The sequence below is a fragment of the Streptomyces montanus genome (genome assembly GCF_005786655.1).
In the GTDB taxonomy this organism is placed as follows: domain Bacteria; phylum Actinomycetota; class Actinomycetes; order Streptomycetales; family Streptomycetaceae; genus Streptomyces; species Streptomyces sporangiiformans.
Window position 1 is genome coordinate 112,211 of the sequence record NZ_VBZC01000006.1, and the last position, 55,424, is coordinate 167,634.

Below are 55,424 nucleotides of genomic sequence, written 5' to 3' on the forward strand. Positions count from 1 at the left end.
GCCCTCGGCGTCCGCCACCACGGCTCCGGCCGAGGAGACGACGACGCCCGGCGGGGCGACCACCGAGCCGACGCCGACGACCGCTTCCCCCACCTCGCCGGCCGCTCCCGCCGTCAAGGACGTCGCGGTGTCGGGCTTCCGGCAGACGGGGCCCACGACCGCCACGGCAACCCTCGACATCACCACGGACGGCACCGGGCCGGTGTCGCTCACCGTCTCGTGGTTCACGGGCGACACCAAGGGACAGCTCGGCACCCCGGACGGTGCGTCCCAGACCTTCGAGCGCAGCGGCGCCACCCAGTACACGCTCACTGTCGACCACACCTTCCAGGGCAACGGCTGCTACTGGGCGGTGCGGGCCACGACCACTCCGGCCTCCGCCGACGGCGGCGCCTCGCAGCAGCTTCTGACCAGGCAGTGTGAGATCCGATGACCGATCGGAACGACAGCCGCGCCCCGGGTGACGAACCCGGCTCCGCCGACGCCGAGTACAGCGCCACCGTGCTGGCCAGCCACTGGATCCAGAGACCCGAGCCGCACGACACCACCCGCGTGGGGACGCACCTCGTAGGGACGCCCCTGGTAGGGCCGACGACGCCGACGCGGCCGGATCGTGTCGAAGGCACCGTGCTGCGCTTCGGCCCGGGTGTGACCGCCGCCGTCGCGCACCGCACCCACGGGACGCTGCCCGCCGTGCCACCGCCCGTCGCGCACCCGCACCCGCGTCGCCGTCTGCGCAGACACGCTCTGCCGGCGCTGGTGCTGATCTGCGTCATCGCGTTCCTGGCCTGGCAGCGCCTCGGGCCGTCCGTCGCGCTGCGCACGGTGGAGGTGACGGCCCGGCCGGCGGTTCTGGGGTGCGACGACACCGCGGACATCGTCGGCGTCGTCGCCACGAACGGCCGGCCGGGCACGTTCTCCTACCGCTGGATCCGAAGCGACGGAACCGCCTCGGGAGTCCTGCGCGAAGTGGTGGTCCGGGACCAGGGACAGGCACGTCTGCACCTTCGGTGGACCTTCCAGGGCAAGGGCCACTACACGGCACGGGCCGAACTGCGCCTCCTTTCCCCCACCCACCGCACGGTCACCACTGAGCTCACGTACGACTGCCCGTGACCGCCGGTCCGGCCTGACCGCCGGTGCCGGACCGGCGGTCAGGCCTGTCGGCCGGAACCGGATCAGCGCAGGGTGCCGATGCGGTCGAGGCGCTCGTTGACGCCGTTGCGGAGTTCACCGAGCGTCGTGCCGGGCGGGGCCACCGTGGGCGTGGAGGAGGGCGGCTGGGTCTCGTCCGCGCAGGTCGTGCCCGAGGCCGGGACCTTCAGGTCCACCAGATAGCCCGTGACCGCGTCCGTCGCGCAGGCACTCCTGCCGAAGGCGGTGTGCCCCTCGGCCCTGAACGTGAGCAGCGAGGCGTTGTCCAGCCGCCGGGACAGGGCCACCGCGTCCTGGTACGGGGTGTCCGGGTCGCCGGTGGTGCCGACGACGAGGATCGGCGCGGAGCCCTTCGCGCGGTAGGAGCCGTCGTAGCGGCTGACGCGTTCGCCGGGCCACTGGGTGCAGGCCGTGGCGTGCTGGTGGTCGTAGGTCGGCGGGCCGTACGCCATGGCCGGGCCGAGCAGCGGCGCCGCCTGGGCATTGGCGGTGACGTTGCGCTCCAGCCGGCCCGGGTCACGCGGGTAGTCCCGGTCGACACACTCGACCACCACGTTCGGGCCCAGGAAGTCGAAGCTGGCCGGGGACGGCGGCCTCAGCAGGAAGGACGTGTTGTCGCGCTGCTGGGCCTTGCGCAGGGCCTCACCGAACGAGGGCCAGATGACCTTGCCCTCGTTGATGTTGAACATCAGGCGGTAGACGAGGGTGTAGCCGTTCGCCTGCCCGCCGTTCGCGGTCGGCACCGGGTTGGCGTCCAGGTCGGCCTTGAGCTTCTCGAACGCCGCCCGGGGGTCGCCGTCGCCGAACCCGCAGGTGGCCTGGTCGGCGGCGCACCAGTCGAGGAAGCGGCTCATCGCGCCGTCCAGGGCCAGGTATTGGGGCCGGTCATAGGCGTACGGCCGGTTGGCGTAGTGCACCGGGTCGTACGCTCCGTCGAGGGCCAGGGCGCGCACCCGCTCCGGGAAGAGGGCGGCGTAGACGGTGCCGATGTAGGTGCCGAACGACCGCCCGTAGTAAGTGAGTTTGTCTTCCCCCAGCGCCTGGCGCAGCAGGTCGATGTCGCGGGCGACGTACTCGGTGCCGACGTACGGCAGCAGTTCGCCCGAGTTGTCCACGCAGGCCTGGTTGAACTCGGCGGCCTCGCGCAGGGCCGGACCGAAGGCGTCCGGGCCGGGTACGCCCTTGGCCTGGGTGACGGCCTGGGTGTATCGCTGGTCGTCCCAGCACTGGAGCGCCGAACTGCGCCCGACGCCGCGTACGTCGTATCCGAAGACGTCGAACGAGTCGCGGAGGGCGGCCGGCAGGTCCGCGTAGTTGTTGCGGACGAAGTCCACTCCGGAGTTGCCCGGCCCTCCGGGCTGCAGGAAGAGGGTGCCCTTCCGCTTCGCCTGGTCCGCGGCCTTCTTGCGGATCACGGCCAGGGTGATCGTGCGGCCCTGCGGTGCGCGGTAGTCCAGCGGGACCTCGGCGTTCGCGCACTCGAAGCCGCCCTGGCAGTCGGACCAGACGAGGGACGGAACCGGCGGCGCCTCCTGCGAGGCCGTCCGAGCCGTCTGGGTCGTCTGGTTCGTGCCGGTCGGCTGAGCGGCCATCGCCTGGGCCCCCGTTCCGGCGACGACAAGGGCGGTTGCCGCGGCTCCGGCGATTCTCAGACGTGTGAAGGCTCTCCGCGCCCGGGAGCCGGAGACGGGATCTGGCGTAGTCACTGCGCGTTTCCCCTCGGGCTGATGTGTCGTCAATAACCCACTGATGACGGTGAGATCAGGGAATTTCTAGCTCACCCGAGAGGGAAAAACCACAGTGTGTCAGGCCGTTACGCGTTCGGCAGCCAGGGTGCGAGGGCGGCGTCGACCGCGCTGAACGCCCTGGGCGCGTCCGGCCGTGCTCCGCCCGGCTGGGACCAGCCAGGGCAGCGGGACCCCGACCACGAAGTGTTGTCCCGTGCCGGGTTCGAGCCCGCCGGACGCCAAGAGTTCTCCGTCGAGCACCACTGGACGACGCGTGACCGCTGGCCGCTGACCGTGCCGGTGTCGGTCGGTGCGTGGTCCGGTCAGTCGAGGGTCTCTGCGGGCTTGGTCCGTGGCCCTCCCGCGTCACCCGTGTTGAGAACTCCTTCTGGCTCCAGCAGCAGAACCGCGGTCTCCTCGTCGGCCACCGGGCAGTGTTCGGCGCCACGGGGCACAACGAACAGCTCTCCGGGTTCGAGCACGACGTCTCCGTCCCTCAGTTGGATGGTGAGTCGTCCGCTGATGACGAGGAACAGTTCGTCGGTGTCCTCATGCTTGTGCCAGACGAACTCCCCCTTCAACTTGGCGAGTTTGACCTCGTAGTCGTTGAGACGGGCGATCGTTTTCTGGGTCCAGAGCTCGCTGAACTGAGAAAGTCTGTGCGCCAGGCTGACAGCTGTGTTGGGTTCGTTCATGCGACGAGCGTCCCGCTGCGACCCGGCACCTGTCTTGTACGTTCCTTGCATGACAGGTGAGCGACCTCGAACGCGGATCAGCGCCTGGCGGCCGGCGGTCACCGGGAAGTGAATCGTCGGCCTGGTGGTGGCGGTGGCGGCGGTGGCCGTGGCCCCTCAGGTCTTGATCGCGCCGGCGACGAGTGCCTGGAGCTGTGCGGCGGTGCGGTCCACGTCCTCGACACGTTGACGTCGCGGCAGGGGCAACCAACCCTGCTGCCCGAGCACATGGCCCCCCTGTGGAAGGCTGCCGCTCAAATGAGCCTGAGTGGCGCACGTCGCGCTCTAATGTCTTGCGTCCGCCGCGATCCCGCGGCCCTGTTGCGCAGCCCGATGAAGAGCTTGGGCCACCTGCTCGGCGTCATCGGGAGACAGCAGGATTTCTTGAGTCCAGAGGATCGACAGTCTGATGTCGCCGTTCAACAAGTTGGTCGCCACGTCGATTTCGGTGCCGTTGCCGGTGGCGTCCTGCACGCTCAGACCGAGGTCGCTGCTGAATGCGCTCATGGTGACGGTTCCTCATAACCCGTCGCACCACTGGCCGTGACGCTCCACAGCGGTGCGGCGTATCGCTCCGGGCGGTTGCGGACGAGCAGTTGGTGCAGGTCCTCGCGCAGGGAACCGTCGAGGTTCAGCACCTCGGTGATACGGCGGAACGTCGCATGGGTGACTCCGCGGCTTCGGGCCTCGGCCTCGAACCGGGCGAGTTGGAGCAGCACGGTCTCGGGGTCGAGTTCGACCGGTGGCTGTTCCTTGAGCGAGGCGGCCCTGTCGCGTTCGTAGTCGATCTCCGAGGAGCCGCAGATTTCGCGGCTGTGCGCCTCTACCTCGGCCAGCGTTTCCGTTGCCATGACGGCGCGGGCCAACTGATTGCGGCCGACTGCCTCGTCCAGGTCGACTTCATGGACCGTGGGGCCCTCGTCGGTGAGGGGAACGGGGCGGCCGGCGTCTCGCATCTCGCAGGTGCCGCGTACGCCTCGGGCCGTTGCCGCGAGCATCCCGGTGGCCTCGGACGGGTGCCACTCCAGGACCGGGCCGATCGGCTCCACGTCCTGCGCCGTGAAGGTGTGGACGAGCGGGCCGAGCATGCCGCGCAGGTCATCGAAGGAGAGTTCGCCGTCGAGGCCAGGGCCGGCCACCAGGAGTCGGACGGGTGCGTTCACCTGGCAGCACGCGGCGAGCGTGACGGCGTCGGCGAGTGGGCTCTTGAGGGTCGGTTCGTCGCCCCGCGCGAGGATGTCGCCGCCGACGTCCAGAAGATCGATGGACTCCGGTGACAAGTGGCTGACGAGCTCTTCGAGTTGGCGGGTGATGCCCTCGGCGCCGTGGTGCGGATCGATCAGGGCGAAGGTGTGGGGGAGTTCCGCTGCGAGGCGGGGGAGGGTGGACCTTGCCGGGGCGATCGGGCGGGCCTCGGCGGGCACTGCCCGGACGGCTGGGGTGAGCTGTTCGAGGCCGGTGAAGTTGGCCGGTCCGCGCGGGCCCGGTACCGGGTCGGTCAGGAGGCGGTCCCACGCGTAGGTGAGGATCACCGCCCGGTCGGCGTCGCCGTAGAGGGCGGCGTGAAGCATTGCGGCGGCGACCGCGTCGCCCCCTCCTCCTGCCGCGACGATCAACCTCGTCATGCGATCAGCCTACGGGGTCGAGGGTCCGGTGCCGCCCTGATGACCCCGTGAGCGGAAGGTGCGGCGATAGGTGTTCGCTCGTACTCACCAGCCGGTCAGAAGGAGGTGGTTGACGAGGAGAGCGAGGACGGCCTGTGCGGCCAGCCAGGCTCGCGGCCGGGGCAGGAACGCGCAGGCCGGCAGCAGCCAGGCCGCGAACGGCAGCCAGATGCGTTCCGTCTCCGCCTTGCTCATTCCGGAGAGATCCGCCACGAGCAGAGCCACCAGAGCGGACAGGACGAGCAGGGCGAGACGCGCCTCGACGGCGGAGTGGGGTGCCGGTCGCCCGGGCGCGCCCGGCGCGGGCCGGGCACGGAGACCGCGGAGACCACGGAGAGCTGTGCGGACACCAGTACGTCGGCGGACCAGCGTGACCCCCGCTCGTCGCAGTCCCGCCACCGTCGCGGGGCCGATGATGAGCACCGTGCACGCGAGGTTCGCCCACACCCAGTAGCCGTACGGGCGGAAGCCGCCGGCGCCCTGGTGGTAGCGCCGGACCAGCAGGTGGTACGCCTCCCACCAGTCGAATCCGGCGAGGGTGAACTGCAGCGGGACGACGGCGAGTCCGGCGAGCAGGGCGAGAAGGACGGGAAGCCCCCGGGCGAGGCTCCGGATCCGGTCCAGGCCCAGCAGCAGCACGCCCGCCCCGATCAGCGCACACAGCGTGAGCCCGTACGAGAGGTAGCAGGTCAGGCCGAACAGCAGCCCGGAGCCGAACGCCGCGGTACGCCGCCGGAGTTCCGTTCGCTCTGTCAGCCCGAGTGCGAGCAGTGCCAAGGACCAGGCGGCGACCGCCGTGAAGTACGCGTCGGCGGAGGTGCCCATCCACACCGCGGCCGGGGCGAGGACCAGGAAAGGCGCTGCCCGGCGCGCGAGGTCCTCCCCGGCCAGGGCCCGCACCGTGACGAGTACGGCCGCGCACCCCGCGGCGCCGACGGCGATGCACCAGACACCGGCCCACGCCCCGCCACCCAGGCCGATCCGGTCGAGGAGGACGAAGGTGAGGGTGGCCGCCGGGGGATGCCCGGCGACATGGGGAGGCCAGTGGTCCGGGGAACCCAGCAGAATGTGGTCGGTGAAGGTCCGCAGGGTGCCGGGGATGTTCTCGAAGCGATCGATGACCTGCAGGTACTCGTACTTGGTCGTCAGCCGCCCGGCGATCCCGCGGTGCCAGCCGTCGATGAGGGCGAGGCACCCCGTCCAGGCCATGGCGGTGACCCAGGAGGCCCACAGCAGCGGGCGCCAGGGCAGGCGGGCGGCCACGCCAGGGCCGTACGCCACGACGGCGATCGCGACGACGAGCGCGGCCGGGGTGCCGGGGCCCGTGTGCGGCAACCAGTTTGCGTACAGGGGCGGCCGGCCGACGTGGAGGACGTCGTCGGCGCGCTTGATGGCGATGCCGACCAACGCGGCGGCCGCGACGAGCAGTGCGGCAGCCGCGACGGCATACAGGTCGCGGCGGGGATCGCCGTGGGCCCGGGCGCGGTTGTCCTCGTCGGCGTTGTCCTCGTCGGGGTTGTCCCGGCCAGGTCTGTCCAGGTCGGGGTTGTGGAGATCGCGGGTCACGCGGGAACGCTAGGCCGGTCGGCGCCGATCACGGCCCCGACAGGCGTGGATGTCAGCGTTTCGTCATGGGTCGCGAGCCCGCTCGCCGGGTGCGCCGGGCCTACGGTCTGGGCATGGCACGGTCTCCGCGGCGCTGGCCGCCACCTTCGTCCCCCGCGTTCTGGCGCAGCCCGCTGCGCGGCCCCTGGTTCACCTCGGTGCTCGGGGTGGTGCTGCTCGCCGGGATCACGGTGCTGTTCGTGACGGGGCTGCTGTCGTACGCGGCGTACAACCCGGACCTGTCGCCGGTGAACGACAAGACCCCCGGCAAGGGGATCCTCGGCTTCTACCTCTTCGCCTGGCCGACCGACCCGTACTGGCTGTACCGGCTCAACCAGGGCGTCCACGTCACGCTCGGGATCACGCTCGTCCCCGTCCTGCTGGCCAAGCTGTGGTCGGTCGTGCCCCGGCTGTTCCAGATCCCGCCGGCACGGTCGCTCGCTCACGCGCTGGAGCGGCTCTCGCTGCTTCTGCTGGTCGGCGGCGCTCTGTTCGAGTTCGTCACCGGTGTGCTCAACATCCAGCTCGACTATGTCTTCCCCGGCTCCTTCTATCCCCTGCACTTCTACGGCGCCTGGGTGTTCTTCGCCGCGTTCCTCGCGCACGTCGTACTGAGGGCGCCGACGGCCGTGCGCAACCTGCGCCGACTCCGGGGGAGCGAAGGGGCATCGGCTCCTCCGCCGGGTTCACCGGGTTCACCGGGTTCACCGGGTTCGCCGTCGAGCCCGCCGCCCGTTTCCCCGCCGGTGTCCGCGGCGGAACCCTCGCTGGTGTCCCCGAACCCCGTGGAGCCCACCGTCTCGCGGCGCGGGGCGCTGGGGATGGTCGGGGGCGGCTCGCTGCTCCTGTTCGCCACGACGGTGGGGCAGAACTTCGACGGGCCGCTGCGGGCCACCGCGCTCCTCGCCCCGCACGGCGGTGCCGAACCGGGCAGCGGCCCCGCCGGGTTCCAGATCAACAAGACGGCCGCGTCCAGGGGGATCATTGCGACGGAGACGAGCGAGGAGGCGTGGCGGCTGGCGGTGACCGGGCCCGGCGGATCCGTACGTCTCAGTAGGGCTGAGCTGCTCCGACTCCCCTTGCACAGCTCGGCGTTGCCCATTGCCTGTGTGGAGGGGTGGTCGACCTCCGACCAGTGGTGGCGGGGCGTACGGCTGCGGGATCTCGCCGCCCTCGTCGGGTACGAGACGGACGCGGCGCCCGATGTGCTGGTGGAGTCCCTCCAGCGCCGCGGCGCCTTCCGCCGGGCCGCCCTGAGGGCCAACCAGGTGCGTGACCCGCGCTCCCTGCTGGCCCTGGACGTGAACGGAGAGCCGCTGACCCCCGACCATGGCTATCCCGCGCGGGTCATCGCGCCCGCCGTGCCCGGTGTGCTCAACACGAAGTGGGTGGCCCGGATGACGTTCGGAGAGCTGTGATGAGGCCGACGGGGCCGACGGGGCCGACAGGGCCGACGGGACCGACAGGGCCGACGGGACCGGCGAGGCTCCGGGCGGCAGTGGGCAGCCCCTTCCAACTGCTGCTCCTCGCCTGCTCGTTCGCGCTCGCCGGGTACGCCGGGGTGCGGCTGCCGGCGGAGGACTGGTTCGGGGTGGCGCTGTGGCTCGTGGGCGCGGCGGTGCTGCACGACCTCGTCCTGCTGCCGCTGTACGCGGTGCTGGACCATGCGGTCGTACGGGCGTCCGGTGCGGTCGGCCGCCGGGAGCTGACCCTGTACGTGCGCGTGCCGGCAGCTTTCTCCGGGCTGCTCCTGCTCGTGTGGTTCCCGCTGATCAGTGGCCGGGTGGCGGACCGCTACCGGTCGTTCACCGGGCTCTCGCCCGACGGCTTCCTCGCGCGCTGGCTGCTGATCACGGCCCTGCTGTTCGGCGGCTCGGCGCTGCTGCTGGTGCTGCGGCTGTGGCTCCGGCGGCGACCGCGACTGCGCAGGGCGACAAAGGACCGGCCGCCCGCCGTCCACTGATCGGCTGCGCGCCAGGCCGGTGTGTCGGCGTACCGCAGCAGCGCCCGCGTGCCGAGCCGGGCCCAGGGGAACGTGGCGTCGGCGGGACCCTGGTTGTCGGCGGCCCGGACGATGCGCACGTCGACGCGCTCGTCCACGTCCGCCGGGACCGTCTCGGCGATCAACAGGCCGCCGGGCAGCAGCAGTTCGGCCAGTCGGCGGAGCAGGGCGCGCGGGTCGCCGCCTATGCCGAGGTTTCCGTCGAGGAGCAGGGCGGTGTCCCAACGGCCCTCACCGGGCAGCGGTTCGAAGACCGAGCGCCGAAGGGCCTGCCCCCCGAGCTGTACGGTGTGGGCGACGGCGGCCTCGCTGACGTCGATGCCGAGCGCGAGCCGGCGCCGGGCGGCGAGCTCCGTGACCAGCCGGCCCGGCCCGCACCCCACGTCGAGGACGGCTCCCTCGCAGCGCCCCAGGACTTCCAGGTCCACGGCGTCGGCCCGGGCGCACCACCGCTCCACCTCCAGGGGCAGCAGCCAGCCGTCGCCGCGGCGCAGGAAGAGCGGTCCGCGGCCGGTGCGCAGGGCGTCGGCATAGGGGTCGGTGGACCAGGGACGCTCCGACACAGTGCTCATCGGCCCGCCACCGCCCGCACCCGGGCCAGCTCCTCGGCGAAGCGTCCGCGGGGCGACGACGCGGCGACCGCCTCCGCGTCCGCGGCGGTGTCGACGTCCCGCAGGACCGCCGCATCGCGCACGCGCAGGCCGGCCGCAACGAGCCGGTCGCGCTGCGCGGCGCCGGTGGCGGGGGTCGACATGGGGATCCCGCGCACCAGCTCCGGGTCCGGCTCGGCCAGCCCCAGGGCCCAGAAGCCGCCGTCCTCGGCCGGACCGAAGTAGGCGTCGCACCCGGCGAAGTCCACGGTCAGGAGGTCCGGCGTCACCTGCGGTGTGTCCATGCCGATGAGCAGGGCGGGGCCGTCGCAGCCGGCGAAGGCGGCGGCGAGCCGCTCGTCCAGTCCGCCCGCGCATTGCGGTACGACGTCGAAGCCGGGCGGCAGCCAAGGCCCGGCCCGCCCTTCGAGCACGAGGACGCGTCGGGAGGCGGGGGCCGCCGCCACGGCGCGCAGGGTGTCCGCGAGGGCCGCCTCGGCGAGCGCCGCCGCCTCCCGCGGGGTGAAGGGCGGTGTCAGCCTGGTCTTCACCCGCCCCGGGCGCGGCTCTTTGGCGATGACGAGCAGGGTGGTCAATGCGGGACTCCTTCTCGACCGGGTGCTTCGGCCAGGACACGGCTCATGTCCCGCACCGCCTGCCAGGTGCCGCGCCAGGTGCCGGTCACCTTGGAGGCGCCGTTGCGCGGCAGGTAGGGCACGTCGTGCTCGGTGACGCGCCAGCCCGCGTCGGCGGCCCGCACGACCATCTGCAGGGGATAGCCGCTGCGCCGGTCGGTGAGGCCGAGTCCCAGCAGCGGCTCACGGCGGGCGGCACGCAGCGGGCCGAGGTCGTGCAGGCGAAGTCCGGTGCGGCGGCGCAGCATCCGGGCGAGCGCGAGATTGCCCGCCCTGGCGTGTGCCGGCCAGGCGCCCCTGCCCCGCGGCCGTCGCCGTCCGAGCACCAGGTCGGCCTCGCCGGCGCGCACCGCGCGCACGAACGGCACCAGCAGCGACGGGTCGAGCGAGGCGTCGCAGTCGCAGAAGCACACGACGTCGGAGGTGGCGGCGACCAGGCCCGCGTGGCAGGCGGCGCCGAAACCGCGGCGCGGCTCGTGGACGACGGTCGCGCCGAGTGCGCGGGCGAGGTCCGCCGAGCCGTCGGTCGAGCCGTTGTCCACGACCAGTGCGCGCCAGCCGGGCGGGATGCGGGCGAGCACCCAGGGAAGGGCGCCGGCCTCGTTCAGGCAGGGGAGGACCACGTCGACCTGCGGTCGTTCGGATGATGGGGGCGTCACGGATGGGGGCGTCACGGGTCTCACCCTACGAGCGCGAAAGGTGCATTTCGGACTTCAGGTCCTTACGAAACACGGACGTTGGGGCAGACCGAGGGGCTGGACGGGGCATGGGCGAGGGCGCGGTGCCAGGCTGGGGTCATGCAGCAGCCGTACGAATCCCCAGGTGCCGGACCAGGTCCACAAGTGACGCGTGAGGCCGGTCGCGACGGCGGCGACGGGGCCCGTGTCCTCGTCGTGGACGACGACCCCACCGTCGCCGAGGTCGTCTCCGGCTATCTCGACCGGGCCGGATACGTCGTGGACCGCGCCGGGGACGGGCCGGCCGCACTCGCCCGCGCCGCCGCGCACTGGCCCGATCTGGTGGTGCTGGACCTGATGCTGCCGGGCATGGACGGGCTTGAGGTGTGCCGCCGGATGCGGGGCCGCGGGCAGGTGCCGGTCATCATGCTCACCGCGCGCGGCGACGAGGACGACCGGATCCTCGGGCTGGAGGTGGGCGCGGACGACTACGTCACCAAGCCGTTCAGCCCGCGGGAACTGGTCCTGCGCGTCGAGTCGGTCCTGCGCCGCACCAGGCCCGCCGCCACCACACGGCCCCTGCACGCGGCGGGACTCTCCGTCGACCCGGCCGCCCGTCGCGCCACCAGGAACGGCACCGGACTCGCCCTCACCGTCCGGGAGTTCGACCTGCTCGCGTTCTTCCTGCGCAACCCCGGCCGGGCGTACGGCCGGGAGGAGTTGATGCGCGAGGTCTGGGGCTGGGACTTCGGCGACCTGTCCACGGTCACCGTCCACGTGCGGCGGCTGCGCGGCAAGGTCGAGGACGACCCGGCCAGGCCCCGCCTGATCCAGACGGTGTGGGGGGTCGGCTACCGCTTCGACCCCGCCGGCACACCCGGCCACGAGGAGGGCTGAGGGCCGTGCGCGACACCCTGCTCATCGTCCTGTACGCCTTCTTCGGCGCAGCCGCGGCCGGGCTGCTCGGCGCGGGTGCGTTGTGGCTGCTGCGCCGTCGCTCGCTCACCGCCTCCCTCGCGGTGGTGTCCGCCGTAGCGGTGACCGCGATGCTCGCCGGCACCCTGGCCGTCGCCTGGGCGATGTTCCTGTCCGCCCATGACCTCTCCGTCGTGACCACCGTGGTTGCCATGGCCGCCGTGGTTTCGCTGGCCACCGCGCTGCTGCTGGGCCGCTGGGTGGTGGCCCGCAGCCGCGCACTCCAGCTGGCCGCACGCTCGTTCGGCGACGGCGGCGACTTCGCGGCTCCCGACGGCCCGGCGACCGCCGAACTGGCCGCGCTCAGCCGGGAGTTGGCGGCGACCAGCGCCCGGCTCTCCGAATCGCGCGAGCGCGAGCGGGCCCTGGAGACGTCCCGGCGCGAACTCGTCGCCTGGATCTCGCACGACCTGCGCACCCCGCTCGCGGGCCTGCGCGCGATGTCCGAGGCGCTGGAGGACGGGGTCGCGGCCGACCCGGACCGTTACCTGAAGCAGATCCGCACCGAGGTCGAGCGTCTCAACGACATGGTGGGCGACCTGTTCGAGCTCTCCCGCATCCACGCGGGGGCGCTGGCGCTGAGCCCGAGCCGGATCTCCCTGTACGACCTCGTCGGCGACGCCCTCGCGGGCGCGGACCCGCTCGCCCGCGAGCTCGGCGTACGGCTGGTCGGCGACCGCGTCGAGCGCTTGCCGGTGGAGGTGGACGGCAAGGAAATGAGCCGGGTGCTGGGCAATCTGCTGGTGAACGCGATCCGGCGCACACCGGCCGACGGTACGGTCGCGGTCGCCGCCGAGCGCTGCACGGACGGCATCGTCCTGTCCGTCACGGACGGCTGCGGCGGTATTCCCGAGGAGGACCTGCCCCGGGTCTTCGACACCGGCTGGCGCGGCACCCACGCGCGTACGCCTCCGGCGGGCGCAGGCCTGGGCCTGGCCATCGTTCGCGGCATCGTCGAGGCCCATCAGGGGCGGGCCGCCGTACGCAACGTCACCGGCGGCTGCCGCTTCGAGGTGACGCTCCCGGCGGCCGAGGTGTGAGGGGACGGCCAGGGCAGAACAACCCGGAGGTCACCCCTCGCGCAGGTCCGCCCCCGCGAACTCCCGCATCCCGTCCGCGAACCCGACCTCCGGCTTCCACCCCAGTTCGGTCCGCAGCCGGGACGAGTCCGCCGTGATGTGCCGTACGTCCCCCAGCCGGTACTCCCCGGTGATCAAGGGCTCAGGACCGCCGTACGCCGCGGCCAGCGCCCGCGCCATCTCGCCGACCGTGTGCGGCTCGCCGCTGCCGGTGTTGAACACGGCGAGCGCACCCCCGGCCGTATCCGCCTCCAGCGCCACGACGTTGGCGGCCGCGACGTCCCGTACGTGTACGAAGTCCCGCCGCTGCCGCCCGTCCTCGAAGACGCGCGGGGCCTCGCCGCGCGCGAGCGCGGACCTGAAGAAGGAGGCGACCCCGGCGTACGGGGTGTCGCGCGGCATGCCCGGCCCGTACACGTTGTGGTAGCGCAACGACACGGCCGACCCACCGGTGGACCGTGCCCACGCGGCCGCCAGGTGTTCCTGGGCGAGCTTGGTCGTCGCGTACACGTTCCGCGGATCGACCGGGGCGTCCTCGCCCACCAGCCCGGGGAACAACTCCTCCCCGCACACCGGGCACCCGGGCTCGAACCGCCCCGCGGCCAGGTCGGCGGCGGCTCGCGGCCCGGGCCGCACCACCCTGTGGCGCGGACACTCGTACCGCCCCTCTCCGTACACGACCATCGACCCGGCGAGCACGAGCCGCCGCACCCCCGCGTCGGCCATGGCAGTGAGCAGCACGGCGGTGCCGAGGTCGTTGCACGACACGTAGTCGGCGGCGTCCGCGAAGCCGGTCCCCAGTCCGACCATCGCCGCCTGGTGGGACACGGCGTCCACCCCGGCGAGGGCGCGCGCGACCGCCTCCCGGTCCCGGACGTCCGCGCCCGCGTCCTCGCGCACGTCGAATACGACGGGCTCGTGCCCGCGCGCCCTCAGCGCCTCGACCACATGGGACCCGATGAACCCGGCACCGCCGGTGACCAGTACCCGCATGTGCCGACCCTAGGTCCGCGGCCCCACCGCACCGCAGGACCGCGCCCGTCACGTCACCGGTTCGTAAGGGGGCGCGCGCTGACCGCTCCACTCCACGCTGCCCGGTCGCCGCCTGCCGGTGCGTCGAACCAGGACAAACGGCCGCCGGCGCGAGACCCTGCCGTTGACTCCGGCCCGGTCGCGCGCCCCGCGGCCTCCGAGTGAAGGAGCCTGCCATGGCGACCCCGTCCACCACGCCCACTGACGACACGTACCGCTTCGACGACCTGCGCGCCCTCTTCATCAACTGCACGCTCAAGCCGTCACCGCAGCTCAGCCACACCCAGGGACTGTTGGACAGGAGCCGCGCCATCATGGACGCGCACGGCGTCGCCACGGACGTGGTGCGGGCCGTGGACCATGACATCGCGCCGGGCGTCTACCCGGACATGACCGAGCACGGTTTCGCCACCGACGCCTGGCCGGCGCTGTACGAGCGGCAGGTGATGGCCGCGGACATCCTCGTACTCGTCGGGCCGATCTGGCTGGGTGACAACAGCTCGGTCATGAAGCACGTCATCGAACGGCTCTACAGCTGCTCGGGCATTCTCAACTCTCAAGGGCAGTACGCCTATTACGGCAAGGTCGGCGGCTGTCTGATCACCGGCAACGAGGACGGCGTGAAGCACTGCGCCATGAACATCCTCTACAGCCTCCAGCACCTGGGCTACACGATCCCGCCGCAGGCGGACGCGGGCTGGATCGGCCCGGCGGGGCCCGGTCCCTCGTATCTCGACCCGGGCTCGGGCGGCCCCGAGAACGACTTCACCAACCGCAACACCAGCTTCATGACCTGGAACCTGATGCACCTGGCGGCCATGCTCAAGCGCGCGGGCGGCATCCCTGCCCACGGCAACCAACGCTCCGAATGGGAAGCCGGCTGCAGCCCCGACGCGGCGAACCCGGACCACCGCTGAGAGACCGCCGAGAGGTGGCCGGTCCGACGGATCCTGATGCGTGCCGTCGAGCAGATCGTGCGTAGGCACTGTCCACCATGGACGGGTGGACAGTGCCTACGCACGCGGTGTCCCTATGCGGTGGTGTGGTAAACGGCGATCTCCGTCATCGTCGGGGTGTACTGCTCCGTCGCGATCTGTCCGGTCAGCGCCACCCGGAGCCGGGAGGCCGTGACGCTGCCGAAGCCGGTCACGGTGAGGTCGTGCCCGATGCCGGTGTCGCGGCTCGCGAACGTCACCCATCGGCCGGTTCCGGCGTCCCATCGCTGCAGCTCGAACGACTGCACCCGCGGGTTGGTGCCCGAGTCGGTGTACTCGTCCAGGTAGACCTCGTCGAAGGTGGTGTCCGCGCCGAAGTCGATGTCGAGCGTGATCGGGTAGGTCGCGTCATCGGCCGCGGCCCAGCGGGTCGTGAGGTCGCCGTCGGTCAGCTTGTCCGCGGTGAGCGTTCCGTTCGCCCCGGGGTGGGTCGAGCTCGCGGTGACCGGTTTGCCGAGCGCGAGATCGACCCGGTTGTCCGCCTCCTCCTCGATGGGGTCGTCGTCGACCGGGCTGGTGACCTGCGTGCCGATGCGCTTCTCGGCGACGCCTATTTCCGGTGCGTCGCCGTAGTAGATCTGAGTACCGAGGAAGTCCTTGGTGCCCAGGTGCGGGTTGTACCGGCCGGTGTCGATGAGCGGTGAGTCGTCTCGCAGCGCGAAGTGCGCCGCGGCCTTCCGGATCCGGTCCACGCCCGCCCCGGTGACGTACTTCGCCGGGTCACCGACGAACCGCGGGTCGGCCCGCAGCCCCTTCGGGTCGGCCGGTTCCTGGCTGGAGTGGGTGCCGCCGGCCTCGTAGTAGTCGTTGTTCGAGAACACGGCCTGCCGCAGGGCGCCGGTCCGGCGATACCACGGCGTCGCAGTCGTCTTCGAGGTGTTGTAGAAGATGTTGTTCAGGAAGTAGACCCTGCTCAGGAACGTCTCGTCGTGGACGTAGTCGAGATCCGCGCCGTCGTAGACGAAGGTGTTGTTCGTGAAATAGGTCGGCGAGTAGTTCGTCGACAGCATGTTCTTCACGAGCACGCCGTCGTCGTTGACGCTGAGGTTGTAGCGGGCGATCGAGTTGGAGCTGTTGCCCATATAGGCCATCCAGCCCGCCGCGTTGTCGTGCGAGTAGTTGAACTGGTACGTGACGTTGAAGTTCGTGTACTCGAGGTCCCACGGGGTGCCGTCGTACTCGTTGTTCGGACCGCCGTAGACCTCGTTGAACTGCATGACCGAGTCGGCGCCGGCCCACAGATAGAGCGCGCAGGACACCGCGTCGTAGCGCTTCAGATACCCGTTCACCTCGTTGTACTCGACCGTCATGTTCTTGGTGTTGGCGAGCTGGATCGCGCCCTGGCCGATGCTCTCGGCGTAGTTGTGGCCGATGTAGACGTCGCGGCTGTACAGGTCGCGGGTGCGCACCCACAGCTGCTCCCAGCCCTCGTGCCACTTCCCGCTCTCGTCGTACTGGCCGGAGTCGGCTGTGCGGTCGTAGAACCAGTTGAACGCGAACTGGATGGCGTGCAGTTCGACGTTCTCGAAGGTGTTGTTCTCGATCCGGACGTTCTTGAAGTAGTAGCCGCCGGTGCCGTAGTCCTTGTAGCTCTTGCTGCCGAAGACCTGGAAGTCGACGGCTCCGTAGTGGATTTTCTGCCAGTAGCTCGGGCCGTCGATGTTGTGGACGTACACGTCCGAGATGCGGAAGTGGTCCATGATGTTGTCCTCGCCGGCCTTCAGGAGGTCGGCGTTGATCGACACCATGATTCCGTCGCGGACATAGGTCCCCGCGGTGATGTTGGTCGCGAAGTCGTCGTCATTGGACAGCTCGACGTTGTTGATGTCCCAGTACTGCTGATTGCGCAGCACGATGGAGCCGGTCCGGCCCACGGTTTCGGGATTCTTCGTGCCGTCCGCGTTGAACGGGTTCGGGACGTTGCCGTTCGTCGCGATGTACGGCCGGCCGGCGCTCGGGTCGCCGTACGCCGAGATGGTGATCGGCTTGCCCGCGCTGCCCGAGCCCTTCGGCCACAACTGCTCGTCCTGCCACTCCTCACCGGCCTTGAGCAGGATGCGGTCGCCGGGCGCGAACGTCGTCGAGTTGGCCTTGTCGAGGGTGCGCCAGGCGGTCTTCGGCGAGGTCCCGGCCGCGTTGTCGCTCCCCTTCGTGGCGTCGATGAAGTAGTCCGTGCCGCCGGTCGTGTTCGGCGAGTTGCCCGGCCAGCTCGGCAGGGCGGCGGCAGTGGCGGTGCGGGCGGGGCCCGGGGCCGCGACGGCGTGCGCGGCGGGAACGAACGATCCGACGAGCACCGCGGCGAGCAGGGCGGTGAGGACCGCGCGGAGCGCACGCACCGAGGGCCAGTTGAGCGTCGGCGCCGCCTCGTTGACGGGGGATGGTTCGGTATCGGCAGGTCTTATGGGGACAGGTCTCATTGCTGCTGCACATCCTCTGCGTTGATGGCGTCCACCGCCGAGGCGTTGATATCGATGTCGCTGCTGTCGACACGGCGCTGGAGGTACTGGTTGAACTTCTTCTCGACGAGCGACTGCCGGATCCGCCGGGAGTAGTCGGCGAACGCCTTGTCCTCGTCGACCTTCTTGCCGTCGAGCTCGTAGTAGGTGATCTGGCCGGTGTCTGTGACGGGGGCGGAGATCCGGCCCGGTGAGAGCTTGCCGAGCACCGCCATGAGGTCCTGGTCGTGGGCGTTCAGCCCGGTGGAGCCACTGCCGTCGTATGTGCCGGTCGTGAGCTTGGCACCCGGTTCCCCGGCGGCGACGGCCTTGAGGCGCCCGGCGTCGGCCACCCGCCGCCGCAGACGGGTGGCGTAGTCCGCGGAAGCGCCGGCGGGCACCGGCACGACGAGCTTCGAGTACCTGTACGTGGTCGCGTTGGCGCTCCAGTCGTCACGGTCGGCGTCGAATGCGCGCCGGACATCGGCGTCGGTGACCCGGAGCGGGTCGCCGGCGTCCGCGCCGAGCCGCTTCTTCAGGCTCGTGGTGAGCTCGGTGAGCCGGTGTGTGTAGTACTCCTCGGGGGAGAACCGCGCGACGCCGTAGACGGTCCGGCCCGCGGCGATCGCCTTGGCACGGGACTCGTTCTCTTCGGCCAGCTCGGCGAGGAAGTCCGCGTGGTCCACGGAGTCGATGAGCCCCTGCTCCTTCGCGAGGACGAGCGTGGTCTTGTCCCGCCAGATCTCGTCGAGCGCACGGGTCTCGAGCCGCCGCAGCGCGGTCTTGTCGCCGGCCTTCGCGTTCCAGTCGGTCTTACCCCGCAGGTGGTACTTGTTGCGCAGCTCGTTCTGCACGGTCGGGGCGAGCCGCCGCATGTGGAAGAGCAGTTCGTCACGGGTCACGGGGTGCCCGTCGAGGGAGGCCACCTCGGCCTCGCTGGTGCGATGGCTGAGCATCGTCACTCCGGTGACCACCAGCGCGGCGAGGGCGACGCACACACCGGTGAACCAGACGACTGCCCGGCGCGACGGCCTGCGGGAGGTGCCCGGCCTGCGGGAGTTACTCGGGCCGCGCGAGGTGCTTGCCTTGCGCGGGGTTCCCGGCTTGCGTGAGGTGCTGCCCGACTTACGCGTGGTGCCCTGCTTACGCGTGGTGCCCTGCCTGCGGGAGGTGCCCGTCCTGGGCAAGGTGCCCTTCATGAGGCCGCCCCTATCGCGGCCACCCGGGCGACGACGGGCGTGTCCCGGGCCCCGGTCACCTCGGCCAGTACGGTGTCGACCTCGGCCGGCGGGAACGTCAGGATGCGCTGGTAGCCCACTGCGTTCGCCTCGGCGAGCGTCGTCCACCGGCCGTCCCGGCGGCCCCGGACGACGACATGCTCGATGCGCTGCCCCTGCGTGATGTCCTCGCCCAGGACGACCGCCTCGACCGGGCGGGGCCCGGCGAAGGCGAGTGTCACGGCGGGCAGCGGGTCCGTGTCGTCCGGCCGCCACGGCGTGCGCCCTCTGCCGGGCCACGCGGTCGCGACGTCGCCCGGGGTACCGGACGAGACCGTCGCGGTCGCCTCGATCCGCCGTGCCCGGAAGTCCTCGATGCGCCGCCCGAGTTGATCGAGGACGGCCACGTCGGTGTCGCGTATGCGCCCGTCCCCGGCAGGCGGGACGTTGAGCAGGAAGCAGGAGTTGCCGCCGACGGCGCGCAGGCAGATGGTGAACAGTTCGTCCACGGAGCGGACCGCGGCGTCCTCGACCGGGTGGTGGAACCAGCCGGGACGGATGGAGGTGTTGACCTCGGCCGGATACCAGACCAGGTCGTCCTCGTGCCCGGCCAGCGCGGCGCGGCTGCCGAGGTCGCGGTCGTCGCTGCGGACGAGCCGGGCGAAGACTCCGTCGTCCGCCTTCTGCGAGCGGTCCGAGGTCCGCTCGGCGTCCTGCAGGGCGCGCGGGACCACACTCCACTCGTCGGGGCGGGTGTCCCCGGCCTCGTTGCCGCACCAGCGGACGTCGGGCCCGCACACGCTGATGACCGCGTCCGGCTGCAACTCGCGGACCACCGCGTAGTACCGCTCCCAGTCGTACACCTGGACCTTGCCGTTGGGACCCTCGCCATTGGCGCCGTCCAGCCAGACCGAGAACACCGGTCCGTACCGGGTGAGCAGCTCGGTGAGCTGGGCGACGTAGAAGTCGTCGTACGCGGTCCCGGAGCCGTACGAAGCCTCGGTGCGGTCCCAGGGGGACAGGTAGATCCCGAACCGCAGGCCGTGCCGCCGGGCCGCGTCGGCGACCTCCGCGACCACGTCGCCCCGGCCGCCCCGCCACGGCGACGAGGCGACCGAGTAGGCCGTGACGTCGCTCGGCCACAGACAGAACCCGTCGTGGTGCTTGCAGGTGAGGATCACGCCGGTCATCCCGGCGCTCTTGAGCGCCGCGACCCACTGGTCGGCGTCGAGCCCGGCCGGGTCGAAGGCGGCCGGGTCGTCGTGTCCCTCGCCCCACTCCCGGTCCGTCATCGTGTTCATGCCGAAGTGGATGAACCCGTAGAACTCCATTGCCTGCCAGGCGACCTGACGGGCGCTCGGCCGGACCGCGGCCAGCGCCTGTCCGGGCGCCGCGGCCGCGGTCACCGGAACCGCCGGTTGTACGCGGCGAGCAGGGCCAGCAGCCCGGCCAGCGCGGCGAGCATGACCAGGAGGTTTCCCCACCCGACCGTCGTTCGCGCGGTGACGACGAGCGTGAGGCAGGCTGCCGCGACGAGCGTACGGGCGGTGACGAGCAGTGCCGTGCGCGTCGATTCCTTCATGCCGGTCATGAACGGTTTTCCTTCCACTGACTGACTGACTGACTGACTGATTGCTGATGCGCGGGGTGCCGGTCAGCCCTTCACTCCGCCGGATGCGATGCCCTCGATGAGCCGACGCTGGATGACCGCGTAGAGGATGAGGACGGGAACGATGACGATGACCATGCCGGCGTAGAGACGTCCGTAGTCGGCGGCCGCCTTCTGCGCGGTGAACAGGTTGAGCAGGCCGACCTGCAGCGTCTTGCCCTCGCCGGGGAGCAGGGTGAGCGCGATGATGAAGTCGTTCCAGTAGGCCAGGAAGTTGAACAGGATCACGGTGGTGACCGCCGGGCGCGCCATCGGGAGCATGATCCTGGTCATGATCCGGAAGCGGGACGCCCCGTCCAGGGCGGCGGCCTCCTCGTACTCGACCGGTATCGACCGGAAGTACGCGGCGAGCAGATAGATCGTGAACGGGATCGACGTGGCCGCGTAGACGAGCGACAGGACCGCGGGGTTGTCGATGAACAACCCGCCGGGAAAGACGTCGATGAGCGAGCGGTCCCAGTCGACGAGCATGAGAAAGATCGGCACGACGATGTAGTTGACGTTCACGAAGAGGCCGGCCAGGAGCGCGGTCTCCACGATGCGGCGGCCGCGGAACTCGTAGCGGGCGATGACATAGGCCGCCGGCACGGAGACCGCCAGGACGAACACCAGCCCGAGCACCGTGACGAACACGGACGTCAGAAAGTACTGACCCATGTGCGCGGTGACGAACGCGTCGACGTAGTTCTCGAGGTGCAGGCCCTTCGGCAGCGTCCAGGGGCTGCCGAAGAACTCGCTCTTCTGTTTGAGCGAGGCGAGCAGCACCCAGGCGACCGGCACCGCGATGGCGAGCGCGAGGGCGATGACAAGGGCGTAGGTGAGCGCACGGCCGGTCCGCGGCCGGTCGGCACCGGGGCGGTCGGTACCCGGGCGGTCGGTGCGCGGGCGGGATGAGCTGATGATGGTCATGGTGTCCGTCCTCAGAACTGGAGGGGCTCGCGCCGCGTCGCCCGGCTCACCAGGAGCGACACGAGGAACGAGAACGCGAAGATGACGACACCGATGGCCATGCCGTAGCCGTACGACGAGTTCGTGTACGCCTGCTTGTACATGTAGTTCAGCAGGACGTCGGAGGAGCCGTCGGGCCCGCCGCCGGTCATCGCGCGGACCAGGACGAAGCTGAGGTTCACGGCGCTCATGACGAAGAACGTCAGCGTGGTGCGGAGGCTTTGCCAGATGAGCGGCAGCGTGATGGCGAAGAACTGCCGGGTGGCGGAGGCCCCGTCGAGCGCGCTCGCCTCGTAGAGCTCTTCCGGGATGCTCGACATGCCCGCCATGTAGAGGACCATGTAGTAGCCCAGCGACTGCCAGACCATCGCGATCGCGACGGAGTAGAGCACGAGTTTCTGATTGCCGAGCCAGACCTGTTGCAGGCCGTCGAGGGAGAGCAGCCGGAGCGTGCCGTTGAGCAGACCGTTCTTCTGGTCGTACACGGCGGAGAAGATCGCCGCGATCACGACGACCGAGAGCACGTTGGGGATGTAGAGGACGAACCGGTACAGGTTCCGCCCGCGCAGCCGTTGCCGGGTCATGATCGCGGCGAGGAACAGGCCCAAGCCCATCGTCACCACGGTCACCACGACCAGGAGCGCGACCGTGTTCTGGAACGCGCGCACGAACTGCTCGTCGTCGAGGAGGTGGCGGAAGTTGTCGAGCCCCACGAAGCGCTTGTCGGGGGAGAACCCGCCCCAGGTGTAGAGGGACGTCCGGAACACGTTCACCGTCGGGATCACCATGAAGACCGCGAAGAGGACCAGCGCGGGCAGCAGGCAGGCGAGCACGAAGCCGGTGTTGCCGCGCCGGCGGGCCGGGGACCGGGAGCGGCGCCGGGAACTCCCGGCGGACGGCGCCGGTACGGATGTGCGGTCCGTCGATCCTGGGGGTGGGTTGGAGAGGGTCGTCACCGTGCCGGTCCTTGGGTCGCTCGAGGGAGTCGAGGGTGCGCGGAGAGGGGCTCCGGGGTGCAGGCGCCGGCGGCGGCCCGGGTGTGCCGGGCCGCCGCCGGGCACGTCAGTCGCCCGCCTGGCGCAGCTTTTCGCTGGCGTCGTTCAGCGCGGCCTGCCACTTGTCCTCAGTGGTGTCGCCGCTGATGATGCTGTTGGCGGTGTCGAAGAGCGTGGCCTTGATGTCGACGCCCTGGACGGGCGCGGTGCTCGCGAATCCGCCGACGACCGGGGCGACCGACGGGTCCTCGTACACCTTGTAGAACTCGGCGTTCTCCCCGGACAGGCTGCTCGCGATGCCCTCGATCGGCTGGATCGCGTTCGACTTGGCGAAGATCTTCGCCGCCTTGTCGGAGTACAGGTAGGCGATGAAGTCCTTGGCCGCGTCCTTGTGTTCGGCGGCGCTGGGTATCCAGACCGACTCGACCGACGTCGTGATGTAGCGCTTGCTGCCCGCGGTGACCGCCGGCAGCGGTGTCAGACCCCACTTGAAGCCCTTCGCGCGTGGAGCATCCGCCATCTCGCCGACGATCCAGGTTCCGTTCGGCATGAACAGCGCCTTGTTGTCGAGGACCAGCTGCTGGTTCTTGGTGAAGTCCTGCTCGTTGGCGTATCCGACGGTGGCCGGCGCGGCGTAGCCCAGCAGCTTGGTGGTGATGTCGAGGGCCTTGCGGGCGTCCGCCGTCTTCCAGACGCCCTTCTTGTACGTCATGACGTCTTTGTAGAACTGCTCCCCGCCGATGTCGGCGAGGAGCGCGAAGAAGAACGAGTCGAGGTACCCGGCGGTCGGGTACGTGAACAGCGGTATGCCCTGCTTCTTGGCTTTGTCTCCGAGCGCGAACATCTCGTCCCAGGTGCCCGGGACCTTCCAGCCCTTCTGCTCCAACAGGCCCTTGTTGTAGAAGAGTCCGGTCGGCGCGTAGTACATCGGCATGAGGTACGTCTTGTCCGTGCGGTACGGGTTCGTGTTGAGGTTGCCGACGATGCCCTCGGTGAGCTTGTCCCCCACGGTCTTGTCCTCGCCGGGGACCTTCTCCTTCAGTACGGGGGTGAGGTCCTCCAGGGCCTTGTCCTTGATGAGGGTCTCGGTGAGGGCGGCCTTACGGCCCTGGCCGAGCACCACGACGTCCGGGTACTTTCCCGCCTTCATGTTCGGGGTGATCTCGTCTTCGATGCTCTTCGAGATCTGCAACTTGACGTCGATGTCGGGGTGCGAAGCCTCGTACTGCTTGATGACCTGCGTGTACATGTCCCGGCCGTAGCCGCCTTCGAGGGCGGCGACCTTGAGGGTGGTCTTGCCGGAGTCCGAGCCACCCCCGCCGGCCGAGCAGCCGGCGAGCAGTCCGAGCACCGTGACCGCGGCGCCCGCGAGGACGAGCGATCTCCTCATTTGGGGTCCTTCCCGTGGACAGTTGCCCACCTGACTGCGAGCGGAGGAACAAGTCCCGGGGCCGGCTCCATCGGAGGCCACGCCGCCGTGACGCCGCGCCAACGCACCTGAGATCTGGATCACTCGGTGATCCGGACTTGTTACGATGGCACCGATAACATGAAGGCTTACGGTGGCACTGATCACATGAAGGCGCAAGAGGCCCACGAGGGCATTTCAGCGAACGGCCGACACGAGGGTCAGCGAGAGCGCGGCGGTGCCGTGGAGGCGCGTACCGACAGTGACGCGGTGGCGACGGATTCGTCGACGTCGGCATCGTCGCCCTGCAGCAGCAGGGCCACGGCCGCTTGGCCGTAGCGGTAGAAGTCCTGCCGGACGGTCGTCAGCGGCGGAGAGCAGTAGGCCGCCAGGGCGATGTCGTCGACGCTCACGATGGACACGTCGTCGGGCACCGACCGGCCGCGCTCGCGCAGGGCGCGGATCACCCCGAAGGCCATCTCGTCGCTGGCGGCGAAGACCGCGGTCACCTCCGGGATCATCGCGATGATCTGCCCCTGCCGCTGTCCCGAGTCGGGCGACCAGTCGCCCTCGAGGGGCGGCGGCGCCTCGATCCCGGCCGCGGCCAGGCACTCCTGCCAGCCCTGCCGCCGCTGACGCGCCTCGATCCACTCGTCGGGACCGGAGATGTGCCAGACCTGGCGGTGCCCCAGGTCGAGCAGGTGCTGCGTGGCGACACGGCCCGCCTCCTGCTGGTCGATCCCGAGCACCCGGGCGCCCGCCGTCCGCGAGCCGTCCAGGGTGACGGTCGGGATGTCGCGGGTGATGTCCTCCATCTTCGGCGTCACCGAGATGAGCGGCACGGCGATGACGAAGCCGTCGACGCCCTGGTCGGCGAGCTTGGACAGGGATCGCTCCATCAGGCCGGTGTCGAGCGCGGCGATGGTCGCGATGCTCACCGCGTACCCGGCCTCGCCGGCGGCCGCCTCGACACCGGCGGTCACCGCCGAGCGCGAGTAGTACCCGCCGGACGCCAGCAGTACGAGGCCGATGGTGTGACTGCGCCCGGAGGAGAGCGCCCTGGCGGCGCTGTTGAACCGGTAGCCGACCTGTTCCACGGCGGCGAGCACGCGCCTTCTGGTCTCGGGGTTGACGTTCGGCGAGCCGCGGAGCGCGCGCGAGACGGTCTGCGCCGACACCCCGGCGGTCCGGGCCACGTCAGCCATGCTCGGCTGCCTCAGCCTCGCGGTGCCCTCGGTCATGGCGCTCCCCTCCCGCGGCCGGCCCGCGACATCGTCTTCCACCCGATCATATCGAACTTGTTACGCATGGCATCGATAACATAAGCTCCGCACCGTGACTGAGCCCCCCACGACACACATCTCTCCGGCCCACACCGTGGCGGATGCGGCGGCCGGCGCCGCCACCGGCGCGCTCACCTGGCGTGGGGGCCGCCTGTACCGGGACGGCGTTCCCCATCGCATCCTGTCCGGGGCACTGCACTACTTCCGCGTCCACCCCGACCTCTGGCGGGACCGGATACGCCGGCTCGCCGACCTCGGGCTCAACACCGTCGACACCTACGTGGCATGGAATTTCCATCAGCCCCACGAGGACGAGGCGCCACGCTTCGACGGCTGGCGGGACATCGAGCGGTTCATCCGCACGGTGGGTGAGGAGGGCCTCGACGTCATCATCCGGCCCGGCCCGTACATCTGCGCGGAGTGGTCCAACGGCGGCCTGCCGAGCTGGCTCACCGGCCGGGACGTCGCGGTCCGCAGCTCGGATCCGGCGTTCACCTCCGCCGTCGGCCGATGGTTCGACGAGCTGGTCCCGCGCATCGCCGCGCTCCAGACCGGCGAGGGCGGGCCGGTCGTGGCGGTCCAGGTGGAGAACGAGTTCGGCAGCTTCGGCGACGACCACGCCTATCTGCGCTGGAATCGCCAGGCCCTGATCAGAGGGGGCATCCGGGAGCTGCTGTTCACCGCCGACGGACCCACCGAGCTCATGCTGGACGGCGGTACCCTGCCCGGCACCCTGACGACCGTCACCCTGGGCTCCAAGCCCGACGACGCCCGGCAGCTCCTCGCGCGACGGCGACCGGACGAACCGTTCGTGGTCGCCGAGTTCTGGAACGGCTGGTTCGACCACTGGGGCAAGCGGCACCACGTCCGCGGGGTGGAAAGCGCGGTCCGCACACTCCGCGGCATCATCGCCGACGGCGGCAGCGTGAGCATCTACATGGCACACGGCGGCACCAACTTCGGGCTGTGGGCGGGCGCCAACGAGGACGAGGGCCGATTGCAGCCCATCGTGACGAGTTACGACTCCGACGCGCCGATCGCCGAGGACGGCACGTTCACCGCCAAGTTCTTCGCCGTGCGCGAGGCGCTCGGCGCGGGTGGGCCCGTCCGGTCACCCGCGCGGATGCCGACACTCCCCCCGGCACACGTCCCGCTGGTCCACCGCGCCGACCTGCTCGCCGGCCTCCGCGCCGTGCCGGCCCCGACCTCGACCGCCCCGCGCCCCGCCTCGTTCGAGCATCTCGGGCTCGACGCGGGAATGGTCCTGCACACGGCGCACCCGCGCATCCCGGCGGGCGAGCACCGGCTCACTCTCATCGACGTACGCGACCGGGCCCTGGTCTTCGCCGACGGCACCCTCCTCGGCGTCGCCGATCCCGACGACCCGGAACTCCCCATCCACGGAACCGGCGACGTCGTACGGCTTGATGTCCTGGTCGAGAACCTCGGCCGGGTGAACTATGGGCCGGGCATCGGCCGGCACAAGGGCCTGCTCGGTCCCGTCCTCGTCGACCGGCGCATCGTGCAGGGGTGGGACAGCACGCCGGTCGCGCTGCAGGAGTGGTCCCCCACGGAGCTGGCCGACGCGGTCGCCGCCGGTCCCGCGACCACGCACGCCGGGTTCGCCGTCGCGACGCTTCACGTCGACACGCCCGCGGACACCTTCCTCGCGCTGCCGGAGTCGAGCCGTGGCCTCGTCTGGGTCAACGGGTTCCTGCTCGGCCGCTACTGGGAGATCGGGCCGCAGGTCACGCTGTACTGCCCGGCACCGCTGCTGCGCGCGGGCGAGAACACCGTGACGGTCCTCGAGCTGGAACGGCTCGGCGGAACCCTGGAGTTGCGGGATCGCCCCGAGCTGGGACCGCCGGAGGAGTACGTCGAGGAGTTCGGCTGACAACTCCGGATCATTTCTTCGGGGTGGCTGAGCGGGTCGGTCGCACCGCTGTTGAGCGTGGTTGGCCGCCCATACCGGCACGCTGTGGGCACGGGCTCGAAGCACGGTGAGTCGCGGCGCCGTCCTCCTAGGTCAGCCCGCCCGGAACGAGCCGGGCCCAGTCGACCATGGCCCCGCCCTGCGGCCCGCTCACCCCTCGGTGGAGGAGCCGGTCCCGGAAGGCGCAGGAGCTTCCGCTTCGGAGAGCCGGGCGATCATCCGCAGAGCGCGCGTGTTGGTTTCCCCGAGAGAGGGGCCCGTCGACTGGTCGGAGCGCAGGGCCCAGTCCTCCACCCCGATGCGCAGCGCGGTGTTCAGCACGCCTGCTTCCAGACGGACCGCGAGGTCGTCGGCGGGCCGATGCGTGCGGTCGGCGATCATGGCGGCGAACGCGGCTTCGGCGTCGTAATGCGCCTCCAGCCAGACGGCGCGCAGTCCCGGCTCGTCACGGCACAGCCGTACGAGGTCGCGCAGCGCTTCCAGGCGCGCTCCGGTGGCTCCGCCGTGATGGACGTTCATGATCGCTTCGGCGAGCGAGGAGTCTCCCTTCCAGTCCTTCAGGTTCTCCGTGAGTATCTCCAGGCCCGTCGTGAGCAGGGGGCGGACGCACTCCTCCTTCGAGCGGAAGTACCGCCACAGCGTGCGCGTGGACACCCCCGCCGTGGAGGCGATGTCCTCCGCGGTGGTCGCCGCCACGCCCTGGGCGACGAAGAGCCGGACCGCCTCCTCGGCGATCTCCATACGTGTCTCGGCGCGCCGCCGCTCCGTCAACGGCGGTCGCCCTGTGGTGCCGCCGGCTCGTCCGGCCATGCGCCCCTCCTCGACTTGCTGTGCCCACTTTAATTTATGTCGCGCTGAGACTTTGTGTCGCACTGAGACAGAAACTAGTAGCCTCATGGGCACGCCAACGCGTCGAGCAGAGGAGCCCTCATGGGTGCTACGGGTCTGTCAGGCAAGAGCGTCATCGTCACCGGAGCCGCGTCCGGCATCGGCCGTGCCACCGCTCTGCGTTTCGCCGCGGAGGGAGCGAAGGTCGTCGTCGCCGACCTGAACGCCGAGGGGGCCAAGAGCGTCGTCGGCGCGATCGAGTCCGCGGGGGGAACGGCCGTCGCTGTCACGGGCGACCTGAGCGACAGTGCGGTGGTCGACGGAGTCGTGGCGAGCGCGGTCGACACCTTCGGCGGCATCGACGTCCTGGTCAACAACGCGGGCGTCATGGACAGCATGTCCGCGACGGCGGATGTCACCGACGCCGAGTGGGAGCGGGTCCTACGGATCAATCTCACGGCGCCGTTCCTGCTGACGCGCGCCGTTCTGCCGCACATGCTCGCGGCGGGAGGCGGATCCATCGTCAACACCGCGTCCGAGGCGTCGCTGCGCGGCAGCGCGGCGGGGACCGCGTACACCGTCTCCAAGCACGGTGTCCTCGGGCTCACCCGCTCTCTCGCGGTGATGTACCGGGACAAGGGCATCCGCGCCAACGCCATAGCACCGGGCGGCACGATCACCGACATCACCGCCAACGTCGACATCGACCGGCATTCCCACGGACCGTCCGTCCTCGGTGGGCACATGCACAACATGGGCCGTGTCTCCGAACCGGAGGAGCAGGCCGCCGCCATCGTCTATCTCGCTTCCGACGCGGCAAGCAGCGTCAACGGCGTCATCCTGCCGGTGGACAACGGCTGGGCAGCGGTCTGATCGCGTCGAGAACCACGCCTGCCTCAGAGAAAGGGGACACACACATGTCCACCCCCCACACTTTGTCTGAACCGAATCGTCCCGATCCACAGGACCTGGGCTCGGACCAGGACCAGGACCAGGACCAGGACCCGGGCCTGGACCCGGGCCTGGACCTGGATGCCCTGCGCGAGCGGTACCGGGCCGAGCGTGACCGGCGGATCCGTCCTGACGGCAATCGTCAATACCGGCGTACCACCGGCGAGTTCGGCCACTTCGACGCGGACCCCCATGCCGAGCCCGGGTTCACCCGGGAGCCCTTGAACGACCATGTCGAGGTCGTGGTCATCGGCGGTGGATTCGGCGGCCTGCTGGCCGGCGCCCGCCTGCGCCAGGCGGGATTGCGGGAGATCCGGATCATCGAGAAGGGCGGGGACTTCGGCGGAACCTGGTACTGGAACCGGTACCCAGGAATTCACTGCGACATCGAGTCGTACGTCTACATGCCACTGCTCGAAGAAGTCGGCTACATCCCGAAGTGGAAGTACGCGCCGGGCGAGGAGATCAGACAGCATTCACAGGCGATCGCGAAGCACTTCGATCTCTACCGCGATGCCTGCTTACAGACGCAGGTGACCGAACTCCGCTGGGACGAGACCAAGTTCGCGTGGGTCATCGGTACCGATCGCGGCGACCGCATGAGCGCGCGCTACGTCGTGGTGGCGACCGGATTGCTCAGCCAGCCCAAACTGCCCGGGATCCCGGGGATCGAGACCTTCAAGGGGCACACGTTCCACACGAGCCGCTGGGACTACGGCTACACCGGCGGTGACGCGAACGGCGGCCTCGACAAGCTCGCCGACAAACGCGTGGCCCTCATCGGCACGGGGGCGACCGCCATCCAGGTCGTACCGCATCTCGGGCGGGACGCGCAGCACCTGTACGTGTTCCAGCGCACCCCGTCCTCGGTGGACGTGCGCGGACAGCGCCCCACGGATCCGGAGTGGGCCAAGTCGCTGACGCCTGGCTGGCAGCGGCGCCGCAGGGACAACTTCCTCGCGGTCGTGACGGGTGGCCGGGCGGACGAGGACCTGGTGGCCGACGGCTGGACCAGCAGTGCCCGCCTGCAACAGAAGCTCGTCCCGAGCAACAACTACGCGGACGTCACGCCCGAGGAGCGGGAACGTCTGGAAGAGATCGCCGACTTCCAGAAGATGAACGAGCTCCGGGCCCGGGTGGAGGCCGTCGTCGAGGACCCGGCGACCGCCGAGGCGCTCAAACCCTGGTACCGCTACATGTGCAAGCGGCCCACGTTCAGCGACTCGTACCTGGACACGTTCAACCGGCCCGACGTCACGCTGGTGAACACCGCTGACCACGGGGGTGTGGAGCGCATCACCGAACACGCCGTCGTGGTCGGCGGGGTCGAGTACGAGGTCGACTGCGTCATCTTCGGGACCGGCTTCGAAGTCGGCGTTTCCGGGCTGCTGTCCGGGCAACTCCCCGCGTACGGCAGGGACGGCGTCACCCTGCTGGACTCCTGGAAGACCGGCCCGAGGACGCTCCACGGGTTCTACAGCCAGGGTTTCCCCAACCTGTTGATGCTCGGCTCGATACAGAGCGCCAGTTCCGTGAACTACGTCCACGTCCTCGACGAACAGGCGACCCACGTCGCCGAGGTCGTCGCCGAGGCGCGCCGGCGTCGGGCCCGGTACGTGGAGCCGACGGCCGAGGCCGAGGCCGCCTGGGTGGCCACGATCCGGGAAAAGGCGGCCGACCTGCACAAGTTCCAGGCCGAGTGCACCCCCGGCTACTACAACGGCGAGGGCATGCCCAGACAGCGCAGCGAGTCGTACGGCGACGGACCGGTCGCGTTCTACGAGTTGCTCAGGCGCTGGCGCGCGGACGGAGGCATGAGCGAGGTCATCGCCGAATGACGACCGACCACGCGAGCCCGCCGCAGTCACCACGCCACAGCCACCACACCACGGACAGGAAGTGACCGTGCGACCCAGCCGATTCGACGACACGGGACGCCGACAGCCCACGAGCGAGCGGTGGGACACCAGGAGGCTCAACCCGCCCAACCCGCTGTGGGGTTCCAACGGCGTCGCGTTCGGACCCGACGGGCGGCTGTACGTCGCGCAGTTCCTCGCCGGGCAGATCAGCGCCGTGGACCCGGCGGGCGGGGACGTGGAGGTGGTCGTGCCGATGGACGGCCCGGTCCAGTCACCGGACGACCTCGCCTTCGGGGCGGACGGCTCGATGTACATCGCCGACCTGGTCCCCGGCCGGGTGTGGCGCCGCAGCCCCCAGGGCGAGTACACCCTGGTCTCCGACGAGGTGAAGGTGCCCAACGGCATCACCTGTATCGGCGACCGGCTCTTCGTCAACGAGATGAAGATGAACGGCCGCCTGCTCGAACTGTTCCCGGAGGGCGGTGACCCCGTCGTTCTCACCGACGGGCTGGCCTTCGGCAACGCGATGCAGCTCGGCCCGGACGGCTACCTGTACTACCCGCACATGATCAGCAATCAGGTCTGGCGCATTCCCCCCGAGGGCGGTGTGCCGGAGGTGGTCGCCGAGGACGTACACGACCCGGTCGCGGTCCGTTTCGACAAGGGCGGCGTCCTGAACGTGCTGTCGCGGGGCCCGGAAGGCTTCGTGACCCGCATCGACCTCCACGGCACCGGATCCCGGTCGCTCGTCACCAGCGGTGTCGTGGGGCTGGACAACGCCGCGTTCGACGCGGAGAACCGTATGTTCGTCTCCAGCTTCGCGAGCGGCGGCATCACGGAGATGCATTCCGACGGACGTACCCGGCAGATCGTGCCCCGTGGCCTCGACGGCCCTTATGGGGTGACGATCGACCTCGGCGGCACGGTGTACGCGGCCGACCACTACCGAGTGGTGCGCCCGGAGGAGCGCTCGAAGGATCGCTCGGAGGACTCCGACGGGGGCGAGCCGGGCGGCGTGACCACGGAGGCGCTGCTGATCTTCACCCACGGCATCACCGCCGACGGCGGACTCCTGCACGTCACCTCGCAGTTCGGCAACGTCCAGACCTACGACCCCGAGCGCGGGACCACGCGGGTCAGGGCGACCGGGCTCCGTCAGCCCTTGGGCCTCGCGGTGCGGACGGACGGCGCGCTCGTGGTCGCCGAGACCGGCGCCGGCCGCATCATCGCCATTGACGAGGGCGACACCGTCACCGTGCTCGCCGAAGGACTCGAACACCCCGTGGACGTGGCCTTCGACGCCGAGCAGCGCTGTTACGTCAGCGACGACCGGCGCGGGGCGGTGCTGCGGATCGACGACGGAGAGGCGGTGCCCGTCGCGGAGGGTCTCGGCGCCCCACAGGGCCTGGCCGTCCGCGGCGACGAACTGTTCACCGTGGACACCGAGCAACGGAGGCTGTGGGCGGTGTCCCTGACCACGGGGGAGTGCAGGATCGACGCCGAAGACCTGGCAGTCGGCGTACCCCCGGGGATCATCCGCCGTGCCGAGCCCGCGCTGTTCGCGCACGGAGGGCCCGGCATGGCGGGCCAGTTCGCGGGCCTCGCCGTGGCCCCGGACGGATCCCTTGTCCTCTCGGCCAACGGCGAGGGCACGGTGCTGCGCCTGTCACCAGCGTAAAGGCGGAGGTGGCGCTGCCCCGGGGGGCACGTCGGTTCCCCGGCTTCCGCTCCTGCCGGCGCACTGTCGGACTACGACGTCGGCTGGGTGAACCTCGCCCTCGACGGGCCCGAAGCGACCGCCACCGCCACACACGCCCGGCCACCTGGCGTTGTGGCAGCCGGACCGCAGCACACGCCCGTCGCGGCGGAGACCCTGCGCGTGCCGTTTCCCCGCGCGTGGCCTGCCGCGGCGCGGGCAGCAGCATGCGCGGGGAGAGATCGGCGAGCCGGTGCAGGGGAGGCGAGGTCCGGGTGTGTGCACGACCTCCCGGTCCACCCTGCCGGGCGTGCAGCGCTTGACCTCGACCATGGTGATGAAGCACGTGGTCAGCGACCGCCCGCTCCCTGCGTAGGGTGCCGTACGCCGCGGCGCGTGGTGCGCGGCGGCGTACGGCCGTGGTGCGGTCGGGTCAGTCGGTCATGGCCTCGCGGACGAGCGCCGTGTCGACGTACTGCTCGAAGCGCACGATGAGCCCGCCGCGTACGACGAAGTGGTGGGCGACGCGAACGTCGATCGGCTTGCCGGTGGCCTTGTTGACGGCCGTGTAGCGGGCGAGGACGACGACGTTCTCGCCGTCGACGACGTAGTTGTCGTCGTGGGCGATCCAGTCGTCCCAGTCGTGGCCGAGCTTCTCCATCACGTTGGCCGTGACCCCGTCAGGGGTGCGGTAGGTGCCGGCGAGGGGGAAGCCGGCCATCTCGGTCCACTCCACGTCGGGGGCGAGGGTGGCGCGCAGGGCTTCCAGGTCGCGCGCCGCGGAGGCGAGGTACTGGCGGCGTACGACATCCGCAGGAGCCGTGGACCCGCTGAATTCGGTGTTGGCCATGGGGGTCAGCCCCACTTCATCTCGCCCTTGGCGACCTTCGCGCCGATCTGGGCGGCGATCAGCATGCCGTTGTCGGGGTAGCGCTTGACGAGGGCATCGGTCAGCGCGGCGCCGTCGGCGGCCTTGCCGAGCTCCTCCTCGAAGGCGAGCAGGTAGTCGCGGGTGGCGGTGATGGCGGAGGCGTCCGCGGGAGTGTCCGGCAGGCGGTGGCCGGGGACGACCAGCTGCGGGTCGAGGGCGGCCATCTCGTCCAGGAGCCTGATCCAGGCGGAGCGGTCGGCGGGGGCGGGGGTGTCGGCGACCCACACGTGCTCCTGCTGGAAGAGCAGGACGCCGCCGAGGAGGGCGCGGTGCTCGGCCTGCCAGAGGTAATGGCGGTCGGGCAGTCCGGCGGGGCCGCCCTTGAGTTCGAAGCGGTGGCCTTCGAGGGTGAGGTCGCCGGTCAGCGGGGTGAGTTCGACCAGGCGGGTGGGCAGGTTCGGGCCGAGGGCCTCCCACGCCTTGAGCTTGCCCTCGTAGGAGTGCTGGATGTGCTCGATGACGATCGGGGTGGCCACGAACTGCGCGTCGGGGAAGGCGTCGGCGATCACTTCGGCACCGAAGTAGAAGTCCGGGTCGCCGTGGCTGACGACCACGGTCGTCAGCTTCTTGCCCGAGTCGAGGACCTCGGCAGCCAGGCGATGGCCGTCGGCACGGGTGAAGCCGGCGTCGACCAGCAGCGCCTCCTGCTCGCCGGTGACGACGGTGGCGGTCTTGTTCTTGCTCCCGGCGGGGAAGTCGAGGTCGTGGACCTGGAAGGAAAGGGTGCTCATGCTGGGCTCCTTGGGGGGAGGGGGGCTCAGTGGGTGTGGTCGGCAGTCAGGGCTGCCAGCCGCTGGTCGATCTCGTCGGCGGTGGCGTGGCCGTGGGCCAGGACGGTGACGGATTCGCCGTCGACCGCAAGGAGGGTGGGGAAACCGGTGACGCCCAGTGCGGCCGTGCGGCGGAGGTCGGCATCGGCGGCGGCCTGCGCCTCGGGCGCCTTGAAGGCGGCGAGTACGGCGTCGGCGTCCAGCCCGGCTTCCTCGGCCACCGTCCGGTAGGTGGCCGTGTCGGACAGGCTGCGGCCGCCGACGTAGAAGGCCCGCTGCAGGGCGATCGCCAGTTCCGCCGCCCGCTCGGGGGCGGCCAGGCGCAGAACGGCCACACCGCGGGCGGCGGCCTCGGAGTCCATGACGAACGAGCCGTCGGCGATCAGCCGCTCGTAGCTGTCGCCGAACTCGGCACCGGTCAGCTCTGCGATCTTGGCGTTCGCGCCTTGGACGTAGCCGAATTCGCGGATCGGCACTCGGCGCGATCCGGTGAACAGGCCGCCGGAGACCACCTCCACCGGCAGCTCGGGGTGGCGGGAGACGACCTCGCGGAGCGTCCCGGAGAAGCCATGGGACCAGCCGCAGTAGGCGTCGAAGACGTAGGTGAGCTTCATGGAGGACCTCGACATGGGTGTGACGTCCGCCCGGCGCGAGCGAACCATCTGACAAAACAGTAACTGACACGTCAGATATTCCTGGGCGGGTGTGACGGCCGCCACACCCCTGTCTCCGCTGCCGTTGGATGGCGTTGGATCAAGCCGATTGGACGCCGTTGGATCAAGGCCGGTGCTCGACCGCGGCTCGGAGCCTTTCGGTCAGGGCAGACGGGGGAGAATGTCCCGCGCCGAATGGCTCAGGATGCGCAAGTCCTCCGCGAACCGTTCCCGGTCCTCGGCCGGCAGGGGGGCCAGGAAATAGCGGCGGATGTTCTCCACGTGCACCCGAGACGCGGCGACCGCGGTCTCCTCCCCTTGCGGGGTGAGGCGCACCAGCCGCCCGCGCCGGTCACCGGGGTCCTCGCTCCGTTCGACGTGCCCGGCCGCCTCCATACGATCCACCAGCCGCGTGGCACCGCCGGTGGTCAGCACCTGTTCCTGGGCGATGGCCCGCATCGACAGGCCGGGCTCACCCGCCCGGCCCAGGATGAGCAGCACCTCGAACATGAGATGGCTGATGCCGCACTCCTCTTCAAGGGCCCGCCCCAGGATGTACTCCAGCCGGTTCGCCGCCCCCTGCAGCCGCCCGAAGGCGAGGACCAGTTCGTTGTCGGCCGCCTGCTTCGCCGTCGAGATCTCCGCCTGCTCGCCCACGGCCCCGCGCCCTTCTCTTCGTCCCCGCCACTGATCCCCTGATCATGCCGTGCCTCCGGCTCCGGCACTCGGCCCGCCCGATGTTGTGGCGCTCACGGCCGTCGTTCGTCCGCACAGCACGCGATGATCATCGGTGGCCGCCGCACCTGGCGCCGGCCGCCGAGGCTCGGGGCTGATCCGTCAGCGCAGGTCGAGCCGCATCAGGATCCGAGGATGACCGGCCAGCACCGAGGTGGTGTCGGCGGCGTGGACGAACCCGGCGCGTTCGAAGTTCTTCCGGATCCCGGCGTACGCCATCGTCATGTCGACCTTGGCTTCCCCGTTGTCGAGGGGGTAGGCCTCGATCGCCGGTGCGCCGTGGCTGCGGGCGAACTCGACCGCGCCGGCGATGAGGGCGTGCGAGATGCCCCTCTTGCGATGGCCGGGGCGTACGCGGATGCACCACAGCGACCAGACCGGCAGGTCGTCGACGTTCGGGATCTTACGACTGCGCGCGAAGGACGTGTCCGCACGCGGCGCCACGGCCGCCCAGCCGACGGGCTCGTCGCCGTCGTAGGCGAGCACCCCCGGCGGGGGCCCCGTACGGCACAGCTCGGCAACGTACTCACCGCGGGCCGGCCCCCGAAGCTCGTTGTTGAGCTTGGGCGGGATCCGGTAGCTCAGGCACCAGCAGACGTTGGCTCCAGGCGACTTCGGGCCGACCAGGGTACGGACGTCTTCGAAGACCGAAGCCGGGCGAACCTCGATGGACATGGCACCACGATGTCACGGCGGAGGTGGCGATGCCGCTCAGCCTTCGGTGACACGGGACAACCACCGAGTGCGTCGACTCGTCGGCTGCACCTTGAGAACGGGCCTGGTCGGCGGCGAGTTCAGCGTGGCGCGAGCGCGGCGAAGGCTTCGTCGAGGAGGGCGACGAGTTCGCGTCGGCCGTCGGAGTCGGTCCAGTGGTCGACGGCTGCGTTGAGGCAGCCCAGCGCTACGGGGACACGAAGACCATCGTCCACCCCGACCTCGGCCGCATCGACGTGGACGCCCAGGTCCTGTTCACCGAGAACCGCGCCCAGACCCTGGTGGTCATGACCGCCCGCCCCGGCACGGAAAGCCAGGGAAAGCTCGAACTGCTCTCCGTCATAGGACACCAGCAGCTCACCCGCTGAGCCGTCGCGACCCAGGGACGACGGCCCTCAGCCAGGACACGGGCGACCAGTCAGTCACCCTGACCGTGTGCCTCCCACTGTTCCTGCTCTTCCTCCTGCTCCATGAAGCGGATGCCCTCATGGGTCAGCGAGACGGTGGCGGGAGTCTTGTGCGATGTCCACTCGACGGTGATCAGCCCCTCGCCGGCCAGGTAGGCGCAGGCCGCGGAGAGGTCCTCTTCGGCCAGGCCGAGCTCGTCGCGGAGTGTCAAGCCTCTGACGTCCGGGCGATTGCGTTCGAATGCCCCGTACAGGGATCTCAGGACCGCTTTCCGGTAGGTCTTGCGTTCACGGAGTGTCGCCATGGCTGTCATTCTCCGGGGCGTGGGCACCGGCGAGGGGGCGGACGTGGTGGCGTGGCGTCGTGGGCTCTCACGGTCCGGTCACACCTCGTCAGCGTGCGTGTGGTTCTCGAAGGCCGATTCGCTGGTCGCCAGCCAGGACCGTGCGGGCCCCGCGGCGGTGGTGGTGTCGATGGTGAGGTGGAGGCGGGTCCCTCCTTCGTTGCCGGCGGGGTAGCTGCGCTGCTCGCTCGAGTCGAAGCAGCGGCGAAGCACTTCGGCGACGCGCCGGGCGACCTCCGGCGACGCCGCGACGATGCCGACCTCGGCGTGGCCCGCGGAGGGCAAAGGCTCATCATTCATGCGTACTCCTGCGAGTCGCGGCGACGGGAACGAAGAAGATCGCGGCTGGACATGTCCGCCGTACGGATTGCAGCCGCCCGTCACCTACGGCCTCCCCTGAAGCCTATGCCCGCTCCCGTGATCCGTGCCCGAACCCGACACCGACGGTCACGATGCCGGTGAGTGCCGCCGGCCCGCGGAGTAGCGTGGGACGTGCGAATGGGGTGTTCGCGCACACACCACCTCGAAGACGGGCGGTCCCCCTCATGGCCGACTCCGACACATCCCCTGGCCGCCGGCAACTGCCCAGTGGCATTCATGAGGCCGTGAAGCCGGGGTGCGCTCTCCTCCGGCTGGAGACGACGCAGTCACGCGAAGGCGTCCTCGACGGCGCGTGGTGGCCACGGTCACGCGACATCGGCGCCGAGCTGCCCGACCTGCTGAGCGCGCTCACCGAGCACCTCGGGCCGATCACGCGCGTCGGGCTGGACACCGTGGCCTGGGACACGCTTCCGACACGGATCGTCGTCGACGACCGCGTCGTGCACATCGACTCTTTTCCGGTCGGTGACGACACCATTCTGATCACGCGAGGAGACGGGGACCTCTTCTCCATGCTGGTGGTGCCACCGCACGCGACACCCGAGGCCGCGCGCGCCACGATGGCCCAGGCCGTCCGGGCCGACAACATCACCGGGGCGGAACAGCTTCTCCTCGCCACCGGGACCGGGCGGGATCCGTCGGCCCGACGAGCCCGACGAGAATGAGGGTGATGCGGGTACGGGGTGGGCAGACCGGCCTGTGCTGCGGACGTCCGGGAACTCCGCCTGCCGAACTCCCGGCAGGGCACCGGCTTCGGTGGCGGTCGCGTCGCTGAGCGCGCGGTCGCGCGGTTCGATGCCGTCCTGCGGCGGTGTGCCGCCGACGGGCATGGCGCCGGGATGACGCCGTCGTAGACGGCGGGTGCCTGCTCTGAGCCGTCATGTGGTCGACGGCTGGCCCGACCGGACTGCGAGAGGCGGTTCGGGGGCCTCGTGCCCGCCTTCGGAGTCCCAGACCTGCTCCCGGGCCGAGTCCCCGTCGGTCTCCACCGCGGTGCGGAAGAGCTCGGCCTCCCGGATCAGGTCGCTCGCGGTGAGGTGGCACGACGGATCGGTGGCAGTGGTCATCAGCCGGGCGGCTGTCGCCGGATTGGTGTCCGGCGGGATCACCAGCAGGTCCCAGCGGCCGACGGTGTAGGAGAGCAACAGCAGCTTGTGCGGGTCCTGCTCGGCCGTGAACCAGCCGACCCGCACGACATGCCCGTGGACGGTCACTCTCCGGGGGACGACCGGCCAGAACGTGGGGTTCACCGTGACGCGGGTGATCCGCCCCCACAGCGGGTCGAGTACTGCGGTGAGCGCCGGGAGTTCCGTCGTCAGGTCGCGGGAGCGTGGCCACCACGCACCGTCGATCAGCGGGGGAGAGGTGTCGGCCGGCGCCAGCATGAGGCGGAGCGGCAAGGAAGAAGGGGTCCGGTCGTCGACCGCCGGCTTGTCCAACATGGTTGCGGTCATGACGCGAACCCTGCCCCGGGCCGGCTTGAACCGACCCGGCTGTCGTGAGTCGCCGGGAACGACACAAACATCGAAGCCTGTGTGCGAAGTGCTCTCGGTAACTCGAGGTTACTCCTGACCGGGGCCCGACGGACCTTTGCGAGGCGCCGGGTTACCGCAGAGAACACGGGCTGAGCGGGGGAAGTCATGGCGCGCGAGCCGGTGTTCGCCCTTGGCGCCCGGCTGGCACGTCATGCCGTAATGCGGGGAGGTCGCTTCCTCCTGCTCGGCGGGCAGGACGTCGTCTGCCCGCGCCCTTTCGGGACAGGCAGGAGTACGGTGGAGGGCGCGAGGACCTTTCGTATGCCGGTACTCAGGTCGGCCTCGTCCTCGCGGTTCCACGACACCGGGTGCTTCCGTGCTCGAGGCAGGTTCCGCCCCATGACCGCCGAAGTCCTCCCCTCCGGCGATCTCGAAGCCACGGACAAGCGCCTGCACCTGCGGCACCTGCCCCTGGATCCCTCGTGCTCCTGGCGCTCGTTCCGGCCCCCGCCCGAAACCAGCGGGCTGCCGACGGATCGTAGGCATCCGAACCACACCACCTGACCGCGCCCCTCCGCAGCACGCACGCCACCCGCCTGTGCCCAGGAGCAGCCGTGACCCCGGCCGCACCACCCGCACCGAGGTCAAGGAGTTCCTCATGCCGCTCAGTCCCACCAAGTCCACGGCCAGACCCCCTTCAACGGCTGTCCCGACGAACGCCGTCCAGCCGTCGCGCTCGCCGTGGCCGGGTCGATGAGTTTCCAGGGGTGACGTCATCGGCCGGCTGTTCCGCAACGACCGCGCGCCTGCCGACAGATACGCGCCCGATCGGCTCGCCGACCGCTACATCCGCGCCATCGCCCGCGCCTTCCCAGGCGCTGTGCTGCTCACGTTCGCCCTGCCGACAGGAACCCTCATGACCACAGCACTGCAAGCCCCACTTCCCTCCCACCCCCTCCTCCGCCTGCGTCTCGCACCCCACAGCGGCATACCGCGCCGCCTCGACGGTGCCTGGTGGCCCCGCTCCTACGAGCTGCTCGAAGAACTCCCGCGGCTGCTCGCCGGGTTGCCGCAGGCGTGGGGACAGATCAGCAGCGTCACGGTCAACGGGGCGACATGGTCCGCAACCCCCGGCCGGATGCTCGCCTTCAACCAGGTCGTACGACTGCGCCGAACCACCGCGGCATCCGCCCCGCACACGGTCTGCCTGCTCGCATCCGGCCAGGGGCGCTGGGACCTGTTGGTCGTACCGCCCGACACTCCGGAGGACACAGCCGAGCCGCTCATGGCCGCCGCCGCAGGCGACGACATCTGATCGTCCTCACTGACCTGCGAGCTGCTCATGCTCGGTCGAGAAGGAGCACCACAGGGCAGCTACGATCACGCCCTCCCGCACTCCTCCTCGTGACGCTGATCCTGTGCCCGGCGGACGGCCGTCGGGCCGTCGTGGAGGGCTTTCTCCGCCGTCATGAGCGCGGTCACGTTCATAGGAAGGCCGGAGCTCTCGCTCGCGGCGGCCATCAGCCGGGCGGCGGCCGGGGCGCTGGTCTCCGGCGGTATCACCAGCAGGTCCCAGCGGCCGGCGGTGTGGGACAGCAGCATGATCTTGTGCGGGTCCAGCTCTCGTGCGAACCAATCGACCTTCACCACATGGCCGTTGACAAGCACCTTGCGCGGGATGACCGGCCAGTACCGAGGATTGACGGCGACCCGGGTGATCCGTCCCCACAGTGGATCCAGCACTTCGGCCAGGGCGGAGAGTTCGCCCGGCAGGTCCCGCGAGCGGGGCCACCAAGCGCCGTCCAGACTCCGTGCGGACGCGCTCATGGGCTTCAGTGCGAGGCGGGTGGTCGGAACCCTGAAGGGGACCATCCGCAGCGGGGTGTGGTCGGTGATCGCGGACATCGCGCGAACCCGTCTCGGAACCGCCGCCTCAGTGGGCCCGGCCCGGTGTCGTCCCTCGCCGAGAACGACACCAACGTGGAGGCCGGTGTGCGAAATGCTCTCGACGACCCCACGCTACTCCTCCGGGAGGTCGAACGGACTCCGGCGGGGCAGAGACCGTATCAGCCCTTGTCCGTCCGCCCGCGGACCGTACGGTTGCCACATACGCACGTCCGACCCTAGAGACGGGCGAACGTCTCGGTCTGGTCGGCGAACTCCCGGGCCATGGCGCTGCTGACCGTCGGCTGGGTATCGCGGATCGTGGCCAGGTAGGCGTCCGTGGTGGGGCGGGCCCGGGTTCCGGTGTCGAAGGTGCGCTCGAAATGGACCTGGGAGACAGTACGAGCCACGTGGGCGATGTCGGCGGGTGTGAACCCCTCGGTGGCGGACGCGAGTGCCACGCTGTCGGCCTGGGCGCCCGCTCGTGCCAGGTAGCTCTCCCACAGCGCGGTCCTGGCGCTGTGGTCGGGAGGGCCGATGGGCAGCACGTAGTCGAAGCGGCCGTGTCGCAGGAAGGCCGAGTCGAGCGTGGTCACGTTGTTCGTGGCGCAGACGAGCAGCCGCCCGTCCTGGCTCCGGAACCGGACGATCGCCTTGAGCACTTCGTTCACGACACCCACGGCGGTCGCGTCCGCGCCGCTGCGTTCGCCGGCGACCTCCTCGACCTCGTCGATGAAGACCAGGACGTGGTCGAGCCGGGCGATCTCGTCGAAGCGTCGGCTCAGCCCGGACGCCAGCCCGTATTCGGCGGCGAGACGTGCGGGGAACAGTTCGAGAAAGGGCCACCCCAGCCGGCTCGCCAGCGCGTGCGCGAACGTGCTCTTGCCGGTGCCGGGCGGACCGAACAACATCACGGCCCTCGGGAGCTCCACTCCGTGCTGGGCGGCCAGCTCGGGGTGAGCCAAGGGCAGGACCAGGCGGCGCTCGATGATCTGCTTCTCCCTTTGCATGCCCGCGACTTTCTGCCACAGCCCGCCGGGTTGCAGCTCCGCGCCGAGCGAGGACAGTGTGCTGACCGCCTGAGGAGTCACCGAACCGCGCTTTTCGAAGAAGACCAGGCCGGAGCGGACGCCGAAGTCGCAGTTGCGCAGAGCGGCGGCACCGGTCTCGTCCTCGGGCAGGACCGCGTGCACCGCACGGACGCCACCGGCGAAGAGCCGGTGCTCGATGGCTGTGATGAGGGCACTGCCCAGCCCCCGACGTCGCCAGGCGGGCGCCATGCAGATGCGAAGGATCCACGCCCTGTCGCCCTCCACTCTGCTCACCGCGGCTCCGACCACCACGTCATTCGCCATGGCCACCACGGCTGGATGAGGGGCTTGGAGGGCCGCCACGACGTCCGAGAGCGGGAAGAGAGGCGGCTCTTCGGTCGTGCCGCTCTCCGTGTCGACGCGGACCACCGCCTCGAGATCGTCCTGGGAGTAGTCCCTGACAAGCCAACCCGTCATGATCAGCTCCGCGTGCTCGGCCGTACTCCCATCATCAGCCTCAGCAAGCGGTGCGACGACCGGACCGCCATCACCGGCGCTTTGCCCCCGGAGCGGGCCACCCGGGGCGGTTGAGTCGTCCCCGGACAATCACACCCGTCTCGCGGCCGGTCTCGTTACGGCGTGCCGGTGAGGTTGCCCATCCGGTACAGCTGCCGCGAGGTCAGCGGGCCGGTGGGCAGCGGGTGGGCGGCTTCGGTGCGCAGGCCGTCGAGCATGAAGGCGACGCCGCGGCGCCAGGCGTCGGGGGCGGTGTCCTTGGCGGCGCGGGTCAGCAGGGAGTTGAATGCGCGCGGCGGCGGCGTGGAAGCGAAAGGCCAGATGTCATGGATTCCTGGAAAACGCTTCGTGATCTGGATTCCGAGGAGCGGTGTAAAGATTATGGTGACGCTCTGAATGTGCTGGAGGAGGAATACCTCGCAACGGAGGATCTCGCATGCTGGCGCTCAGAGGTCGTAACGGTCGCCGAGATAGATCGATATCAGGTGATCGACGATCCAGATGATCACTCCGGGTGGCTGAAGGTCAAAGAACTGAGTGCGGCGTTGCGTCGAGATGCCTTGCTGCCACCGGTCGTACTGGCGCATACGACGCCTGACGAGCGCGGTTCCTATGGGCTGCTCGACGGCCGGCATCGCTTCAATGCCGCACTCCTGGAGAGCAGGCCCTTGATTCGTGCTTGGGTAGCGCACATCGGTTGTTGCGGCGGGCCGGATGCTGACCGGGAAGGTCGCTAGGCGACAGTGGCTGATGGGCCTTTGCTTACCCACCGGCCCACCGGCCCACCGGCCCACCGGTCTGGACCCGCGCCGGATGCCTTCTGTGGTGTCGATCCCCGGGGACCGGACCAACTCAGCCGGGAATGTTGGGATCCCACTCGTCCCGCCCCCACTCGGAGTCACCCAGCGGATAGTTGTACGCGGGCCGCCCCACGTTCCCACTCGTCCGGAAGGGCTTGCCGTTGTCGTCGACACGTACGGTGCCCTGTTTGTCGCCACTGGACCAGTCCAGCTCCAAGTACCAGCTCACATGGTGCGCCCGCGCGTCCGCGAAGACGTAGAAGACCTCGGGATCGGACTCGCTCACCTTGTACGGGAAGTCGCGCTGCCCGGCCTTGGGGGAGGTCGCGGGCCGCCCGGCATCGAGGTTCACACCGAACGACGTCGTCTCCACGCCACCACCGCATCCGACGCCCATCGCGAAGTCGTTCCAGGCGAGCGGCGCGCTCTTCTCCACCACCCGCACGTGCAGGTCTTCCAGGACGACGGTGGCCTTCCCGGTGCCCTGCACGGTCAGCGCGAGCATCTGCTGCCCGCCGGCGACGCCGCCGAGCGCGGTGACCCACCCGCGAGCGTCCGGCTCACCCGGCGGCGGAGGCACCTGCTCGGGCTTCCGGTCGACCAGGTAGTGCTGGCTGCACGGCCCCTCCCACTTGTACGGATTGACGGCGACGGTGGGCGCGGAGGCCCCGTCCTCGGAACCACCGCCTGGAGCCGCTCCGGCCCCACCGCGCCGCGAGGCGGAGGCGGAAGCGGAGGCGGAAGCCGGAGAACTGGCGCTGCGCGAGGCGGACGGCGAGGCCGACTTGCCCTTGGCGTCGGTCGACTCGGAGGCGCCTGGACTTTCATCGACGGACTCGGAGGCGGAGGCGGCCCCCACGGACTGCCTCCCGCCCTGGCCGTCATCGCTCTTGCCGGGCACAAGGTTCACCACGATCGCGGCCGACATGACGGCGGCGGCCACCGCGGCACCGGCGAAGATGACGGTACGCCGCCGCCGCGCCACGGGAGCCTCCGCCAGGTTCCCCCGCTCGACCTCGACCTCGACCTCGGCAACGGCTTCGGCTGCCGCGTCGGACCCCGCTGCTGCCCGGGATCCCGCCGCCGCTCCGGTCACGGCCTCCGCCGCTGCCTGCGCCTGCGGCTCCTCCTCAGCTGAGGCCCCGCCCGCCTTCTGCCCCCGCAGGGCATCCACGAGAACCCACCGCCGGTGCAGTTCCACCAGTTCCTCGGGCGTCGCCTTGCATACCCGCGCGAACCGTTCCACGGGCGCGTAGTCCGTCGGTACGGCGCCCCCGTTGACGTACCGGTGAAGCGTGGACGCACTCGTGTGCAGCCGCTTCCCGAGCACCCCGTAACTGAGCCCGGACCGCTCCTTCAACTGGCCCAACAGCTCCGAGAACTCGTCCCCCGCCACCGTTCCTCCATCCCCTCACGTCCCGTCCCCCCATTCCAGGGAGGGGTCATTCCCCCAGGTCAGAGCTACTGCAAGCGTTCCAGCGTTCCGGATGTCCTGGCAGTCGTTGCGGCCGGGACGGATCGCCGCACAAGCTCGGACCATCCAAGCACGCCGCTCCCGGCACCCGGTCGAGCGGCCCGTGCCAACACCCGTACCGCACCAGGGGGATCACATGTCCGCACGGACCCACCGCACCCGCATGCTCGGCGCTGCCGCGATCACGGTCGCCACGCTGACGCTGGCGGCGTGCAACAACGGCGAGGGCGTCCGCGACGAGGGAGCGTCTGCGGGATCCACGTCCACGTCGTCGCCCACGGCGGACGGGGGAACGTCCACGGGGGCGGGCCAAGCCCGCCCCGCCGACTCGGCCTCCAAGGGCTCAGCCTCCAAGGGCCGGACAGGCGGCGCAGCCGGTTCAAGCGGCACGACAGGCTCCTCGGGCTCCTCGGGCACGACGGGCTCCTCGGGCTCGAACGACTCGGCGTCCGTCCACACCGCCTGCTCCAGCACCTCCACCCGGATGACCGCCACCGTGGTCTCCCGCCCCCTGAACCACCTCCTCCTCACCGTCACCAACACCGGCTCGAAGAACTGCGACCTCACCGACTACCCGGCCGTCCAATTCGACGAGGCCCAGTCCGTCCCGCCGGCCTTCGAGGACTCCAAGCCGCAGGCGGTGGTCACGCTGGCCCCTGGCGAGTCGGGCTATGCGAGCGTCCGTCTCGCGGCCGCGGACGGCAGCGGCTCCAACGGCTTCACGGCCAAGTCCCTCACGGTCTACGTCGGCAAGGGCGCGAGCGCCGCGCATCCGTCGCTCCCCGCAAAGGGCGTGTACGTCGATGACTCGATCGGAGTCTCGTACTGGCAATCGACGATGGCCGACGCCCTCACCTGGTGACGCACCGGCCCGCTAAGGCCGGCCGCGGCACGGCTGATGCGGACATCCCGGGCCGAATCTAGACTGGCGAAGGCATGGAAAGTCCCGACTTAGGGAGATGTGCATCATGTCCAAGCGAGGGAGCAAGCGGCGCGGCCGTAAGAAGAAGAAGGCCAATCACGGCAAGCGTCCCAACGCCTGAGCCAACCGAGCAGACGGCCGAGAGGTCCTGCGTCTTCGCCGCCCGGCATGTGCTCCGGTGCCACGCTCAAAGACACCATGGTCCGTGCCGGGCAGTCCTCGGAGAAGGTGGCGCTGATTCCTCTCAACGCACGTCGTGGTTTCAGGAGAACAGCAGGCGCCAGGTCAGCGGTCCGGGGTTGCCGTCGGCGTCGCCGCGCAGTTCCTTCCGTGACTTCTGGAAGTCCCGCACGTTCAGCCGGTCCGCCTCGCCCCAGGTCCTGCTCGGTCCGACCTTGTAGTGGTCGCCGAAGCCGCGCTTCACCAACTGCTTGCCGAGCTGCAGGACGTACGCGTTCGAGGCCCCGGCCACGAAGTACTTGCGCCCCGGGAACGCGGGGACCTTCGGCTTGGCCGGTGTGGTCGTCTCCGGGGTGTCGTCGCCCACGTCCAGGTCGGCCTTCGCGTACTTGATGATCCTGGCGAAGTCGATCGCGCCGGGGTCGCCATGGACGTTCTCGGGCACGTGCATGTGCCCGCAGACGCCCTCGAAGTCCGTCCATCGCGCGCCCGTCAGCCGCTGGCCGCCGCCGTTCCCGTACGACGTGGGGTAGGCGGGCCACGTCTTCGGGCCGGACAGCGGTACGCCGTGTTCCTCGTGCATCCAGGCCAGGAAGCGGGCGATGCCCTGCAGTGCCCAGTCGGGCGATCCGGCCAAGAGACGTGCGCGTGGCCTGCGGCCTTCCACTTCCCGTGGGTCTTCGGGTCGCAGGTGCCGACCAGCTCGACCTGGCACACGTTCATGGTGTTCGTCTCGACGCCGCCGCGCAGATTGACCAACGCTCTGGAGGAGGTCTCTATGTCGAAGTGCTGGTACCACTTCAGTTTCTTGGCGGCGAGGTCGGGGACCGCCGTCAGGTTCGGTGCGGAGGAGCCGCCGCCGTAGCCGGGGAGGGTGGGACCCTCCGTGGTGTGCAGGACGACCACGTTGACCTGCATCGGGTCACCGCCGAAGTCGTCCTGGTGCCAGTTCGCCCGGCTTGCGCCGGGATATCTCTGTGGGCCCGTCTTGGTGCTCATCTTGGTGCTCATCACAGACTCCTGAAGTGAGTGTGTCCTCGCTCGGTTCGGCGAGAAGGGAAGAAGGAGAAGGGAAGAACGAGAAGAAGGGAGGTCAGTGCCCCTGTCCCAGGACGGAACGGCCGCGCCGGGCGGGGCCCGCGGGCGGGGCCATGGGGCCCGCCGCGCGCAGATGCCGGGCCAGGCGCGCCGGGTCGGCATCGTCACGACCCGCCAGCTCGCGGGCGAGCGCGGCGTGCCGAAGCTGTCGGGAGGACGGGGTCTGGGTGCTCAGCACCACGTCGCGGGGCAGCTCGGGCAACCGGTAGCGGCCGGTGCCGGCCGCGCCGGGGTCCGCGTCCCAGACCAGGATGCGAGCGGTGTTCGTCGACGAATGGCTCCACTCGCCGGGCTGGTACCAGAACGTCGGGAAGGAGCTCCCGGAAGGCGGGGACTGGACCTTCCTGGCCAGAGCGCTTCAGGCCGCCACTGTCTATGAGTGAAGTGTTCGCGTCGAACGGTCAGGCTGCGTGGAGCCAGTCGCGGTAGGCGTGTGCGAGGTCGTCGTCTCGGCGGATTCCTCGTTCGAGGGTGGAGATGGTGGCCGGCCAAACCTCGAAGTGCCGGGCGGCCGCGGTGAGCGTGATGTTCTTGGACTGGCGCAGAGGCCGCAGGTCAGCGATGCCGGGGACGGCGACGGTGGTGGTCAGGCAGCGGAACATCTCCCGGGCGATGGCTCGCTTCAGGAGCCGGATGATCTCCTTCTTCGTCCGGCCGGCGGCGGTCTGTCGTGCCACGTATTCGCGGGTGCGTGAGTCGCTGGACATACGGACCAGGGCGATGCGGTAGAGGGCGGCGTTGGCTGCCCGGTCGCCGCCTCGTGAGAGGTGGTGCCGGTTTGTCCGGCCGCTGGAGGCGGGGACCGGTGCGGCGCCGCAGGGGGCGGCAAAGGAAGCTTCGCTCCGCATGCGTTCGGGGTTGCCGCCAGCGGTGACCAGGAGCTGGGCCGCGGTGTCGGGGCCGACTCCGTGGGCGGCCCGCAGGCCGGGTCCATGGACGCCTCTCGCGGTGCGGCAACGTGCATCCTCGGTGCCGTCAAAGGCTGCCGTCAGGCCTCTCCACAGACATTGACCGAGGGGTTGCACCTGAACCAGCACTATGGCGCTTGGACATTGGAGGGCCACGTGACGGTCGCCCAAATAGGGAGTGAGGGCTCCGCTCAGTCGCCGTCGCCGGCACGACGAGCCTTAGCGAACGCTCCACCCCGGATCTGAAGCGCCGCACCAAGCACGACGAGTCCCAGAGCTACGGTGGAAAGAACCATCGCCGCTCCGGACGAGACTCCGAGGAGTTTGGGTCCTCCGTCCAAAACGAAGCCGGCGCCCATCGCCATCCAGCCCCAACCGGCCCTCGGTGCCTGCGCAGACGCCGTAGTTCCCCGGCTGTTTACGGTCAACACGCCCAGAACTACGAGAAAGCAGCCGGAACCCAACATGATCCACGCGGACATGGCACCCTCCGAGGGGAGGCTACTGCACGGGCGGAGCGGAGAAATCGGCTGGTCGGATAGTGACTGTTGTACTTGAGGCCACACGTCGGTTCAGGCAGGAACGACAACGCTCCCGTGGAGCGCGCCACTGTACGAACGACCTTGACGCCCTGAGCCGCGTCTGCTCGGCTCTGGCCGGGTCGATGGCAGACGGGCTGGCAGCTCCCCGCGCACGCCACTACCGGCCGGCACTCGCGAACGGTGGTTGTCCCCTGATCCGGGCAGGTTCGCGAGGCCGGCGGCCGTCGCGGCGTGGTCGAGGCCATGTGCCAGGTGTGCTGTCCAGGGCAGCCCGAGCAGGAATGGCCGCGACAGGGTGTGCCCGAAGGACCACGTTTCGGGCTCGCCGCAGCCCGGGAGCAGCCGGGCTGCGGCGAGTAAATGACCTGCGGGAGGGGCTCAGCTCCCGGTAAGGGAGATGGCCAGGTCCGTGATGTTCAGGGGGAACTTGGACCTGAGGGCGTCGGACACGAGCGTGGCCTCGCCGGTGAAGACGTTGATGCTGTAGAGGGAGGGCCTGTCGGCGCCGGAGGCGGTGAGAGTGGCGAAGGCGGCGTTGCTGACCGTCTTGCCGCCCGACAGGGTGCTGAAGATGTCCATGCCGGCGTTGATCTGCGCGTCGATGCCGAGGCTGCCGGTCGGCGCCAGCGTGCCGTTGTTGGCCGGGGACTGGATGACGACCTGGTCGCTGGTCGTGTTGATGTCGAACAGCGTGGTCCCGGTGGCCCCATTGAGGTCGTTGTTCGTGTAGGCGGCGGCGGAGACGCCCTTGGTCGTGCCCTCGATCGGCGGGGTGGTGAGGTTCAGGTCCTGGATGGTCGTGTGGTCGTTGAGGTTGTGCCGCAGGTTCTGGCCGTTGTCGCTGATCACGCGCAGCCGGTCCGCGGCCGGGTTGAAGTCGACGCCGAAGTTCGTGCCGGTCAGCGTGTACTGGAGCTGGGACACCTTGGTGATCTCGACGTCCGCGGTGGCCGGCGGGGTCTTGATCGTGTAGATGCCGCCCTTGTTGCCGACGCCGTACATCAGGCCGTTCTGCACCCGGAAGTCGATGCCGATCAGAGCCGTGTCGCCACTGAGCCCGATGACGTCCCTGACCCAGTCGAGCACGTTCGGCCGGTCGGTGGTGAACGTGGCCATCTGGGTGCCGTCACCTGTGATCCCGAACGCGCGCAGGCTGGGAGTGGCGGCGGGAGCGGCCGAGCCACTGCCCGGCGCGCTCAGCATGAGCGCTGTCGACGTGGCCATGACCGCTACCGCCGCCGCGATTCTCTTTCTCGTTCCTGCTTTCATCGGTGTTTCCCTCCCGTTTGAACAAGCACCATTGAGTGGCGCGCAGATGAGAGATTCCCGTACCGATTCCCGCGCTGATCCGGAGTGGTGGCCGGAATGATTGCTGTGGTGTTCCCCCACGGGCTGGTACGCGGTTCCCATTAAGGCCAGTTCACAGTGTCTCCACAAGTGGAACAGGCGATGGGAATGCCCCGATCCAGGGATTTTGCGCACTGTGACAAAGTGCCCCAGACGCGGTCGTCTCCGATGTGCGCAGAGTGATAAATGCCGTCCGGATTTCCCCTGTCGGCTGCTTCGACCGGAATGGCATGCTCGCGCCCATGGGGAGCTTCTTCGCCGAGTTGGCCCGGCAGGCGTCGGCCAACGCGCGCAGGGAGGTCGAGGCGTACGCGCGCGAGATTCCGGAGTTCGGATTCCTGGACACGAACTCCCAGGCGCGGGCCGAGACACTGGAGTACGCGTTGTGGTTGCGGCGCCGTACGGTCGAACTGTCCCCGGACAACAGCGAATTGAGCGACGACGACCTCGGCTACATCGCGGCGATCGGAGAGTTGCGGGCCGCAGCGGGGATGTCGCTGGATGCACGGCAGCGGGTCCTGCGGCTGCACACCTCACTCATGCTGCGCGAGATCAACGAAGCGACCGAAGCTCAGCGCGGCGTCGGCGTCGACGAACTCATGCGGATGATGAGCTGGTTCGCCCCGCAGGGAGAACGCGGTATCCGTGCCTACAGTCAGGGATTCGTGACGGCGCTGCGACACCGTCTGCCGTACGTCGAGCAGGCCGCCCTGCTGGCCAGGTCGTTGCTGAACGGAGACCCCATATCGGCGGAACTCGCTTCTGCACTGGGCATGGAACTGCCCGAGCGCTGCGCAGTGACGGTGATCCGGGTGCCGGACCGTCCCGTCGGCGATCGCGACCTGGAAAGCGAGATCGAGGCGCTGGTGAAAACGCACCACGCGCCGATCACGTGGTGCCCGGGCAGTGGAAGCAGGAGCGGTGAGGTGATTGCCCTGATTCCCTTGCATCCCCCCACGCCCCAGGCGTCTCTGGGGCCCAGTACAGCCGAGACCGTACAGCCGCACTCCGTACCCGACCTCTTGCCCGACCTCGTATCCGATCTCGTACGGGACTTCGCCCAGGCTCTCGGTCGCCCCTGCGCCGCCGGCACCGCCACCTCACCACTGTCCGAGGTTGCCGACGCCCTCGACCTGGCCCGGCGGATCAGCAGGGCGGCGCCGCTGCGACGGGCGTCCGCTCGGCTGCGGCCGCACACCGTGTCGGACGTGTTCGTCGAACTCGCCGTTGCAGACGCGCCGTTCGTCGACGAATGGCTCCACGCCGTGGGCCGGAGCCTGCAGCCCGGTCCGGACCTTCTTGTCACGCTTGACGCGTACTATCGCCACGACATGCACCGCGGCGCCACGGCGGCAGCCCTCAACGTCCACCCCCGCACCCTGGACTATCGCCTTCGCCGGGTGCGGGAGCTCACCGGCATCGATCCCGGCTCGACGCGCGGCGTGCGCATTTTCAGCTCGGTAGTCACGCGGCGCCTGTCGGAAGCGTGGCACTGAACCGGGCGATCATCCAGAGCCGAGATGCGTGCCGAGACGGGCAGCTGGAGGGTACGTGGTCCTCGTTGGCGCGTCGGCCGCCGCCATGAGGCACCGCACCGCAGCTGAACCACGAAAGCACAGGTCAGACAGTATGATGCCCCGCAAGCGCCGCCGTCAGGTGGCGACGCTCCGGGCTTATGTGGAAGCACTCGGTGGTCGGCTGCGCGTGGTCGCGGATGCCCCGGCGCCAACTCTCGCCACCCTTCACCTGCACCTTGATGGTGTCACTCGTGAGATCTCCGTCGCCGGTGAAGGTGACATAGAAGTCCTCGCCGAAGTCGTTCTGCCCGGGTATCTCTTGGACGATGTGATCGTGCTCTTCGAGCAGAGCGCGCAGCGCGTTCACGGCGGCCTGCGCCACGCGCCGTCCTTTCGGGATCTTCGGCATGCCATCTCTCCGGGAGGTTTCTCATCTGCCCCTGGCTCCGGGGCTGGTGTCGTTCCCCGGCACTCTGCCGCATGCCTCTGACATCCGGCCTCCGGACGGTGAAGTGCGAAAGAGAGAGCACCGTCGGCCTTGACGTCACTGTCCGGAAGGCTCAGGAACAGGCAGCCCGGATGACCGCCGAGAAGCGTTCGGAGTGAATCTGGCACGCGGCGAGTGATCGCCGAGGACAGCAGAAAGGCCCAGGTCTCTGACCTGGGCTTCTTCGTGGAGCGGGTGACGAGAATCGAACTCGCGCTCTCAGCTTGGGAAGCGACGGTGCTCGCACCGGCCCTACGCCTTTGACCAGCGCAGATGCCCTCTCCTTGGACGGCCGCGAGGGCCGGGGTCGCACCGCTGTTGACCGTAGTTGTCCGGTCTTACGGGCACGGGTTGGGCACGGCGTCGGCTCGCGCCGGTCGTCAGCGCCGTCTCTCCCGTGGAGAGGTGCCTCGGATACGTCTCCGTAAGACGCGCACGGGCGACATCGCATGCGCGATCAGTTGGCGCGGTGCCGGCACAACACTTTCGGGCGGAAGTGGTGGGAAGCGCGGGCCACACGGATCGATGGCGTCCCGGTCGTGACCCGGTCGTGGTGTAGCCGATCACGATCTGTCGCCTCCGGTCTGGACCCAGCGAGCGTGGCCCGCCTTGGGCGGCCCGGTAGTTGTCGCCGGTCCCGGCTCGGTGTGCCCAAACAGGGCCACCGGCAAGGGCGACCAGGGTCGCGACCTGGCCGTTCCGCTTGCTTGATCGGCTACACCACGTGGCGTGGCGGGATGCGACCCGGGCTCCGTGTCGGCGCCGCGAGTGCTCAGCCGCCCTCGTTGATACGGCGTAGGAAGGCGCGTGTGCGTTCGTGGGCGGGGTCGGTCATGAGCTTCTCGGGAGGGCCTTCCTCCAGGACGGCCCCCTGGTCGAGCATGACCAGCCGATCCGCGGCCGAGCGGGCGAAGCCCATCTCGTGTGTGACGACGATCATCGTCATGCCGTCGTCGACGAGCTCCTTCATCACGGCGATGACCTCGCCGACCATCTCCGGGTCGAGGGCGCTCGTCGGTTCGTCGAAGAGCATCAACGCCGGCTTCATGGCGAGGGCGCGGGCGATGGCGACGCGCTGCTGCTGGCCGCCGGACAGTGCCGACGGCCGCGACGACGCCTTGTGTCCGAGGCCTACCCTCGCCAGGAGCGCCTGCGCCAGCTCCCTGGCCTCGGCTTTCGGCACGCCGAGGACCTTCGTCGGCGCGACGGCCACGTTGTCGAGTGCGGTCAGGTGGGGAAAGAGGTTGAAGCGTTGGAAGACGAAACCAATGTTGCGGCGGCGTTCGGCCACCACCTTCGGCCGCTCCTCCACAGGCCGATCGGAGCCGGACGGCCGCGGCCGGTAGCCGACCGAGCGGCCGTGGATGAGGATCTCGCCCCCATCGATGCGTTCCAGGTGGTTGAGACATCGGAGGAACGTGGTCTTGCCGGACCCGGACGGCCCCACCATGACCACGACCTCGCGGGCCCGGACGTCCATGGAGATGCCGTTCAGCACCCGGACGTCGCCGAAGCGCTTGACCACCCCGCGTGCCGACATCACCGCCGATGCGTCGGCCGGCCCGGCGGGTGTCCCAGCCCCGTGACCCCCTTGTTCCCCGGCCTGCCTCGTGATCGGTTCCATGTCAGTGGGCCTCCTTGCCTACCAGCGTGGCGTCCTCGCGGCCGGTGGTGCGGCCCAGGCCGCCACCGGTGAACCGCTCCCGCAGCGAGGGTGCGGCGATCACCTGTCCGGGATCCGCGAGTTTGCGCTCGATGAACCGCTGGACGAACGACCACACCGTCGTCAACGCGAGGTAATAGCAGGCGGCGACGAGGAAGATCTCGAAGGTCTTGAAGGTCGCCGAGTTGATCGACTGCGCGGTCAGGAACATCTCCTGGAGGCCGATGACCGACAGGAGGGAGGTCGACTTCATCATCAGGTTGAACTCGTTGCCCAGCGGCGGAACGATGATCCGTATCGCCTGCGGCAGCAGCACGACCCGCATGGCCATCGCCGGGGTCATGCCCAGCGCCTGCGCCGCCTCCGCCTGCCCGGGATCGATGGCGTCGAGGGCCGCGCGGAAGATCTCGGCCATGTACGCGGCCTCGTTCACGGCGAGCGTCAGTGTGGCCGCCTGCACGACGCCGAGGAGGACGAGCCCGCCGACCTGGACGTCGCCGAAGCGGTAGATGCCCGCCGCAGCGAGGCCGTTGTAGACGAGGACGAGCTGGACGAGCAGGGGCGTACCGCGGATCAGCCAGACATAGGTCCGGCCGCCCCAGCGCAGCGGGGAGAAGCGGCTGCGCTGGGCCAGGGCGACGGCGAACCCGAGGAGCACACCGAGCAGTTGGGCGACGACCGAGATGTAGACGGTGCGCCAGAGTCCGTCGAGGAACGTCCCGGAGGGCGAGAACAGGTAGTGCCAGAAGAACGGCCAGTCGAAGCCGGCCGGCTGCCCTGCGTCGGCGAGCACGGTTGCGTGGGTCACGTGGTCTTCTCTCTGCGCGCCTGCCCCGGAATCAGTTGGCGATGTCGTCGCCGGTCAGGTGCCACTTCTTGAGGATCGTGTCGTACGCGCCGCTCTTGCGTACCGCGGCCAGCGCCTGGACGAGCGCCTCGTGCAGGGACGTGTCGTCCTTGCGGGTCGCGGCTCCCACCTTGATGCGATTGAACGGTTCGCCGGCGAGGCTGAAGGTACCCGGCTGCTGCTTCAGCACATACGCGGCGGTCTCCAGCGTCGTGCCGTAGGCGTCCACCAGTCCGAGACGCAGTTGCTGAAGGGCGTCGCTGTCCTTGGTGAACTGCCGGATGTCGATCTTCGCCTTCCCGCCCGCCGTGCACTTCTTGGACTGGTCGGTGAGGTATTGGACGACAGTGGTGCCTGTCTGCCCGGCCGCCTTCTTGCCGCACAGGTCGCCCGCGCCCTTGATGGCCTTGGCGTTCTTCTCGGCCACGACGAAGGTGTTGGAGGCGTACATGTACGGGACGAAGTCGACGACCTTCTTCCGCTCCGGCTTGATGTAGAGCTGGCTGATGATCGCGTCACACTGTTTGGCCTGCAGCGCCGGGATGATCCCGTTGAAGCTGGTGTTGGCCCAGTTCGCCTTGACCCCGAGCTCGGCGGCCAGCGCGTTCCCGAGTTCGACTTCGGCTCCCACAGGCTTCTGCGCGGCGTCGTAGAACGTCAGCGGCGGCGCGCTGATGTCCGAACAGTAGGTGATCTGACCGTCCTTCACGAGCGCGCCCGCGGGCAGCTTGACCGACGCAGCCGTGGCGGCGGCGTCGGTGCCGCCGGAGTTCCCGGCGCATCCGGTGAGGGCCATGGCGGCCGCGGCGGTGGTGCCGGTCAGTACGGATACCGACCGGCGGGAGAAGGAGAGCGACCTGGCCATTTTCGAACCCCTTTGCGAGTTCGCGCTGTTGCGCGGCGCTGTAAGTCAATGTCATAGTCGATAGCATTGACTATGGAGGGAAGCTAGGCCCGTCGCTCTCGGACTGTCAAGAAGTCCCTTGTAACGCGGCGGTTAAGGAGGCCGCACCGCAGGCGGCCGCCGACGCACTCCGGAAAGGGAACGATGTCCGCATTCACCGAACGTCCGCTCGCCGCGAGGGGCAGGGAATGGGCCGTCGCGACGCCCCACGCCGCGGCCAGCGACGTGGCGGCCGAGGTGCTGCGCGGGGGCGGCAACGCGGTCGACGCGGCGCTCGCCGCCGCTGCCATGCTGACGGTCGTGTACCCCAACCAGTGCTCTGTCGGCGGCGACCTGCTGGCACTGGTGGGCACCCGGGATGGCGACATCCGCTTCGTCAACGCCAGCGGCCGGGCCCCCCGCGCGGTCGACGTACTGCCGTTGACGGCGGCGTACGACGTGATGCCGGTCTTCGGCGCCCTGCCGGTAACGGTTCCCGGCGCGGTCGCCGGATGGGGCACTCTCGCCGAGATCTGGGGCACCCGTCCGCTCGCCTCGGCGCTCGCGCCCGCCGAGGCCGCCGCCCGTGAGGGGGTGGCCGTGGCCTCCGGACTGGCCAACGATCTCGCACGGGAGAGCAGCCACCTGGCGCGGGATCCCGGTATGCGGGGGGTGTTCTTCGCCGACGGCGAGGTCCTCACCGCCGGACAGACGCTGCGCCAGCCCCACCTCGCCCGCTCCCTGGACCTGATCGGCTCCGAAGGCCCCGCCGCGATGTACGGCGGCGAGGTGGGCGCGAGCCTGGTGAAGCTGCTCGCCGCGG

Annotated in this window: 56 protein-coding genes and 2 pseudogenes (2 of these 58 running past the window's edge); 21 read left to right on the forward strand and 37 right to left on the reverse strand. The window is 69.9% G+C overall.

Features of this window, described 5'->3' with window-relative positions; translation table 11 throughout:
• Nucleotides 1-433, forward strand: the 3' end of a protein-coding gene (locus FE633_RS06975; protein WP_138044214.1) for a serine/threonine-protein kinase. It extends 1,268 nt beyond the left edge of the window; the window shows 433 of its 1,701 coding nt (coding positions 1,269-1,701); its start codon lies off the left edge, out of view; the stop codon is at nt 431-433.
• On the forward strand, nt 430-1,116 hold the full coding sequence (locus tag FE633_RS06980; protein ID WP_138044215.1) for a hypothetical protein: 687 nt from the start codon (nt 430-432) through the stop codon (nt 1,114-1,116). Before FE633_RS06975 ends, FE633_RS06980 begins: the two co-directional genes overlap by 4 nt.
• A 62-nt stretch (nt 1,117-1,178) precedes the next feature.
• Here the strand turns inward: FE633_RS06980 and FE633_RS06985 are convergent, their stop codons facing one another.
• The 5 genes from FE633_RS06985 to FE633_RS07005 form a co-directional block, all read right to left on the reverse strand.
• Nucleotides 1,179-2,747, reverse strand: coding sequence for an alpha/beta hydrolase (locus tag FE633_RS06985; protein ID WP_246113473.1), 1,569 nt, complete (start codon nt 2,745-2,747; stop codon nt 1,179-1,181).
• Nucleotides 2,748-3,205: 458 nt separating this feature from the next.
• Nucleotides 3,206-3,577, reverse strand: a complete 372-nt coding sequence (locus tag FE633_RS06990; RefSeq protein ID WP_138044217.1) for a cupin domain-containing protein — start codon at nt 3,575-3,577, stop codon at nt 3,206-3,208.
• Between the two features lie 324 nt (nt 3,578-3,901).
• Nucleotides 3,902-4,123 carry a hypothetical protein gene (locus FE633_RS06995; RefSeq protein WP_138044218.1) on the reverse strand — a complete coding sequence of 74 codons (222 nt, stop codon included), beginning with the start codon at nt 4,121-4,123 and terminating at the stop codon, nt 3,902-3,904.
• A complete protein-coding gene (locus FE633_RS07000) occupies nt 4,120-5,241 on the reverse strand; it encodes a DUF1152 domain-containing protein (RefSeq protein WP_138044219.1) in 1,122 nt (373 codons plus the stop codon). Before FE633_RS07000 ends, FE633_RS06995 begins: the two co-directional genes overlap by 4 nt.
• An 84-nt stretch (nt 5,242-5,325) precedes the next feature.
• The gene (locus FE633_RS07005; protein ID WP_425473154.1) at nt 5,326-6,846 is read right to left on the reverse strand and encodes a hypothetical protein; all 1,521 of its coding nucleotides are present in this window, start codon (nt 6,844-6,846) and stop codon (nt 5,326-5,328) included.
• A 113-nt stretch (nt 6,847-6,959) separates the two neighbouring features.
• Here FE633_RS07005 and FE633_RS07010 point away from each other — a divergent pair, with 113 nt between their 5' ends.
• Complete coding sequence (locus tag FE633_RS07010) at nt 6,960-8,303, forward strand: molybdopterin-dependent oxidoreductase (protein ID WP_138044220.1); 1,344 nt, start codon at nt 6,960-6,962, stop codon at nt 8,301-8,303.
• A 376-nt stretch (nt 8,304-8,679) separates the two neighbouring features.
• Here FE633_RS07010 and FE633_RS07020 read toward each other — a convergent pair whose 3' ends face one another.
• From FE633_RS07020 to FE633_RS07030, 3 genes are read right to left on the reverse strand one after another with little or no spacing between them, the layout of a single operon-like run.
• A complete protein-coding gene (locus FE633_RS07020) occupies nt 8,680-9,459 on the reverse strand; it encodes a methyltransferase domain-containing protein (RefSeq protein WP_138044221.1) in 780 nt (259 codons plus the stop codon).
• Entirely contained in the window at nt 9,456-10,073 is a 618-nt protein-coding gene (locus FE633_RS48115) for a TIGR04282 family arsenosugar biosynthesis glycosyltransferase (protein ID WP_138044222.1), read from the reverse strand. Before FE633_RS48115 ends, FE633_RS07020 begins: the two co-directional genes overlap by 4 nt.
• Nucleotides 10,070-10,786, reverse strand: coding sequence for a glycosyltransferase family 2 protein (locus FE633_RS07030; RefSeq protein ID WP_138044223.1), 717 nt, complete (start codon nt 10,784-10,786; stop codon nt 10,070-10,072). Before FE633_RS07030 ends, FE633_RS48115 begins: the two co-directional genes overlap by 4 nt.
• 123 nt (nt 10,787-10,909) lie before the next feature.
• Between FE633_RS07030 and FE633_RS07035 the strand changes: the two genes are divergently transcribed.
• Entirely contained in the window at nt 10,910-11,686 is a 777-nt protein-coding gene (locus tag FE633_RS07035; RefSeq protein WP_171059841.1) for a response regulator transcription factor, read from the forward strand.
• Between the two features lie 5 nt (nt 11,687-11,691).
• A complete protein-coding gene (locus tag FE633_RS07040) occupies nt 11,692-12,804 on the forward strand; it encodes a sensor histidine kinase (protein WP_138044225.1) in 1,113 nt (370 codons plus the stop codon).
• 30 nt (nt 12,805-12,834) lie between these two features.
• On the opposite strand, the gene FE633_RS07045 is transcribed toward FE633_RS07040, so the two are convergent.
• On the reverse strand, nt 12,835-13,836 hold the full coding sequence (locus tag FE633_RS07045) for an NAD-dependent epimerase/dehydratase family protein (RefSeq protein ID WP_138044226.1): 1,002 nt from the start codon (nt 13,834-13,836) through the stop codon (nt 12,835-12,837).
• A 215-nt stretch (nt 13,837-14,051) separates the two neighbouring features.
• Here FE633_RS07045 and FE633_RS07050 point away from each other — a divergent pair, with 215 nt between their 5' ends.
• A complete protein-coding gene (locus FE633_RS07050) occupies nt 14,052-14,792 on the forward strand; it encodes a flavodoxin family protein (RefSeq protein WP_138044227.1) in 741 nt (246 codons plus the stop codon).
• A 113-nt stretch (nt 14,793-14,905) separates the two neighbouring features.
• On the opposite strand, the gene FE633_RS07055 is transcribed toward FE633_RS07050, so the two are convergent.
• The 8 genes from FE633_RS07055 to FE633_RS07090 form a co-directional block, all read right to left on the reverse strand.
• Nucleotides 14,906-17,287 (reverse strand): discoidin domain-containing protein, encoded by a 2,382-nt coding sequence (locus FE633_RS07055; protein WP_138044228.1) that lies wholly within the window; start codon nt 17,285-17,287, stop codon nt 14,906-14,908.
• A complete protein-coding gene (locus tag FE633_RS07060; protein ID WP_138044229.1) occupies nt 17,284-18,504 on the reverse strand; it encodes a hypothetical protein in 1,221 nt (406 codons plus the stop codon). Before FE633_RS07060 ends, FE633_RS07055 begins: the two co-directional genes overlap by 4 nt.
• Nucleotides 18,501-19,928 carry an alpha-L-fucosidase gene (locus FE633_RS07065; RefSeq protein WP_212747173.1) on the reverse strand — a complete coding sequence of 476 codons (1,428 nt, stop codon included), beginning with the start codon at nt 19,926-19,928 and terminating at the stop codon, nt 18,501-18,503. Before FE633_RS07065 ends, FE633_RS07060 begins: the two co-directional genes overlap by 4 nt.
• Nucleotides 19,925-20,113, reverse strand: coding sequence for a DUF6903 family protein (locus tag FE633_RS07070; RefSeq protein ID WP_138044230.1), 189 nt, complete (start codon nt 20,111-20,113; stop codon nt 19,925-19,927). The genes FE633_RS07065 and FE633_RS07070 overlap by 4 nt, the downstream gene beginning before the upstream one ends.
• Before the next feature lie 63 nt (nt 20,114-20,176).
• Entirely contained in the window at nt 20,177-21,100 is a 924-nt protein-coding gene (locus tag FE633_RS07075; protein ID WP_212747174.1) for a carbohydrate ABC transporter permease, read from the reverse strand.
• A gap of 11 nt (nt 21,101-21,111) precedes the next feature.
• The gene (locus FE633_RS07080; RefSeq protein WP_212747175.1) at nt 21,112-22,095 is read right to left on the reverse strand and encodes a carbohydrate ABC transporter permease; all 984 of its coding nucleotides are present in this window, start codon (nt 22,093-22,095) and stop codon (nt 21,112-21,114) included.
• 106 nt (nt 22,096-22,201) lie between these two features.
• Nucleotides 22,202-23,524, reverse strand: a complete 1,323-nt coding sequence (locus tag FE633_RS07085; RefSeq protein WP_138044231.1) for a carbohydrate ABC transporter substrate-binding protein — start codon at nt 23,522-23,524, stop codon at nt 22,202-22,204.
• A 239-nt stretch (nt 23,525-23,763) separates the two neighbouring features.
• Nucleotides 23,764-24,783, reverse strand: a complete 1,020-nt coding sequence (locus FE633_RS07090) for a LacI family DNA-binding transcriptional regulator (RefSeq protein WP_138044232.1) — start codon at nt 24,781-24,783, stop codon at nt 23,764-23,766.
• 94 nt (nt 24,784-24,877) lie between these two features.
• Between FE633_RS07090 and FE633_RS07095 the strand changes: the two genes are divergently transcribed.
• Complete coding sequence (locus FE633_RS07095) at nt 24,878-26,719, forward strand: glycoside hydrolase family 35 protein (protein ID WP_138044233.1); 1,842 nt, start codon at nt 24,878-24,880, stop codon at nt 26,717-26,719.
• Nucleotides 26,720-26,908: 189 nt separating this feature from the next.
• Here FE633_RS07095 and FE633_RS07100 read toward each other — a convergent pair whose 3' ends face one another.
• Entirely contained in the window at nt 26,909-27,568 is a 660-nt protein-coding gene (locus FE633_RS07100) for a TetR/AcrR family transcriptional regulator (RefSeq protein ID WP_171059842.1), read from the reverse strand.
• A gap of 120 nt (nt 27,569-27,688) precedes the next feature.
• On the opposite strand from FE633_RS07100, the gene FE633_RS07105 reads away from it, so the two are divergent.
• From FE633_RS07105 to FE633_RS49435, 4 genes and pseudogenes are all read left to right on the forward strand, one after another.
• The gene (locus FE633_RS07105; RefSeq protein ID WP_138044234.1) at nt 27,689-28,459 is read left to right on the forward strand and encodes an SDR family NAD(P)-dependent oxidoreductase; all 771 of its coding nucleotides are present in this window, start codon (nt 27,689-27,691) and stop codon (nt 28,457-28,459) included.
• Nucleotides 28,460-28,503: 44 nt separating this feature from the next.
• Nucleotides 28,504-30,375: a flavin-containing monooxygenase gene (locus FE633_RS07110; RefSeq protein ID WP_138044235.1), complete on the forward strand. Its 1,872-nt coding sequence runs from the start codon at nt 28,504-28,506 to the stop codon at nt 30,373-30,375.
• Between the two features lie 67 nt (nt 30,376-30,442).
• The gene (locus FE633_RS07115; RefSeq protein WP_246113474.1) at nt 30,443-32,074 is read left to right on the forward strand and encodes an SMP-30/gluconolactonase/LRE family protein; all 1,632 of its coding nucleotides are present in this window, start codon (nt 30,443-30,445) and stop codon (nt 32,072-32,074) included.
• Between the two features lie 313 nt (nt 32,075-32,387).
• Nucleotides 32,388-32,468, forward strand: a pseudogene (locus tag FE633_RS49435) (Lrp/AsnC family transcriptional regulator); the annotation flags it as partial.
• Nucleotides 32,469-32,525: 57 nt separating this feature from the next.
• Here FE633_RS49435 and FE633_RS07125 read toward each other — a convergent pair.
• The 5 genes from FE633_RS07125 to FE633_RS07145 form a co-directional block, all read right to left on the reverse strand.
• Nucleotides 32,526-32,942 (reverse strand): nuclear transport factor 2 family protein, encoded by a 417-nt coding sequence (locus FE633_RS07125; protein ID WP_138044237.1) that lies wholly within the window; start codon nt 32,940-32,942, stop codon nt 32,526-32,528.
• 5 nt (nt 32,943-32,947) lie between these two features.
• On the reverse strand, nt 32,948-33,754 hold the full coding sequence (locus FE633_RS07130) for an MBL fold metallo-hydrolase (protein ID WP_138044238.1): 807 nt from the start codon (nt 33,752-33,754) through the stop codon (nt 32,948-32,950).
• 26 nt (nt 33,755-33,780) lie between these two features.
• On the reverse strand, nt 33,781-34,407 hold the full coding sequence (locus tag FE633_RS07135) for a DsbA family protein (RefSeq protein ID WP_138044329.1): 627 nt from the start codon (nt 34,405-34,407) through the stop codon (nt 33,781-33,783).
• A 201-nt stretch (nt 34,408-34,608) separates the two neighbouring features.
• On the reverse strand, nt 34,609-35,103 hold the full coding sequence (locus FE633_RS07140) for a MarR family winged helix-turn-helix transcriptional regulator (RefSeq protein WP_138044239.1): 495 nt from the start codon (nt 35,101-35,103) through the stop codon (nt 34,609-34,611).
• Between the two features lie 180 nt (nt 35,104-35,283).
• Complete coding sequence (locus FE633_RS07145) at nt 35,284-35,856, reverse strand: GNAT family N-acetyltransferase (RefSeq protein ID WP_138044240.1); 573 nt, start codon at nt 35,854-35,856, stop codon at nt 35,284-35,286.
• 194 nt (nt 35,857-36,050) lie between these two features.
• Here FE633_RS07145 and FE633_RS07155 point away from each other — a divergent pair, with 194 nt between their 5' ends.
• Nucleotides 36,051-36,263, forward strand: a complete 213-nt coding sequence (locus FE633_RS07155; protein ID WP_246113475.1) for an MmyB family transcriptional regulator — start codon at nt 36,051-36,053, stop codon at nt 36,261-36,263.
• Nucleotides 36,264-36,313: 50 nt separating this feature from the next.
• Here the strand turns inward: FE633_RS07155 and FE633_RS07160 are convergent, their stop codons facing one another.
• Both FE633_RS07160 and FE633_RS07165 read right to left on the reverse strand, forming a co-directional pair.
• The gene (locus tag FE633_RS07160; RefSeq protein ID WP_138044241.1) at nt 36,314-36,607 is read right to left on the reverse strand and encodes a hypothetical protein; all 294 of its coding nucleotides are present in this window, start codon (nt 36,605-36,607) and stop codon (nt 36,314-36,316) included.
• 78 nt (nt 36,608-36,685) lie between these two features.
• Nucleotides 36,686-36,946, reverse strand: coding sequence for a hypothetical protein (locus FE633_RS07165; protein ID WP_138044242.1), 261 nt, complete (start codon nt 36,944-36,946; stop codon nt 36,686-36,688).
• Between the two features lie 245 nt (nt 36,947-37,191).
• On the opposite strand from FE633_RS07165, the gene FE633_RS07170 reads away from it, so the two are divergent.
• Nucleotides 37,192-37,692 carry a DUF5994 family protein gene (locus FE633_RS07170; RefSeq protein ID WP_138044243.1) on the forward strand — a complete coding sequence of 167 codons (501 nt, stop codon included), beginning with the start codon at nt 37,192-37,194 and terminating at the stop codon, nt 37,690-37,692.
• Between the two features lie 213 nt (nt 37,693-37,905).
• Here the strand turns inward: FE633_RS07170 and FE633_RS07180 are convergent, their stop codons facing one another.
• The gene (locus FE633_RS07180; RefSeq protein ID WP_138044244.1) at nt 37,906-38,481 is read right to left on the reverse strand and encodes a DUF5994 family protein; all 576 of its coding nucleotides are present in this window, start codon (nt 38,479-38,481) and stop codon (nt 37,906-37,908) included.
• Nucleotides 38,482-38,901: 420 nt separating this feature from the next.
• On the opposite strand from FE633_RS07180, the gene FE633_RS47050 reads away from it, so the two are divergent.
• Complete coding sequence (locus FE633_RS47050; protein ID WP_171059843.1) at nt 38,902-39,066, forward strand: hypothetical protein; 165 nt, start codon at nt 38,902-38,904, stop codon at nt 39,064-39,066.
• A gap of 352 nt (nt 39,067-39,418) precedes the next feature.
• Complete coding sequence (locus tag FE633_RS07190) at nt 39,419-39,817, forward strand: DUF5994 family protein (protein WP_138044245.1); 399 nt, start codon at nt 39,419-39,421, stop codon at nt 39,815-39,817.
• A 65-nt stretch (nt 39,818-39,882) separates the two neighbouring features.
• Here the strand turns inward: FE633_RS07190 and FE633_RS07195 are convergent, their stop codons facing one another.
• Together FE633_RS07195 and FE633_RS07200 are read right to left on the reverse strand one after the other, a co-directional pair.
• Nucleotides 39,883-40,407, reverse strand: a complete 525-nt coding sequence (locus tag FE633_RS07195) for a DUF5994 family protein (protein WP_138044246.1) — start codon at nt 40,405-40,407, stop codon at nt 39,883-39,885.
• A gap of 218 nt (nt 40,408-40,625) precedes the next feature.
• A complete protein-coding gene (locus FE633_RS07200) occupies nt 40,626-41,894 on the reverse strand; it encodes an ATP-binding protein (protein WP_138044247.1) in 1,269 nt (422 codons plus the stop codon).
• 365 nt (nt 41,895-42,259) lie between these two features.
• Between FE633_RS07200 and FE633_RS07210 the strand changes: the two genes are divergently transcribed.
• Nucleotides 42,260-42,670 carry a ParB N-terminal domain-containing protein gene (locus FE633_RS07210; RefSeq protein ID WP_138044248.1) on the forward strand — a complete coding sequence of 137 codons (411 nt, stop codon included), beginning with the start codon at nt 42,260-42,262 and terminating at the stop codon, nt 42,668-42,670.
• Between the two features lie 115 nt (nt 42,671-42,785).
• Here FE633_RS07210 and FE633_RS07215 read toward each other — a convergent pair whose 3' ends face one another.
• Entirely contained in the window at nt 42,786-44,129 is a 1,344-nt protein-coding gene (locus tag FE633_RS07215) for a helix-turn-helix domain-containing protein (protein ID WP_138044249.1), read from the reverse strand.
• 214 nt (nt 44,130-44,343) lie between these two features.
• On the opposite strand from FE633_RS07215, the gene FE633_RS07220 reads away from it, so the two are divergent.
• Complete coding sequence (locus FE633_RS07220; protein WP_138044250.1) at nt 44,344-45,069, forward strand: DUF4232 domain-containing protein; 726 nt, start codon at nt 44,344-44,346, stop codon at nt 45,067-45,069.
• Between the two features lie 106 nt (nt 45,070-45,175).
• Nucleotides 45,176-45,250: a 50S ribosomal protein bL37 gene (locus tag FE633_RS49700; RefSeq protein ID WP_138044330.1), complete on the forward strand. Its 75-nt coding sequence runs from the start codon at nt 45,176-45,178 to the stop codon at nt 45,248-45,250.
• A gap of 141 nt (nt 45,251-45,391) precedes the next feature.
• Here FE633_RS49700 and FE633_RS49440 read toward each other — a convergent pair whose 3' ends face one another.
• On the reverse strand, nt 45,392-45,946 hold the full coding sequence (locus FE633_RS49440) for a peptidoglycan-binding protein (RefSeq protein WP_342791159.1): 555 nt from the start codon (nt 45,944-45,946) through the stop codon (nt 45,392-45,394).
• Nucleotides 45,947-46,402: 456 nt separating this feature from the next.
• Nucleotides 46,403-46,609 (reverse strand): hypothetical protein, encoded by a 207-nt coding sequence (locus tag FE633_RS07235; RefSeq protein ID WP_212747176.1) that lies wholly within the window; start codon nt 46,607-46,609, stop codon nt 46,403-46,405.
• A 58-nt stretch (nt 46,610-46,667) separates the two neighbouring features.
• On the opposite strand from FE633_RS07235, the gene FE633_RS49160 reads away from it, so the two are divergent.
• Nucleotides 46,668-46,790 carry a hypothetical protein gene (locus FE633_RS49160; RefSeq protein ID WP_281291137.1) on the forward strand — a complete coding sequence of 41 codons (123 nt, stop codon included), beginning with the start codon at nt 46,668-46,670 and terminating at the stop codon, nt 46,788-46,790.
• 204 nt (nt 46,791-46,994) lie between these two features.
• Here the strand turns inward: FE633_RS49160 and FE633_RS47720 are convergent.
• Both FE633_RS47720 and FE633_RS07245 read right to left on the reverse strand, forming a co-directional pair.
• A pseudogene (locus FE633_RS47720) lies at nt 46,995-47,336 on the reverse strand (transposase); the annotation flags it as partial.
• An 899-nt stretch (nt 47,337-48,235) separates the two neighbouring features.
• The gene (locus FE633_RS07245) at nt 48,236-49,081 is read right to left on the reverse strand and encodes a DUF4394 domain-containing protein (RefSeq protein WP_171059844.1); all 846 of its coding nucleotides are present in this window, start codon (nt 49,079-49,081) and stop codon (nt 48,236-48,238) included.
• A gap of 365 nt (nt 49,082-49,446) precedes the next feature.
• Here FE633_RS07245 and FE633_RS07250 point away from each other — a divergent pair, with 365 nt between their 5' ends.
• Entirely contained in the window at nt 49,447-50,700 is a 1,254-nt protein-coding gene (locus FE633_RS07250; protein WP_171059845.1) for a PucR family transcriptional regulator, read from the forward strand.
• Between the two features lie 124 nt (nt 50,701-50,824).
• Here FE633_RS07250 and FE633_RS07260 read toward each other — a convergent pair whose 3' ends face one another.
• The 4 genes from FE633_RS07260 to FE633_RS07275 all read right to left on the reverse strand — a co-directional run bounded on the left by FE633_RS07260 (nt 50,825) and on the right by FE633_RS07275 (nt 54,583).
• Nucleotides 50,825-51,130 carry a DUF4365 domain-containing protein gene (locus FE633_RS07260; RefSeq protein WP_246113476.1) on the reverse strand — a complete coding sequence of 102 codons (306 nt, stop codon included), beginning with the start codon at nt 51,128-51,130 and terminating at the stop codon, nt 50,825-50,827.
• 850 nt (nt 51,131-51,980) lie between these two features.
• Nucleotides 51,981-52,748, reverse strand: coding sequence for an amino acid ABC transporter ATP-binding protein (locus FE633_RS07265; RefSeq protein ID WP_281291140.1), 768 nt, complete (start codon nt 52,746-52,748; stop codon nt 51,981-51,983).
• Nucleotides 52,749-52,833: 85 nt separating this feature from the next.
• Entirely contained in the window at nt 52,834-53,679 is an 846-nt protein-coding gene (locus FE633_RS07270; protein WP_138044254.1) for an amino acid ABC transporter permease, read from the reverse strand.
• 31 nt (nt 53,680-53,710) lie between these two features.
• Nucleotides 53,711-54,583 carry an ABC transporter substrate-binding protein gene (locus FE633_RS07275; RefSeq protein ID WP_138044255.1) on the reverse strand — a complete coding sequence of 291 codons (873 nt, stop codon included), beginning with the start codon at nt 54,581-54,583 and terminating at the stop codon, nt 53,711-53,713.
• Nucleotides 54,584-54,766: 183 nt separating this feature from the next.
• Between FE633_RS07275 and FE633_RS07280 the strand changes: the two genes are divergently transcribed.
• Nucleotides 54,767-55,424, forward strand: the 5' portion of a protein-coding gene (locus FE633_RS07280) for a gamma-glutamyltransferase family protein (protein WP_138044256.1). Its footprint extends 959 nt past the window's final position; 658 of the gene's 1,617 nt are visible here — the first part of the coding sequence; the start codon lies at nt 54,767-54,769; the stop codon falls past the right edge of the window.

Coding starts and splice junctions, on each gene's coding strand:
- FE633_RS06980 (WP_138044215.1), top strand. CDS start 430: ATGACCGATCGGAACGACAGCCGCGCCCCGGGTGACGAACCCGGCTCC.
- FE633_RS06985 (WP_246113473.1), bottom strand. CDS start 2,747: ATGGCCGCTCAGCCGACCGGCACGAACCAGACGACCCAGACGGCTCGG.
- FE633_RS06990 (WP_138044217.1), bottom strand. CDS start 3,577: ATGAACGAACCCAACACAGCTGTCAGCCTGGCGCACAGACTTTCTCAG.
- FE633_RS06995 (WP_138044218.1), bottom strand. CDS start 4,123: ATGAGCGCATTCAGCAGCGACCTCGGTCTGAGCGTGCAGGACGCCACC.
- FE633_RS07000 (WP_138044219.1), bottom strand. CDS start 5,241: ATGACGAGGTTGATCGTCGCGGCAGGAGGAGGGGGCGACGCGGTCGCC.
- FE633_RS07010 (WP_138044220.1), top strand. CDS start 6,960: ATGGCACGGTCTCCGCGGCGCTGGCCGCCACCTTCGTCCCCCGCGTTC.
- FE633_RS07020 (WP_138044221.1), bottom strand. CDS start 9,459: ATGAGCACTGTGTCGGAGCGTCCCTGGTCCACCGACCCCTATGCCGAC.
- FE633_RS07035 (WP_171059841.1), top strand. CDS start 10,910: ATGCAGCAGCCGTACGAATCCCCAGGTGCCGGACCAGGTCCACAAGTG.
- FE633_RS07045 (WP_138044226.1), bottom strand. CDS start 13,836: ATGCGGGTACTGGTCACCGGCGGTGCCGGGTTCATCGGGTCCCATGTG.
- FE633_RS07050 (WP_138044227.1), top strand. CDS start 14,052: ATGGCGACCCCGTCCACCACGCCCACTGACGACACGTACCGCTTCGAC.
- FE633_RS07055 (WP_138044228.1), bottom strand. CDS start 17,287: ATGAGACCTGTCCCCATAAGACCTGCCGATACCGAACCATCCCCCGTC.
- FE633_RS07060 (WP_138044229.1), bottom strand. CDS start 18,504: ATGAAGGGCACCTTGCCCAGGACGGGCACCTCCCGCAGGCAGGGCACC.
- FE633_RS07070 (WP_138044230.1), bottom strand. CDS start 20,113: ATGACCGGCATGAAGGAATCGACGCGCACGGCACTGCTCGTCACCGCC.
- FE633_RS07075 (WP_212747174.1), bottom strand. CDS start 21,100: ATGACCATCATCAGCTCATCCCGCCCGCGCACCGACCGCCCGGGTACC.
- FE633_RS07085 (WP_138044231.1), bottom strand. CDS start 23,524: ATGAGGAGATCGCTCGTCCTCGCGGGCGCCGCGGTCACGGTGCTCGGA.
- FE633_RS07090 (WP_138044232.1), bottom strand. CDS start 24,783: ATGACCGAGGGCACCGCGAGGCTGAGGCAGCCGAGCATGGCTGACGTG.
- FE633_RS07100 (WP_171059842.1), bottom strand. CDS start 27,568: ATGGCCGGACGAGCCGGCGGCACCACAGGGCGACCGCCGTTGACGGAG.
- FE633_RS07105 (WP_138044234.1), top strand. CDS start 27,689: ATGGGTGCTACGGGTCTGTCAGGCAAGAGCGTCATCGTCACCGGAGCC.
- FE633_RS07110 (WP_138044235.1), top strand. CDS start 28,504: ATGTCCACCCCCCACACTTTGTCTGAACCGAATCGTCCCGATCCACAG.
- FE633_RS07125 (WP_138044237.1), bottom strand. CDS start 32,942: ATGGCCAACACCGAATTCAGCGGGTCCACGGCTCCTGCGGATGTCGTA.
- FE633_RS07130 (WP_138044238.1), bottom strand. CDS start 33,754: ATGAGCACCCTTTCCTTCCAGGTCCACGACCTCGACTTCCCCGCCGGG.
- FE633_RS07135 (WP_138044329.1), bottom strand. CDS start 34,407: ATGAAGCTCACCTACGTCTTCGACGCCTACTGCGGCTGGTCCCATGGC.
- FE633_RS07145 (WP_138044240.1), bottom strand. CDS start 35,856: ATGTCCATCGAGGTTCGCCCGGCTTCGGTCTTCGAAGACGTCCGTACC.
- FE633_RS07160 (WP_138044241.1), bottom strand. CDS start 36,607: ATGGCGACACTCCGTGAACGCAAGACCTACCGGAAAGCGGTCCTGAGA.
- FE633_RS07165 (WP_138044242.1), bottom strand. CDS start 36,946: ATGAATGATGAGCCTTTGCCCTCCGCGGGCCACGCCGAGGTCGGCATC.
- FE633_RS07170 (WP_138044243.1), top strand. CDS start 37,192: ATGGCCGACTCCGACACATCCCCTGGCCGCCGGCAACTGCCCAGTGGC.
- FE633_RS07180 (WP_138044244.1), bottom strand. CDS start 38,481: ATGACCGCAACCATGTTGGACAAGCCGGCGGTCGACGACCGGACCCCT.
- FE633_RS47050 (WP_171059843.1), top strand. CDS start 38,902: ATGACCGCCGAAGTCCTCCCCTCCGGCGATCTCGAAGCCACGGACAAG.
- FE633_RS07190 (WP_138044245.1), top strand. CDS start 39,419: ATGACCACAGCACTGCAAGCCCCACTTCCCTCCCACCCCCTCCTCCGC.
- FE633_RS07195 (WP_138044246.1), bottom strand. CDS start 40,407: ATGTCCGCGATCACCGACCACACCCCGCTGCGGATGGTCCCCTTCAGG.
- FE633_RS07200 (WP_138044247.1), bottom strand. CDS start 41,894: ATGACGGGTTGGCTTGTCAGGGACTACTCCCAGGACGATCTCGAGGCG.
- FE633_RS07210 (WP_138044248.1), top strand. CDS start 42,260: ATGGATTCCTGGAAAACGCTTCGTGATCTGGATTCCGAGGAGCGGTGT.
- FE633_RS07220 (WP_138044250.1), top strand. CDS start 44,344: ATGTCCGCACGGACCCACCGCACCCGCATGCTCGGCGCTGCCGCGATC.
- FE633_RS07245 (WP_171059844.1), bottom strand. CDS start 49,081: ATGGCCACGTCGACAGCGCTCATGCTGAGCGCGCCGGGCAGTGGCTCG.
- FE633_RS07250 (WP_171059845.1), top strand. CDS start 49,447: ATGGGGAGCTTCTTCGCCGAGTTGGCCCGGCAGGCGTCGGCCAACGCG.
- FE633_RS07260 (WP_246113476.1), bottom strand. CDS start 51,130: ATGCCGAAGATCCCGAAAGGACGGCGCGTGGCGCAGGCCGCCGTGAAC.
- FE633_RS07265 (WP_281291140.1), bottom strand. CDS start 52,748: ATGTCGGCACGCGGGGTGGTCAAGCGCTTCGGCGACGTCCGGGTGCTG.
- FE633_RS07275 (WP_138044255.1), bottom strand. CDS start 54,583: ATGGCCAGGTCGCTCTCCTTCTCCCGCCGGTCGGTATCCGTACTGACC.